General features: G+C 70.0%; 48 protein-coding genes, 8 tRNA genes, 1 other RNA gene and 1 pseudogene (1 of these 58 only partly in view). 32 read left to right on the top strand and 26 right to left on the bottom strand.

Translation table 11 applies throughout. The features are described from left to right. Positions 1-407, bottom strand: partial view of a hypothetical protein gene (locus tag ACWDX6_RS20215; RefSeq protein WP_451486262.1) — the 5' portion only. It extends 193 nt beyond the left edge of the window; the window shows 407 of its 600 coding nt (coding positions 1-407); the start codon lies at positions 405-407; the stop codon falls past the left edge of the window. Between the two features lie 207 nt (positions 408-614). After that, complete coding sequence (locus tag ACWDX6_RS20210) at positions 615-965, bottom strand: metallopeptidase family protein (protein WP_403292464.1); 351 nt, start codon at positions 963-965, stop codon at positions 615-617. Between the two features lie 104 nt (positions 966-1,069). On the opposite strand from ACWDX6_RS20210, the gene ACWDX6_RS20205 reads away from it, so the two are divergent. The 3 genes from ACWDX6_RS20205 (at position 1,070) to ACWDX6_RS20195 (ending at position 1,351) form a co-directional block, all read left to right on the top strand. After that, positions 1,070-1,142 (top strand) — tRNA-Glu (locus tag ACWDX6_RS20205). A gap of 39 nt (positions 1,143-1,181) precedes the next feature. Continuing rightward, a tRNA-Asp gene (locus tag ACWDX6_RS20200) sits at positions 1,182-1,255 on the top strand. Between the two features lie 22 nt (positions 1,256-1,277). Continuing rightward, positions 1,278-1,351 (top strand) — tRNA-Phe (locus ACWDX6_RS20195). Positions 1,352-1,476: 125 nt separating this feature from the next. On the opposite strand, the gene ACWDX6_RS20190 is transcribed toward ACWDX6_RS20195, so the two are convergent. From ACWDX6_RS20190 to ACWDX6_RS20180, 3 genes are read right to left on the bottom strand one after another with little or no spacing between them, the layout of a single operon-like run. Next, complete coding sequence (locus tag ACWDX6_RS20190) at positions 1,477-2,310, bottom strand: cytochrome c biogenesis CcdA family protein (protein WP_451486261.1); 834 nt, start codon at positions 2,308-2,310, stop codon at positions 1,477-1,479. Further along, a complete protein-coding gene (locus ACWDX6_RS20185; protein ID WP_451486260.1) occupies positions 2,307-3,230 on the bottom strand; it encodes a DsbA family protein in 924 nt (307 codons plus the stop codon). The genes ACWDX6_RS20190 and ACWDX6_RS20185 overlap by 4 nt, the downstream gene beginning before the upstream one ends. A gap of 56 nt (positions 3,231-3,286) precedes the next feature. After that, complete coding sequence (locus tag ACWDX6_RS20180; RefSeq protein ID WP_451486259.1) at positions 3,287-3,649, bottom strand: hypothetical protein; 363 nt, start codon at positions 3,647-3,649, stop codon at positions 3,287-3,289. A gap of 106 nt (positions 3,650-3,755) precedes the next feature. Between ACWDX6_RS20180 and hrpA the strand changes: the two genes are divergently transcribed. From hrpA to ACWDX6_RS20165, 3 genes are all read left to right on the top strand, one after another. After that, entirely contained in the window at positions 3,756-7,703 is a 3,948-nt protein-coding gene (hrpA, locus tag ACWDX6_RS20175) for an ATP-dependent RNA helicase HrpA (RefSeq protein WP_451486258.1), read from the top strand. 90 nt (positions 7,704-7,793) lie between these two features. Beyond that, positions 7,794-7,868, top strand: a tRNA-Asp gene (locus ACWDX6_RS20170). A 153-nt stretch (positions 7,869-8,021) separates the two neighbouring features. After that, positions 8,022-8,273 (top strand): DUF6274 family protein, encoded by a 252-nt coding sequence (locus tag ACWDX6_RS20165; RefSeq protein ID WP_451486257.1) that lies wholly within the window; start codon positions 8,022-8,024, stop codon positions 8,271-8,273. Positions 8,274-8,580: 307 nt separating this feature from the next. On the opposite strand, the gene bldC is transcribed toward ACWDX6_RS20165, so the two are convergent. After that, positions 8,581-8,787 carry a developmental transcriptional regulator BldC gene (gene bldC, locus ACWDX6_RS20160; protein ID WP_003949541.1) on the bottom strand — a complete coding sequence of 69 codons (207 nt, stop codon included), beginning with the start codon at positions 8,785-8,787 and terminating at the stop codon, positions 8,581-8,583. Positions 8,788-9,286: 499 nt separating this feature from the next. Continuing rightward, on the bottom strand, positions 9,287-10,153 hold the full coding sequence (locus ACWDX6_RS20155) for a hypothetical protein (RefSeq protein WP_451486256.1): 867 nt from the start codon (positions 10,151-10,153) through the stop codon (positions 9,287-9,289). A 155-nt stretch (positions 10,154-10,308) separates the two neighbouring features. Between ACWDX6_RS20155 and ACWDX6_RS20150 the strand changes: the two genes are divergently transcribed. Both ACWDX6_RS20150 and ACWDX6_RS20145 read left to right on the top strand, forming a co-directional pair. Then, entirely contained in the window at positions 10,309-11,409 is a 1,101-nt protein-coding gene (locus ACWDX6_RS20150; RefSeq protein WP_451486255.1) for a Leu/Phe/Val dehydrogenase, read from the top strand. Between the two features lie 300 nt (positions 11,410-11,709). Beyond that, positions 11,710-11,967, top strand: a complete 258-nt coding sequence (locus ACWDX6_RS20145; protein ID WP_451486254.1) for a DUF3073 domain-containing protein — start codon at positions 11,710-11,712, stop codon at positions 11,965-11,967. A 182-nt stretch (positions 11,968-12,149) separates the two neighbouring features. On the opposite strand, the gene purM is transcribed toward ACWDX6_RS20145, so the two are convergent. The 4 genes from purM to ACWDX6_RS20125 form a co-directional block, all read right to left on the bottom strand. Then, entirely contained in the window at positions 12,150-13,223 is a 1,074-nt protein-coding gene (purM, locus tag ACWDX6_RS20140; RefSeq protein ID WP_451486253.1) for a phosphoribosylformylglycinamidine cyclo-ligase, read from the bottom strand. A 47-nt stretch (positions 13,224-13,270) separates the two neighbouring features. Next, the gene (gene purF / locus ACWDX6_RS20135) at positions 13,271-14,797 is read right to left on the bottom strand and encodes an amidophosphoribosyltransferase (protein WP_451486252.1); all 1,527 of its coding nucleotides are present in this window, start codon (positions 14,795-14,797) and stop codon (positions 13,271-13,273) included. Positions 14,798-15,038: 241 nt separating this feature from the next. Next, entirely contained in the window at positions 15,039-15,851 is an 813-nt protein-coding gene (locus ACWDX6_RS20130; RefSeq protein ID WP_451486251.1) for an META domain-containing protein, read from the bottom strand. A 35-nt stretch (positions 15,852-15,886) separates the two neighbouring features. Next, positions 15,887-16,675 carry a sterol carrier family protein gene (locus tag ACWDX6_RS20125; protein WP_451486250.1) on the bottom strand — a complete coding sequence of 263 codons (789 nt, stop codon included), beginning with the start codon at positions 16,673-16,675 and terminating at the stop codon, positions 15,887-15,889. A 75-nt stretch (positions 16,676-16,750) separates the two neighbouring features. Here ACWDX6_RS20125 and ACWDX6_RS20120 point away from each other — a divergent pair, with 75 nt between their 5' ends. Then, positions 16,751-17,155 (top strand): nuclear transport factor 2 family protein, encoded by a 405-nt coding sequence (locus tag ACWDX6_RS20120; RefSeq protein ID WP_451486249.1) that lies wholly within the window; start codon positions 16,751-16,753, stop codon positions 17,153-17,155. 61 nt (positions 17,156-17,216) lie between these two features. Here ACWDX6_RS20120 and purL read toward each other — a convergent pair whose 3' ends face one another. Genes purL through purS form a run of 3 tightly spaced genes read right to left on the bottom strand, consistent with a single transcriptional unit; the run spans position 17,217 to position 20,442 of the window. Next, positions 17,217-19,490 (bottom strand): phosphoribosylformylglycinamidine synthase subunit PurL, encoded by a 2,274-nt coding sequence (gene purL / locus ACWDX6_RS20115; protein ID WP_451486248.1) that lies wholly within the window; start codon positions 19,488-19,490, stop codon positions 17,217-17,219. Continuing rightward, positions 19,487-20,167, bottom strand: coding sequence for a phosphoribosylformylglycinamidine synthase subunit PurQ (gene purQ, locus ACWDX6_RS20110; RefSeq protein ID WP_451486247.1), 681 nt, complete (start codon positions 20,165-20,167; stop codon positions 19,487-19,489). The genes purL and purQ overlap by 4 nt, the downstream gene beginning before the upstream one ends. Beyond that, positions 20,164-20,442 carry a phosphoribosylformylglycinamidine synthase subunit PurS gene (gene purS / locus ACWDX6_RS20105; RefSeq protein WP_451486246.1) on the bottom strand — a complete coding sequence of 93 codons (279 nt, stop codon included), beginning with the start codon at positions 20,440-20,442 and terminating at the stop codon, positions 20,164-20,166. Before purS ends, purQ begins: the two co-directional genes overlap by 4 nt. A gap of 322 nt (positions 20,443-20,764) precedes the next feature. Between purS and ACWDX6_RS20100 the strand changes: the two genes are divergently transcribed. The 8 genes from ACWDX6_RS20100 (at position 20,765) to ACWDX6_RS20065 (ending at position 25,390) form a co-directional block, all read left to right on the top strand. Then, positions 20,765-21,121 carry a histone-like nucleoid-structuring protein Lsr2 gene (locus tag ACWDX6_RS20100; protein ID WP_451486245.1) on the top strand — a complete coding sequence of 119 codons (357 nt, stop codon included), beginning with the start codon at positions 20,765-20,767 and terminating at the stop codon, positions 21,119-21,121. A gap of 112 nt (positions 21,122-21,233) precedes the next feature. After that, positions 21,234-21,305: transfer RNA gene (locus ACWDX6_RS20095), tRNA-Gly, on the top strand. A 120-nt stretch (positions 21,306-21,425) separates the two neighbouring features. After that, a tRNA-Gly gene (locus ACWDX6_RS20090) sits at positions 21,426-21,501 on the top strand. A 133-nt stretch (positions 21,502-21,634) separates the two neighbouring features. Then, a complete protein-coding gene (locus ACWDX6_RS20085; protein ID WP_451486244.1) occupies positions 21,635-22,609 on the top strand; it encodes an ABC transporter ATP-binding protein in 975 nt (324 codons plus the stop codon). Next, positions 22,606-23,370, top strand: a complete 765-nt coding sequence (locus ACWDX6_RS20080) for an ABC transporter permease (protein ID WP_451486243.1) — start codon at positions 22,606-22,608, stop codon at positions 23,368-23,370. Before ACWDX6_RS20085 ends, ACWDX6_RS20080 begins: the two co-directional genes overlap by 4 nt. Before the next feature lie 51 nt (positions 23,371-23,421). Beyond that, on the top strand, positions 23,422-24,687 hold the full coding sequence (locus tag ACWDX6_RS20075) for a sensor histidine kinase (protein ID WP_451486242.1): 1,266 nt from the start codon (positions 23,422-23,424) through the stop codon (positions 24,685-24,687). Then, positions 24,684-25,292: a response regulator gene (locus ACWDX6_RS20070; protein ID WP_451486241.1), complete on the top strand. Its 609-nt coding sequence runs from the start codon at positions 24,684-24,686 to the stop codon at positions 25,290-25,292. Before ACWDX6_RS20075 ends, ACWDX6_RS20070 begins: the two co-directional genes overlap by 4 nt. A 22-nt stretch (positions 25,293-25,314) precedes the next feature. Then, positions 25,315-25,390, top strand: a tRNA-Gly gene (locus tag ACWDX6_RS20065). A gap of 58 nt (positions 25,391-25,448) precedes the next feature. On the opposite strand, the gene ACWDX6_RS20060 is transcribed toward ACWDX6_RS20065, so the two are convergent. The 6 genes from ACWDX6_RS20060 to ffs form a co-directional block, all read right to left on the bottom strand. After that, positions 25,449-26,360, bottom strand: a complete 912-nt coding sequence (locus tag ACWDX6_RS20060; protein WP_451486240.1) for a phosphoribosylaminoimidazolesuccinocarboxamide synthase — start codon at positions 26,358-26,360, stop codon at positions 25,449-25,451. A 96-nt stretch (positions 26,361-26,456) separates the two neighbouring features. Next, positions 26,457-27,917 carry a N,N-dimethylformamidase beta subunit family domain-containing protein gene (locus tag ACWDX6_RS20055; RefSeq protein ID WP_451486239.1) on the bottom strand — a complete coding sequence of 487 codons (1,461 nt, stop codon included), beginning with the start codon at positions 27,915-27,917 and terminating at the stop codon, positions 26,457-26,459. 160 nt (positions 27,918-28,077) lie between these two features. Beyond that, on the bottom strand, positions 28,078-30,045 hold the full coding sequence (locus tag ACWDX6_RS20050) for a hypothetical protein (RefSeq protein WP_451486238.1): 1,968 nt from the start codon (positions 30,043-30,045) through the stop codon (positions 28,078-28,080). Positions 30,046-30,262: 217 nt separating this feature from the next. Then, positions 30,263-31,513, bottom strand: a complete 1,251-nt coding sequence (gene purD / locus ACWDX6_RS20045) for a phosphoribosylamine--glycine ligase (protein ID WP_451486237.1) — start codon at positions 31,511-31,513, stop codon at positions 30,263-30,265. 61 nt (positions 31,514-31,574) lie between these two features. After that, a complete protein-coding gene (locus ACWDX6_RS20040) occupies positions 31,575-33,755 on the bottom strand; it encodes a DNA polymerase III subunit gamma and tau (RefSeq protein WP_451486236.1) in 2,181 nt (726 codons plus the stop codon). A gap of 71 nt (positions 33,756-33,826) precedes the next feature. Continuing rightward, an RNA gene (ffs, locus tag ACWDX6_RS20035) (signal recognition particle sRNA small type) lies at positions 33,827-33,925 on the bottom strand. 108 nt (positions 33,926-34,033) lie between these two features. On the opposite strand from ffs, the gene ACWDX6_RS20030 reads away from it, so the two are divergent. Beyond that, positions 34,034-34,121 (top strand) — tRNA-Ser (locus ACWDX6_RS20030). A 115-nt stretch (positions 34,122-34,236) separates the two neighbouring features. Here the strand turns inward: ACWDX6_RS20030 and ACWDX6_RS20025 are convergent. Both ACWDX6_RS20025 and ACWDX6_RS20020 read right to left on the bottom strand, forming a co-directional pair. Beyond that, positions 34,237-34,895 (bottom strand): annotated as a pseudogene (locus ACWDX6_RS20025) (tyrosine-type recombinase/integrase); the annotation flags it as partial. Positions 34,896-35,057: 162 nt separating this feature from the next. Then, a complete protein-coding gene (locus ACWDX6_RS20020; RefSeq protein ID WP_451486235.1) occupies positions 35,058-35,495 on the bottom strand; it encodes an ATP-binding protein in 438 nt (145 codons plus the stop codon). Positions 35,496-35,819: 324 nt separating this feature from the next. On the opposite strand from ACWDX6_RS20020, the gene ACWDX6_RS20015 reads away from it, so the two are divergent. Beyond that, positions 35,820-36,443 carry a nucleotidyltransferase domain-containing protein gene (locus tag ACWDX6_RS20015; protein WP_451486234.1) on the top strand — a complete coding sequence of 208 codons (624 nt, stop codon included), beginning with the start codon at positions 35,820-35,822 and terminating at the stop codon, positions 36,441-36,443. On the opposite strand, the gene ACWDX6_RS20010 is transcribed toward ACWDX6_RS20015, so the two are convergent. The 3 genes from ACWDX6_RS20010 to ACWDX6_RS20000 are packed head-to-tail and all read right to left on the bottom strand — an operon-like array spanning position 36,430 to position 39,387. After that, the gene (locus tag ACWDX6_RS20010; RefSeq protein WP_009311896.1) at positions 36,430-36,888 is read right to left on the bottom strand and encodes a PPC domain-containing DNA-binding protein; all 459 of its coding nucleotides are present in this window, start codon (positions 36,886-36,888) and stop codon (positions 36,430-36,432) included. The two genes, ACWDX6_RS20015 and ACWDX6_RS20010, sit on opposite strands and share 14 nt — an antisense overlap. Positions 36,889-36,915: 27 nt before the next feature. Further along, a complete protein-coding gene (locus ACWDX6_RS20005) occupies positions 36,916-37,917 on the bottom strand; it encodes an asparaginase (protein ID WP_451486233.1) in 1,002 nt (333 codons plus the stop codon). A 57-nt stretch (positions 37,918-37,974) separates the two neighbouring features. Continuing rightward, a complete protein-coding gene (locus ACWDX6_RS20000; protein ID WP_451486232.1) occupies positions 37,975-39,387 on the bottom strand; it encodes a helix-turn-helix domain-containing protein in 1,413 nt (470 codons plus the stop codon). A gap of 306 nt (positions 39,388-39,693) precedes the next feature. Between ACWDX6_RS20000 and ACWDX6_RS19995 the strand changes: the two genes are divergently transcribed. The 12 genes from ACWDX6_RS19995 (at position 39,694) to ACWDX6_RS19940 (ending at position 50,560) form a co-directional block, all read left to right on the top strand. Next, positions 39,694-40,455, top strand: coding sequence for a hypothetical protein (locus ACWDX6_RS19995; protein ID WP_451486231.1), 762 nt, complete (start codon positions 39,694-39,696; stop codon positions 40,453-40,455). Then, positions 40,452-41,138: a dTMP kinase gene (locus ACWDX6_RS19990; protein ID WP_451486230.1), complete on the top strand. Its 687-nt coding sequence runs from the start codon at positions 40,452-40,454 to the stop codon at positions 41,136-41,138. The genes ACWDX6_RS19995 and ACWDX6_RS19990 overlap by 4 nt, the downstream gene beginning before the upstream one ends. Next, on the top strand, positions 41,131-42,000 hold the full coding sequence (locus ACWDX6_RS19985) for an isocitrate lyase/phosphoenolpyruvate mutase family protein (protein ID WP_451486229.1): 870 nt from the start codon (positions 41,131-41,133) through the stop codon (positions 41,998-42,000). Before ACWDX6_RS19990 ends, ACWDX6_RS19985 begins: the two co-directional genes overlap by 8 nt. Next, entirely contained in the window at positions 41,991-42,461 is a 471-nt protein-coding gene (locus ACWDX6_RS19980) for an NUDIX domain-containing protein (protein ID WP_451486228.1), read from the top strand. Before ACWDX6_RS19985 ends, ACWDX6_RS19980 begins: the two co-directional genes overlap by 10 nt. Before the next feature lie 5 nt (positions 42,462-42,466). After that, the gene (locus tag ACWDX6_RS19975; protein WP_451486227.1) at positions 42,467-43,132 is read left to right on the top strand and encodes a TylF/MycF/NovP-related O-methyltransferase; all 666 of its coding nucleotides are present in this window, start codon (positions 42,467-42,469) and stop codon (positions 43,130-43,132) included. Continuing rightward, positions 43,129-44,052: an NAD(P)-dependent oxidoreductase gene (locus ACWDX6_RS19970; RefSeq protein ID WP_451486226.1), complete on the top strand. Its 924-nt coding sequence runs from the start codon at positions 43,129-43,131 to the stop codon at positions 44,050-44,052. The genes ACWDX6_RS19975 and ACWDX6_RS19970 overlap by 4 nt, the downstream gene beginning before the upstream one ends. Beyond that, a complete protein-coding gene (locus tag ACWDX6_RS19965) occupies positions 44,049-44,915 on the top strand; it encodes a hypothetical protein (protein WP_451486225.1) in 867 nt (288 codons plus the stop codon). Before ACWDX6_RS19970 ends, ACWDX6_RS19965 begins: the two co-directional genes overlap by 4 nt. A 30-nt stretch (positions 44,916-44,945) precedes the next feature. Next, entirely contained in the window at positions 44,946-46,805 is a 1,860-nt protein-coding gene (locus ACWDX6_RS19960) for a radical SAM protein (protein WP_451486224.1), read from the top strand. Then, positions 46,802-47,521, top strand: a complete 720-nt coding sequence (locus ACWDX6_RS19955; protein ID WP_451486223.1) for a 2OG-Fe(II) oxygenase — start codon at positions 46,802-46,804, stop codon at positions 47,519-47,521. The genes ACWDX6_RS19960 and ACWDX6_RS19955 overlap by 4 nt, the downstream gene beginning before the upstream one ends. A 90-nt stretch (positions 47,522-47,611) precedes the next feature. Beyond that, positions 47,612-47,773, top strand: a complete 162-nt coding sequence (locus ACWDX6_RS19950) for a hypothetical protein (RefSeq protein ID WP_159054018.1) — start codon at positions 47,612-47,614, stop codon at positions 47,771-47,773. A 56-nt stretch (positions 47,774-47,829) separates the two neighbouring features. Next, a complete protein-coding gene (locus ACWDX6_RS19945) occupies positions 47,830-48,732 on the top strand; it encodes an aKG-HExxH-type peptide beta-hydroxylase (protein ID WP_451486222.1) in 903 nt (300 codons plus the stop codon). Between the two features lie 148 nt (positions 48,733-48,880). After that, entirely contained in the window at positions 48,881-50,560 is a 1,680-nt protein-coding gene (locus ACWDX6_RS19940; protein ID WP_451486221.1) for a PE-PGRS family protein, read from the top strand. Here ACWDX6_RS19940 and ACWDX6_RS19935 read toward each other — a convergent pair. Further along, the gene (locus tag ACWDX6_RS19935; RefSeq protein WP_451486220.1) at positions 50,490-51,332 is read right to left on the bottom strand and encodes a PE-PGRS family protein; all 843 of its coding nucleotides are present in this window, start codon (positions 51,330-51,332) and stop codon (positions 50,490-50,492) included. The genes ACWDX6_RS19940 and ACWDX6_RS19935 overlap by 71 nt on opposite strands. A gap of 397 nt (positions 51,333-51,729) precedes the next feature. On the opposite strand from ACWDX6_RS19935, the gene ACWDX6_RS19930 reads away from it, so the two are divergent. Beyond that, positions 51,730-56,601: a DEAD/DEAH box helicase gene (locus tag ACWDX6_RS19930; RefSeq protein ID WP_451486219.1), complete on the top strand. Its 4,872-nt coding sequence runs from the start codon at positions 51,730-51,732 to the stop codon at positions 56,599-56,601. The last annotated feature ends 369 nt before the right edge of the window (positions 56,602-56,970 follow it).

Below are 56,970 nucleotides of genomic sequence, written 5' to 3'. Positions count from 1 at the left end.
GGGGGCGTGGTCTCCTCGGTCGGCGCACTCGGCGCGCCGGCCCCACCGGACCCGCCCGCCCCACCGGGCTCGGCCGGCGGCTTCGGCTTGCCGCCCGGTCCCGCCGGCGCGCCCGCCGGAGGCTTCCCGGAGGCCGAGGGCGATCCACTGGGGACCGGTGACTCCTCGCCGGCTCCGTCCGCGTCCGGTCCGCCCTCTCCGGCCCCCTCGCGCCCCGCCCCGCCGTGCCCGCCCGGGCCCCCGGCACCGCCCTCGACCTCGGCCGCCACGCCCTGCTTCCCCGCGGACTTGCCGGGTGCGGGCTTCGCACCCTCGTCACTCACACTCATACAGCCGCTCAGACCGGCACAGGCGGCGACCGCCAGCGCGGTGGCGGCCCATCTCACGCGGGTGGGCAAATGGCGCACGGAGGGCACCTCCAGGAGACATGGGGTGGAAACGGGAACGCGAAGGGAACGCGTCTCGCTGCCCAACTCCCTTGGCACCACAAGGGACACGCCCGCGGCCGCCCCGGCCGTACGAAGCGGCACGCCCCCACGCACACCCCGGCCGCCCCGGCCGTACGAAGCGGGGGAGTCGGCCCGTCGGCCGCACCCCGCGCCCGTGCGGCTTCGTCAGCCGTAGCCCAGCGCGTGCAGCCGCTCGTCGTCGATACCGAAGTGGTGGGCGATCTCGTGCACGACCGTGATCTCGGTCTCCGCCACCACGTCCTCGCGCGACTCGCACATCCGCAGCGTCGGCCCCCGGTAGATCGTGATCCGGTCCGGCAACACCCCGGCGTACCACTCACCGCGGTCCGTCAGCGGGGTCCCCTCGTAGAGCCCGAGCAGCTCGGGGTCGTCCGGAGAGGGTTCCTCCTCCACGAACACCGCGACGTTGTCCATCAGCCGCGTCAGCTCCGGCGGGATCCGGTCCAGGGCCTCGGCGACAAGCTCCTCGAACTCCTCGCGCGTCATCTCCAGCACCCGCCCATTGTCGCCCCACGGGAAACCGTTTTGGCGATAGCCGCCGGCATCCCATATGCTTCTCACGTCCCCGACGCGCTGCGAAGCGCGCAGGTGAGCCTCTAGCCCTCATCGTCTAGTGGCCCAGGACGCCGCCCTTTCAAGGCGGTAGCACGGGTTCGAATCCCGTTGGGGGCACGCTAGATCCTGTGCGAGACTGGTTCTCGCACATCGCAAGGTCCTGTGGAGCAGTTGGTTAGCTCGCCACCCTGTCAAGGTGGAGGTCGCGGGTTCAAGTCCCGTCAGGATCGCTGAGGTCAGAAATGATCTCGTGGCTGGGTAGCTCAGTTGGTACGAGCGATCGCCTGAAAAGCGATAGGTCGCCGGTTCGACCCCGGCCCCAGCCACAAAGAGAAGGCCCCGTTCGAAAGAACGGGGCCTTTTTCGTATGCGTCCACCCCTACGCCCGTACGCGAGCACCACCCGTACGCGCTGGGGCGCCCCGCCCCGCAGAGCCGGGCGCCCCCGCCCCTCACCCCTCCTGGCGCCGCCTCACGCGCCGTCCGCGGAGCGCGAGCACCAGCCCCACGACCGCGACCAGCGCCACCAGCAGCGCCCAGTCCGGCACCGCGCGGCCCACCGCCGCCACCCGCTCCTCCACCGCGAACGAGTCGTCCACCGACAGCAGCCCCGGCAGGGCGGTCGTGCCGTCGAACACCAGGAAGAGCGTCCCGAGGAGCACGAAGAAGAGGCCCGACAGCAGCGAGGTCGAGTGCGGCTCGAAGCGGCCGACCCGGAGCGGCCGGCCGCGCAACCAGCGCCGCCGGCCCAGCTCGTACCGCTCCCAGAGCAGCGCCAGCAGGAACAGCGGCACCGCCATCCCCAGCGCGTACACCGCGAGCAGCAGCCCGCCGTACGCCGGGCTGCCGCTCAGCGCCGCCACCGTCAGCACACTGCCGAGGATCGGGCCCGCGCAGAACCCGGCCAGCCCGTAGACCAGGCCCAGGGCGTAGACGGAGACCGCCGTCGTGGGGCGGATCCGGCCGCTGACCTCCGCGATACGGCGGGAGGCGAAGCCCATCCCCAGGATCTGGAGCACACCGAGAACGATGATCAGCCAGCCGCCGAGGGCCACCAGCAGGTCCCGGTGGCCGTAGAACAGCCGTCCGGCGAAGGATCCGGCCGCGCCGAGCGGGACGAGGGTGGTGGCCAGACCCGCGTAGAAGACGCCCGTACGGGCCAGCAGCCGGCTCGTCGAGTCGATCGAGTACGCGAAGAACGCCGGGAGCAGCAGGGCGCTGCACGGGCTCAGCAGGGCGAGGAGGCCGCCGAGGAGGGCGGCCAGATAGCCGATGTCCGCGCTCACCGCGGGCCGCCCGAAGCCGACGGACCCGTCTTCTCCGGCTGCCCCGTCTTCTCCGGCTCAGCCGGCTCAGCCGGCTGCGGACCCTTCGCCGTCTTCGCCGCCTTCGCCGTCTTCGCCGCCGCGTCGATCGCCTGCGTGAACGCCTCCATCGGCTGCGCGCCCGCGATCGGCCGGCCGTTGATCAGGAACGACGGCGTCGAGGTGGCGCCCAGGGAGTACGCCTGCTCCTGGTCCTTGCTCACCGCCGCCCGCGCGGCCTCGCTGTCCGCGTCCCGGGTGAACCTCGCCAGGTCCGCGACGCCCGCCTCCCGCGCCAGGGCGGCGAGCCGGTCCTTGCCGAAGCCCTTCTCCTTGGCCCCCTCGGCGTACGCGGCCCGGTGGAACTCCCAGAACCTGCCCTGCTGCCCCGCCGCCCACGAGGCGCGGGCCGCCGCTTCCGACTCCTCACCGAAGATCGGGAAGTTCCGCCACTCGATGCGAAGGGTGCCGTTGTCGACGTACCTCTTCACCAGCTCGGGCTCGGTGTCGCGGGCGAACTTCCCGCAGTAGCCGCACTTGAAGTCGGCGTACTCGATCAGGACGACCGGCGCGTCGGCCCGCCCGAGTGCCAGCTTGTCGGAGGCGTCGCGGCGGGCGTACGCCTCCAGCTCCGGGTAGACGCCGGCGGACGGGTCGGCGGCGACCTCGGCCGCCGAGGACGAACCGGCCGAACCGCCGGCCGAGGGCTTGGTCGCGGTGTACGAGACGAGACCGAGCAGCGCGGCGGCGACCGCCACACCGGCCACGATCACGACCGGCCTGGTCGTGGACCGGGACGCGGACGTGGCCGCGCCCTTGGACCTGGCCTGAGCCTTGGACGTGGCCGGGGCCTTGGACGTGGCAGCAGCACCGGACGTGGCCTGAGCCTTGGACTTGGGCATGGAAAAACGCTCCTGAACAGGGAGGAAGAGGACGGACGGCGACAGCGGCCCGCCCTCTACACGCGCAGGATCGACAGCTCCATCGGTGACGGCGGTACGAGCTCCGGCGGCTCCGGACCCGGCAGCAGGTCCCGTATGTCCTGGTCCCCGCCCCAGGCCCCGTCGGCCGGCCGCTCGGCCGCGAGCACGGGCAGCAGCTCGCCGAACCCGTTCGGGCGGGGCGGGGTCGCGGGCCGGGCGGCTCCGTCGGCCGCGTGTCCCTGGTCGCACCCCGGGGACGGGGCTCCGGCGTCCACGACCACCGCGGTGCTCGCCACCGCGGGGGACCCCACGGCCGGGGTCGTGCCGCAGACCAGCAGCCCGAGCAGCACACCCACGACGGCGGCGAACGCCGCCGGCGCGCGAAGGGTGCGGGACATCGGGAAGCCTCTCGGGTGGACTGCCCGAAATGGTACGGGCCGCGGGCGGGGGGCCCGGTAAATCGGTTCGCCGGTTCTCGGCCGCAGGTGCGATCCTGGACTCCGTATGTCTACTTCCTTCGCCGCCCTCCAGTCCGTCCTGGCCGAGGTCTCGCTGCGGGACGCCCACCGGCTCGGCCGCCGTCTCGAGGGCGCCCGCCGCATCCGCAAGCCCGAGGCCCGTGAGGCCGTCCTGGACGAGATCGCCGCCGAGGCCGGCAAGGCCAAGGAGCGCGTCGACGGGCGTGCCGCCCGCGTGCCCGCGGTCACGTACCCCGAGCAGCTGCCCGTCTCGCAGAAGAAGGACGCGATCCTGGAGGCGATACGTGACCACCAGGTCGTGATCGTCGCCGGTGAGACGGGTTCCGGAAAGACGACCCAGATCCCCAAGATCTGTCTGGAACTGGGCCGGGGCGTCCGGGGCATGATCGGCCACACCCAGCCCCGCAGGATCGCCGCGCGCACGGTGGCCGAGCGGGTCGCGGAGGAACTGAAGACCCCTCTCGGCGAGGCGGTCGGCTGGAAGGTCCGCTTCACCGACCAGGTGAACCCCGACGCGACCTTCGTGAAGCTGATGACGGACGGCATCCTGCTCGCCGAGATCCAGACGGACCGCGAGCTGCGCGCCTACGACACGATCATCATCGACGAGGCCCACGAGCGGTCCCTCAACATCGACTTCCTGCTCGGCTATCTGGCCCAGCTGCTGCCCAAGCGCCCCGACCTCAAGGTCGTGATCACCTCCGCGACCATCGACCCCGAGCGCTTCTCCCGCCACTTCGGCGACGCGCCGATCGTCGAGGTCAGCGGACGGACGTACCCGGTCGAGGTCCGCTACCGCCCCCTGCTCGAAGAAGGCCCCGAGGACGCAGCGGAGTCCGACCGCGACCAGATCACCGCCATCTGCGACGCCGTCGACGAGCTCCAGGCCGAGGGGCCGGGCGACATCCTCGTCTTCCTCTCCGGCGAGCGCGAGATCCGCGACACGGCGGACGCGCTGATCAAGAAGCAGCTGCGGAACACCGAGGTCCTCCCCCTCTACGCCCGCCTCTCCCACGCCGAGCAGCACCGCGTCTTCCAGGCGCACACCGGCCGCCGGATCGTGCTCGCCACCAACGTGGCCGAGACCTCCCTGACCGTCCCCGGCATCAAGTACGTGATCGATCCGGGCACCGCCCGTATCTCCCGCTACTCCCACCGCACCAAGGTCCAGCGGCTGCCGATCGAGCCCGTCTCGCAGGCCAGCGCCAACCAGCGCAAGGGCCGCTGCGGCCGTACGTCCGACGGCATCTGCATCCGGCTCTACTCCGAGGACGACTTCCTCTCCCGGCCCGAGTTCACGGACGCCGAGATCCTCCGTACGAACCTGGCCTCCGTCATCCTCCAGATGACCGCGGCCGGACTCGGCGAGATCGAGAAGTTCCCCTTCATCGACCCGCCGGACCACCGCAACATCCGCGACGGCGTCCAGCTCCTCCAGGAGCTCGGGGCGATCGACCCGGCCGAGAAGGACCCGAAGAAGCGGCTGACCCAGCAGGGCCGGAAGCTCTCCCAGCTGCCCGTCGACCCGCGCCTGGCCCGGATGGTCCTGGAGGCGGAGCGGAACGGCTGCGTACGCGAGGTCATGGTGATCGCGGCCGCGCTCTCCATCCAGGACCCGCGCGAGCGCCCGGCCGAGAAGCAGACCCAGGCCGACCAGCAGCACGCCCGCTTCAAGGACGAGACGAGCGACTTCCTCGCCTTCCTCAACCTCTGGCGCTACATCCGCGAGCAGCAGAAGGAGCGCGGCTCGTCCTCCTTCCGCCGGATGTGCAAGCAGGAGTACCTCAACTTCCTGCGCATCCGCGAGTGGCAGGACATCTACGCGCAGCTGCGCACGGTCGCCAAGCAGATGGGCATCCACGTCAACGACGAGGACGCGCCCGAGCAGTCCGTCCACGTCTCGCTCCTCGCCGGCCTCCTGAGCCACATCGGCATGAAGGACGTCAAGGAAGGCGCCAAGAACGAGTATCTGGGCGCTCGCGGCGCCAAGTTCGCGGTCTTCCCCGGCTCGGCGCTCTTCAAGAAGCCCCCGCGGTTCATCATGTCCGCCGAGCTGGTGGAGACCTCACGGCTGTGGGCCCGGGTCAACGCGAAGATCGAGCCGGAGTGGATCGAGCCGCTCGCCCAGCACCTGATCAAGAAGACGTACAGCGAACCGCACTGGGAGAAGGACCAGGCGGCGGTCATGGCGATCGAGAAGGTCACGCTCTACGGCGTGCCGATCGTCACCGACCGCAAGGTGAACTACGGGAGGATCGACCCCGAGACCTCCCGCGACCTGTTCATCCGCAACGCCCTCGTCGAGGGCGACTGGCGCACGCACCACAAGTTCTTCGCCGACAACCGCAGACTCCTCACCGAGGTCGAGGAGTTGGAGCACCGCGCCCGGCGCCGGGACATCCTCGTCGACGACGAGACGCTGTTCGACTTCTACGACCGGCGGGTGCCCGAACACGTCGTGTCCGGCGCGCACTTCGACTCCTGGTGGAAGCAGAAGCGCCGCGAGGAACCGGAGTTCCTCGACTTCGAGCGCGAGATGCTCATCAACGAGAAGGCCGCCGGGGTCACCAAGGACGACTATCCGGACTCCTGGCGGCAGGGGCCGCTGAAGTTCCGGGTGACGTACCAGTTCGAGCCGGGCGCGGACGCGGACGGTGTCACGGTGCACATCCCGCTCCACGTCCTCAACCAGGTCACGGACGAGGGCTTCGACTGGCAGATCCCGGGTCTGCGGGAAGAGGTCGTCACGGAGCTGATCCGGTCCCTCCCCAAACCGATCCGCCGCAACTACGTCCCCGCGCCCGACTTCGCCGCCCGCTTCCTGGACAGTGCCGTGCCCCGCCAGGAGCCGCTGCCGGTCACCCTCGCGCGCGAGCTGCAGCGGATGGTGGGCGTCCCCGTCACGGCGGAGGACTTCGACCTCGGCCGCGTCCCCGACCACCTGAAGATCACCTTCCGGATCGTCGACGAGCGGCGCCGGAAGCTTGCCGAGAGCAAGGACCTGGAGGCCCTCAAGCTCCAGCTGCGCCCCAAGGCCCGCCAGGCCCTCTCCAAGGCCGCCGCGGCGGCCACGGCGGGTCCCGACGGCTCGGGGCAGTCCCTGGAGCGCACAGGGCTCACCGAGTGGACGATCGGCACCCTCACCAAGGTCTTCGAGACCCGCCGGGCCGGCCAGCCGGTCAAGGCCTACCCGGCGCTCGTGGACGCGGGCGAGACCGTCTCCGTACGCCTCTTCGACACGGAGGCGGAGCAGGAGCAGGCGATGTGGCGGGGGACGCGGAAGCTGATCCTGCTGAACATTCCGGTGAACCCGGCGAAGTTCGCCTCCGACAAGCTCACCAACCAGCAGAAGCTGGCGCTGTCCCGGAACCCGCACGGCTCGATCCAGGCGCTCTTCGACGACTGCGCGACCGCGGCGGCGGACAAGCTGATCGCGGACCACGGCGGTCCGGTCTGGGACGAGGAGTCCTTCCGGAAGCTGTACGACAAGGTCCGCGCGGACCTCGTCGACACGACGGTACGGACCGTGGACCAGGTCCAGCAGATCCTGGCGGCCTGGCAGGCCTGCGAGCGGCGGCTGAAGGCCACGAACAGCCTGGCGCTGATCAGCAACCTGGCGGACGTGCGCGAGCAGCTGGCGTGGCTGGTGCCGGCGGGCTTCGTCACGAAGACGGGCCTGCGGCGGCTGCCGGACCTGATGCGCTATCTGGTGGCGGTGGACCGGCGGCTCCAGCAGATGCCGACGGGGGTCCAGCGGGACACCACGCGCATGGAGAAGGTCCAGGAGATGCTGGACGAGTACGCGTGGCTGCTCGAACAGCTCCCGAAGGGGCGTCCGGTGCCCAAGGAGGTCACCGACATCCGCTGGATGATCGAGGAGCTCCGGGTCAGCTACTTCGCGCACGCGCTGGGCACGGCGTACCCCGTCTCGGACAAGCGGATCGTGAAGGCGATCGACGCCGCGGCGCCGTAGCGGGACCCTCGCCGGGCGCGGGTTCGACCTGACCCTCTGACCTGCTGTACAGTCTCTCTCGCAGCCCAAGCAGTACGGAGCTGCGAGCAAGGTCCTGTGGAGCAGTTTGGAGTGCTCGCCACCCTGTCAAGGTGGAGGCCGCGGGTTCAAATCCCGTCAGGACCGCGTGAATGAAGGCCCGCACCGCAAGGTGCGGGCCTTCGTCGTACGCCCGCACGCGGACGGCGAAGCCGTGTCCCGCGTCTTGACGGAGTCACGTGCCCGCGGGTACCCCGGACATCAGGGGGGAATCGGGGGCCCACACCGGAGGTGGCGCGCATGGCCGCGGCGTCCGCAGCACGTGAGTCGAGACATGAGACACGCGCGCTGCTGCGCGCCCATCTGGCGGCCGCGTCCCGCTACGGACACGTCACGCGCCACTGCCCCGTCTGCCATCGCCTCCTGCGGCTCGCCATGGACGCCCCGGACGTCCTGGACGACCACGACGACCACGACGGCCACGACGGCCAGGAGCCGGCGTCGAACGCCGAGGACGAAAGTCCCACCGGCCCAGGACCGAGGGCGGGTTGAGCGCTCCTCAGGGAGTGGCAGGCTATTCCTTGGCAAGACCTCGAACGTGTGACGGGTGTCACCGAACGAGTTTCTGGAACCCCTTCGCTTACACCCTCCCTACACCCACCCGATTTAATATGTGCAATTGCACCACCCCAGAACCTCCAGCCCCGGGCATAAAAAAGATCGCGCTGGACCCGGCGGAGTCCAGCGCGATCAGTGACCAAGAGCCTGTTGGGGCAGGCGCCGGTCGGCAGAGCAAGGGGTGGGCGATCCAGGTTGGGGGACCCGGAAATGCCCGGTGAAGCGGGGTGTTGCGCGTACCTCAGGCCTCGCTGCGCTGCTGCGGAATACCCGCCAGCAGAGCGCGGACCTCAGCCTCGCGGTACCGGCGGTGTCCACCCAGCGTGCGGATGGACGTGAGCTTGCCGGCCTTCGCCCAACGGGTCACCGTCTTCGGGTCGACACGGAACATCGTGGCAACCTCGGCGGGGGTCAGCAGCGGCTCGGCATCAGGGGTGCGAGCGGTCATGAGCGGCCTCCTCGGGAGAACCGAACCTTCTCGGTTCTATCCTCTAAATTCTGCACCTTGACCCGCGTTGCCCGAAATGGCAGACGCGGGCCGAGTCGGTTATAGGACGAACGGCTTGTCCTCGGCACTACAACTACACCATCCGTCCAGCCACGTCGGCCAAACCGATGGAATTGCCCTCGCAGGTGTTCATCAGCGGCGGAAGTCGATGGACCATGCCATAACGGACAGTCACGCCACTGTGACGATCAGTCACAGAGCGATCAGGAGTCCTCAGACCCCCCATAGAGTGCAATGCTGAGCGTTCCGCCCATACTTGGACGGAAGGAACCCTCCCCGGACTCCTTGTCCTATTTTGGCACGAGGGTGGGTGATGGGCGCAAGGGCACGGTAAGTGCCGTCCGTCACGCTTGAGCCAAAGGCCCGGATCGGGACCTACGTCCCCGCACTCACCGTGCTTAAAGATCATTTACATCAGGCGGACGTGTCTTGTCGATGATCAATTGGCGAACCGCAGGTTCCGGATCACCCGCCACCGCTCCGCGAGCCGCCCGTACGCCTCGCTCACGCCCTCGTCGTCGCCGTCCCGCAGCGCCGCGATCCCCTCGGCCACATCGGCCGCCGACCGGTCGTCCGCGAGCCGCTCCGCCGGCACCAGGTGCACCAGACCGCCGTAGTCCAGCTCCACCAGCGAACGCGGATGGAACTCCTCCAGCCACCGGCCCACGTCGACCAGGCCCTCGGTCAGCGGCCCCTCGTCGGCCGACTCGCGCAGCGTCCGCAGCGCCCGCGCCAGCCGGCGCCGCGCCTGCACCATCGGCGTCCGGTAACGCAGGACCGGCGGCTTGCCCGCCCCGCTCGCCGGCCCCGGCTCCCCCGGCACGTACTCCCGCTCCTCGTCCGCGAAGAGCGTGAACCAGCGCACCGGCACCTGCCAGACCGCCGTACGGATCCACGGCCGCGCGTCCGGGTTCCGCTCCAGCCAGCGCTCGTGGTCCGCCGCCACCTGTCCGCGCACCACCGGCGGCACCATCGCGTCCAACACCGTCCCCGGCAGCTCCCACCCCTCCGCCAGCTCCCGGAGCGCCAGCCAGCCCCTCAGCCGGGTCAGCCAGGGACAGACCACGACCACCCCGTCCACGTACGCGACGAAGGCGTCCCGGCTCTCGTGGACCGGCACCGGGACCGGCGGGGTGGGCACCAGGTCCGCGAGCGAGCGGCGCAGCTCGTCCTGCGCCGTGGGCGTGTCCACCCGGCGCGCGTACCGCGCCCAGTGGCTCCGCTCCGGCTCGGGAAACGCCGCCAGCGGCTCGTACACCCGCAGATAGGACGCGTACGGAACGAGGACCGAGGAAGCGACCGACATGTCGCAAATCCTTCCACGGAGGTACTCCGCGAGGGGGTGATCCTCAGCACTGGGGCCGATCTACGCGCGCGTAGGACTTACCCTCTTGCCGAACCGGTCCTCCCCACCCGCAGGAGGACCCACCCATCGCCGCTTCTTACCTGGGAGTCACCACCGTGACCGACGTGACCGGCGTTCCTGTCGTCCCCGCTGACGTGCTGCACACCCTGTTCCACTCGGAGCAGGGGGGCCATGAGCAAGTCGTGCTCTGTCAGGACCGCGCCTCCGGCCTCAAGGCCGTCATCGCCATCCACTCCACCGCCCTGGGCCCCGCCCTCGGCGGCACCCGGTTCTACCCGTACGCCACCGAGGCGGAGGCCGTCGCCGACGCGCTCAACCTCTCCCGGGGGATGTCGTACAAGAACGCCCTGGCCGGTCTCGACCACGGCGGCGGCAAGGCCGTGATCATCGGTGACCCCGAGAAGATCAAGACGGAGGAGCTGCTGCTCGCCTACGGGCGCATGGTGGCCTCCCTCGGCGGCCGGTACGTCACCGCCTGCGACGTCGGCACCTACGTCGCCGACATGGACGTCGTGGCCCGCACCAACAGGTGGACCACCGGCCGCTCCCCCGAGAACGGCGGCGCCGGCGACTCCTCGGTCCTCACCGCCTTCGGCGTCTTCCAGGGCATGCGCGCGTCCGCGCAGAGCCTGTGGGGCGACCCGACCCTGCGCGGCCGCAAGGTCGGCGTCGCGGGCGTCGGCAAGGTCGGCCACTACCTCGTCGAGCACCTCCTGGAGGACGGCGCCGAGGTCGTGATCACGGACGTCCGCGAGGCGTCGATCCGCCGGATCACCGACAAGTTCCCGCAGGTCACGGTCGTCGCGGACACCGACGCGCTGATCCGCGTCGATGGCCTGGACGTCTACGCCCCCTGTGCGCTCGGCGGCGCCCTGAACGACGACACCGTGCCCGTCCTCACCGCGAAGATCGTCTGCGGCGCGGCCAACAACCAGCTCGCGCACCCCGGTGTCGAGAAGGACCTCTCGGACCGCGGGATCCTCTACGCGCCCGACTACGTCGTCAACGCCGGTGGCGTGATCCAGGTGGCCGACGAGCTGAACGGCTTCGACTTCGACCGCTGCAAGGCGAAGGCGTCGAAGATCTTCGACACCACGCTGGCGATATTCGCACGCGCGAAGGAGGACGGCATTCCGCCGGCCGCCGCCGCCGACCGGATCGCCGAGCAGCGCATGGCGGAGGCGCGCCGCGGCTGATTCTTGACAGGCCCGGCCCGCCGGCCGCTCTTTGGACGTTCATCCAGAGCGAGACATGACTCACGCCGGTCGGCGGGTCGGCCCCCGAGAAGAGGTTAAAATCGCGATTGACCAGCGAGGACAGGGCACCTCTATGGTTCTGTACCGAGGCATGTGATGCGGGCGGCGTACCGTATGGCCACGGAAGCAGGTACCGTTGAAGCCCTACGGACCGGTCTCTCCCTGGAGAGTCCGTTCCGAACCATGAACGCGTGTCAAGACTCTGGGGCCGTCGAGCCCCGTCACCGAGGGGGTCGAGCCATGGGGCGCGGCCGGGCAAAGGCCAAGCAGACGAAGGTCGCCCGCCAGCTGAAGTACAGCAGCGGCGGGACTGACCTGTCGCGTCTGGCCAGCGAGCTGGGCGCTTCGACTTCGAGCCAGCCGCCGAATGGCGAGCCGTTCGAGGACGACGACGAGGAAGACGACCCGTACGCGCAGTACGCGGATCTCTACAACACGGACGACGAGGACGAGGACGACGAGTCCGGTCCCGATGCGTCGTCCCGGCGTCGCGCTTGACCTCTTAACAAGAGCGCTGCTCCTGCGGAAACCCGGTCCGGGGAAACCTGGACCGGGTTTCTGTGCTGCCCGGCCCGGGAGGCCGTCCCTGCTCCGGCAAGCGGTCCCTCTGGGAAGCGGGACGGGCGGCCCGGAGTCGCCTCCGGGCCGCCCGTGTCCGTACCGCGCAGTGCGGGACGGTCCTACTTCGCGTAGTCGCCGACCAGCTCCGCGCCCGCCGTGTGGTCACCGCGCTCGGTGATCTCACCGGCGACCCATGCCTCGACCCCGCGGTCCTCCAGGGTGGCCAGCGCCACCTCCACGGACTCTGCCGGGACGACGGCCATCATGCCGACGCCCATGTTCAGGGTCTTCTCCAGCTCCAGGCGCTCCACCCGACCGGCCCTGCCGACCAGGTCGAAGATCGCGCCGGGGGCCCAGGTCGAACGGTCGACCGTGGCGTGCAGCCCATCCGGGATGACCCGGGCCAGATTCGCGGCGAGGCCGCCCCCGGTGATGTGGCTGAAGGCGTGCACCTCGGCCGTCCGGGTGAGGGCCAGGCAGTCCAGGGAGTAGATCCTGGTCGGCTCCAGAAGCTCCTCGCCCAGGGTCCGGCCCAGCTCGTCGACCCGCTGGTCCAGGGTCATGCCGGCGCGGTCGAAGAGCACGTGGCGGACGAGCGAGTACCCGTTGGAGTGAAGGCCGGACGATGCGATCGCGATGACGGCGTCACCCGTACGGATGCGATCCGGTCCGAGCAGCCGGTCCGCCTCGACCACGCCCGTACCGGCGCCGGCGACGTCGAAGTCGTCCGGGCCCAGCAGGCCGGGGTGCTCGGCGGTCTCGCCGCCGACCAGGGCGCACCCGGCCAGGACGCAGCCCTCGGCGATGCCCTTGACGATGGCGGCGACCCGCTCGGGGTGGACCTTGCCGACACAGATGTAGTCGGTCATGAAGAGCGGCTCGGCGCCGCAGACGACGATGTCGTCCATGACCATCGCGACCAGGTCGTGGCCGATCGTGTCGTACACGCCGAGCCGGCGGGCGATGTCCACCTTCGTGCCGACACCGTCGGTGGCGGAGGCGAGCAGCGGACGCTCGTAGCGCTTGAGGGCGGAGGCGTCGAAGAGGCCGGCGAAACCGCCGAGGCCGCCGAGGCCCGCGACCTCGGCGCGCTGCGTCTTCTTCACCCACTCCTTCATCAGCTCGACGGCGCGGTCGCCCGCTTCGATGTCGACGCCCGCGGCTGCGTAGCTGGCACCGGTGGTCTCAGTCATGTGGCTGAAGAACTTTCGTGTCGTACTGCGGGGTGTGCAGCGGGGTCTTACGGGCGACGCAGCGCGTCGGCGGCCGCGGTGGCGGCGGGGCCGGCGGCCAGCTCGGTCTCCAGGAGCTGCTTCCCGAGCAGTTCGGGGTCCGGAAGCTCCATCGGGTACTCGCCGTCGAAGCAGGCCCGGCAGAGGTTTGGCTTCTGGATGGTGGTCGCCTCGATCATCCCGTCGAGGGAGATGTACGAGAGGGAGTCCGCGCCGAGCGACGTGCCGATCTCCTCGACCGACATGCCGTTGGCGATCAGCTCCGCGCGGGTCGCGAAGTCGATGCCGAAGAAGCACGGCCACTTCACCGGCGGGGAGGAGATCCGGATGTGGACCTCGGCGGCGCCCGCCTCTCGGAGCATCCGGACGAGCGCGCGCTGGGTGTTGCCGCGGACGATCGAGTCGTCGACGACCACGAGCTTCTTCCCCTTGATGACTTCCTTCAGGGGGTTCAGCTTCAGCCGGATGCCCAGCTGGCGGATGGTCTGGGAGGGCTGGATGAAGGTGCGGCCCACATAGGCGTTCTTCACCAGGCCGGCGCCGAAGGGGATACCGCTGGCCTCCGCGTAACCGATGGCGGCCGGAGTGCCGGATTCCGGCGTCGCTATGACGAGATCCGCCTCGACCGGCGCCTCCTTGGCGAGGCGGCGGCCCATCTCCACGCGGGAGAGGTAGACGTTCCGTCCGGCGATGTCCGTGTCGGGACGGGCCAGGTACACGTACTCGAAGACACAGCCCTTGGGCTTCGCTTCCGCGAATCGAGAGGTGCGGATGCCGTTCTCGTCGATCGCGATCATCTCGCCCGGCTCGACCTCGCGGACGTAGGCGGCGCCGCAGATGTCGAGAGCGGCGGACTCGGAGGCGACGACCCAGCCGCGCTCCAGGCGGCCGAGGACCAGCGGGCGGATGCCCTGCGGGTCACGGGCGGCGTAGAGGGTGTGCTCGTCCATGAAGACGAGGGAGAAGGCGCCCCGGACCTCGGGCAGGACCTTGGCGGCCGCCTGCTCGACGGTGAGGGGCTTGCCGTCCTCGTCGGCCTGGCCCGCGAGGAGCGCGGTGACCAGGTCGGTGTCGTTGGTGGCGGCGACCTGAGTGGCGCGGCCCTCCCTCTTGGGAAGGTCGGCGACCATCTCGGCGAGCTGCGCCGTGTTCACCAGGTTGCCGTTGTGGCCGAGCGCGATGGAGCCGTTGGCCGTCGCCCGGAACGTCGGCTGCGCGTTCTCCCACACGGAGGCGCCGGTGGTCGAGTAGCGGGCGTGACCGACCGCGATATGACCCTGGAGGGAACCGAGAGAGGTCTCGTCGAAGACCTGGGACACGAGCCCCATGTCCTTGAAGACGAGGATCTGGGAGCCGTTGCTGACCGCGATTCCCGCGGATTCCTGGCCCCGATGCTGGAGGGCGTAGAGCCCGAAGTACGTGAGCTTTGCGACCTCTTCACCCGGGGCCCAGACACCGAAGACGCCGCAAGCGTCCTGGGGGCCCTTCTCGCCGGGAAGCAGATCGTGATTGAGTCGACCGTCACCACGTGGCACGTCTCCGAGTGTAGGCGAGGTCTGCCACTGGTCCGAAGTGGGGAAATTCGCGACCCCTTCGAGTGGTGTGATCCTACGAGCTGATCCGCAGGCCCGCTCCGGGGCGGCCGCAGGGCCCCGGAGCCCAAGGGGGAGACGGGTCGAGGGGCCCGGCGGCGGGGTGGCCCGAAGATCGCTACTAGCCGGTAGGAAAGGGCTCGGGGGCCTGCGGGTGTGACGCAGCTCGCACGCGCGACGCCCCCTAGGGCTTCGCGGTCGCCCCGAACCCTTCGCCGTCTGGGGTGGAGAGGGTGAGGGCGCGGTGGTGCAGCTCGTACGTCGCCGTACCGCCGAAGACCTTGTACAGCTCCGTCTCCAGCGCCATCTGCGGGCCCGTGCACATCATGCGGGTGGTGGCGATCTCGCCGAAGTCGATCGTCCTGCCGGAGATCTTCGCGGTGGTGGAGAAGTTGTTGCAGCCCAGGTTGCCGCTGACCTTGCCGTTCTTGTCGATGACGAAGTGGGCCCTGCCCTCGCTGCCCTTGGGCGGGGAGGCGGCGGTGTCGCCGGACAGCAGGGAGGTGACGTTCCAGGTGGTGCCGTTCAAGGGGGCGGCCGGCTCGGAGGTCAGGGCGAGGACGGTCTTGCCGTCGGGCGCGGTGAGGGTGAGCCGGTCGCCGTCCAGCTTCGCCTTGAGGGTGCCGGAGAACGCCTTGTGCAGGGTGGACTCGAAGGTCTGCAGCTCGGCGGGGCAGCCCATCTCCGTGGTCTCCGCCGGCGACACGGTGAGGGTGTCGCCCTTGACGGCGACGGCGGCCCCGAACTGGTTGCAGCCGCTGTTGCCCTTGGCGCGGCCGTTCTTCTCGATCTCGACATGGGCTCCGGCGGGGGCACGCGTCTTCTTCCCGGCGACGGTCACGCTGTCGAAGGCCCAGTGGACGCCGGTGACGGGCACGTCCGGGGCGACCGTGTCGGCTCCCGGGTCCGTCCCCGCCTTCTGGGTGCCGCACGCGGCGAGGGCGAGGAGCGAGGCCAGGGCGGCGACGGTGGCTGCGGTGGTGCGCGGCTTCTGCATGGAGATGGGACGGGCGGACGGGAGGTCCGGTTCCGTCAGCCCAGGACCGGCAGCAGGCCCGAGAGGTCGGCCCGCTCCCCGCTCGCGCTGACCTGGGCCGCTGCCAGGGCCTCGGCCCAGTCGACGCGGCCGGTGGCCAGACGGATCCAGGTGAGGGGGTCCGTCTCCACGACGTTGGGCGGGGTGCCCCGGGTGTGCCGCGGGCCCTGCACGCACTGGACCACGGCGAACGGCGGGACCCGCACCTCGACCGCGCCGCCGGGGGCCTTCACGGCGAGCGCGTCGGCGAGCAGGCGCGTACAGGCGGCCAGGGCCTGCCGGTCGTACGGGACAGCGAGTCCGGTCGCCGCGTTCAGGTCGTCGGTGTGCACGACGAGTTCGACGGTGCGGGTCACCAGGAAGTCGGCCAGCCGCATCGCCCCGAACCGGGTCGGGACGAGCCGGTCGTCCGAGGCGCCCGCGATCCGCTCCTCGTAGAGGGCCGCCGTCCGGTCGTAGAGGCCCGGCAGGTCGTCGGTCCCGATCGCCCGGGTGTCCTCGTCGATCGTCGCGGCCTGCGTCGCGGTCACCGCGGGCCAGTCGAGCAACGCCAGGTCCTGTCGCGCCGGCTCGGGCTCGCCGAGCTTCCGGGCGAGCGAGCCGAGGGCCATGGTGAGGTGCGCGGCCAACTCCCGTACGGTCCACTCCCCCAGCCGGGTCGGCCCATCCAGTTGCTCGGGCGTGAGCCCGGCCACCGCCTCCCGTACGTTCCGGAACTGCGCGAGGACGGCGGCCCGGGTCTTGGCGGAGTCGTAGCTGCGGGTGCGCTTCTTGGCCGGTGGCATGGGGGCGAGGGTAGTCGGAGACTGGGAGGGGAGGGCCGGGAGGACACCTACACGTACGAGAGGGGTCGAGCCGGTATGAGCATGCACCCCGACGCCGCCCTGGTCCGGCGGGGCTACGAAGCGTTCAGCAAGGGAGACATGGAGGCCCTCGGGTCCCTGATGACGGCGGACTGTGTCAAGCACACGCCCGGCAACAGCCAGGTCTCCGGGCATGTGAAGGGCCGGGACAACATCATCGCCGACGAGCGGAAGCTCTTCGAGCTGTCCGGCGGCTCGATGCGGGTCGAGCTGGAGGGCGTCTACCCGGACGGCCGCGGTCACGTCATGGCGGCGCACAAGTGGTTCGCCGAGCGCGGGGACCGCGGCATCGAGATGAGAGGCGGGATCTTCTTCACCATCATCGGCGGCAAGATCTCGGACATCGACGAGTGCGTCGAGGACATCGACGAGACCGACGCCTTCTGGGACCAGGCGGACTGAACGCGGACAGCCCCCGTCCGAGGAGGACGGGGGCTGCCTCACGTACGACCGTACGACCGGGTCAGGCCAGCAGGGCCGGGATCGTCGCCTCGTGCGCCGCACGCAGCTCGCTCAGCGCGATGCTGAACTCGCCCTGCACGTCGATCTCGTCGCCGTCCACGACACCGATCCGGGTCGCGGGCAGGCCGCGCGCCCCGCACATGTCGGTGAAGCGGAGCTCCTCGCTGCGCGGGACGGCCACGACCGCGCGGCCCGCCGACTCGCTGAAGAGGAACGTGAAGGCGTCCAGACCGTCCGGGACGACCAGCCGCGCGCCCGTCCCGCCGCGCAGGCAGGACTCGACGACCGCCTGGATCAGACCGCCGTCGGACAGGTCGTGCGCGGCGTCGATCATGCCGTCGCGGGAGGCCGAGATCAGGATCTCGCCGAGCAGCTTCTCCCGGTCGAGGTCCACGGCCGGCGGCAGTCCGCCGAGGTGCTGGTGGATCACCTCGGACCAGGCCGAGCCGCCGAACTCCTCACGCGTGTCGCCGAGCAGATAGAGGAGCTGGCCCTCTTCCGCGAAGGCGATCGGCGTACGGCGGTTGACGTCGTCGATCACACCGAGCACGGCCACGACCGGCGTCGGGTGGATGGCGGTCTCACCGGTCTGGTTGTACAGCGACACGTTGCCGCCGGTGACCGGGGTGCCCAGCTGGAGGCAGCCGTCCGCCAGGCCACGGGTGGCCTCGGCGAACTGCCACATCACGGCCGGGTCCTCGGGCGAGCCGAAGTTCAGGCAGTCCGAGATGGCGAGCGGCTTGGCGCCGGAGGCGGCGACGTTGCGGTACGCCTCCGCCAGCGCGAGCTGCGCGCCCGTGTACGGGTCGAGCTTGGCGTACCGGCCGTTGCCGTCGGTCGCCATGGCCACGCCGAGGTTGGTCTCGGCGTCGATGCGGACCATGCCCGCGTCCTCGGGCTGCGCGAGGACGGTGTTGCCCTGCACGAACCGGTCGTACTGGTCCGTGATCCAGGACTTCGACGCCTGGTTCGGCGAGGAGACCAGCTTCAGGACCTGGTCCTTCAGCTCCGCACCGCTCTCCGGCCGGGGCAGCTTGTTCGCGTCGTCGGCCTGGAGCGCGTCCTGCCACTCCGGGCGGGCGTACGGCCGGTGGTAGACCGGGCCCTCGTGGGCGACCGTGCGCGGCGGCACGTCGACGATCTGCTCGCCGTGCCAGAAGATCTCCAGGCGCTCGCCCTCGGTCACCTCACCGATGACGACGGCGATGACGTCCCACTTCTCGCAGATCTCCAGGAAGCGGTCGACGTGCTGGGGCTCGACGATCGCGCACATGCGCTCCTGCGACTCGCTCATGAGGATCTCCTCCGGCGAGAGCGTGGCGTCGCGCAGGTGGACCCGGTCGAGCTCGACGCGCATGCCACCGGAACCGGCGCTCGCGAGTTCGCTCGTCGCGCAGGAGAGTCCGGCGCCACCCAGGTCCTGGATGCCCGCGACCAGCTTCTCCTTGAAGATCTCCAGGGTGCACTCGATGAGGAGCTTCTCCTGGAAGGGGTCGCCGACCTGGACGGCGGGACGCTTCTTGGGCTTCCCCGTGCCGGAGGCACTATCGGATGCGGCGTCGAAGGTCTCGGACGCGAGGACCGAGACGCCGCCGATGCCGTCGCCGCCGGTACGGGCGCCGTAGAGGATCACCTTGTTGCCGGGGCCGGAGGCCTTGGCGAGGTGGATGTCCTCGTGCTTCATCACGCCGATGCAGCCGGCGTTGACCAGCGGGTTGCCCTGGTAGCACGCGTCGAAGACGACCTCGCCGCCGATGTTCGGCAGGCCGAGGCAGTTGCCGTAGCCGCCGATGCCGGCGACGACGCCGGGCAGGACGCGCTTGGTGTCGGGGTGGTCGGCCGCGCCGAAGCGCAGCGGGTCGACGACCGCGACCGGGCGGGCCCCCATGGCGAGGATGTCGCGGACGATGCCGCCGACGCCGGTGGCCGCGCCCTGGTAGGGCTCGATGTACGAGGGGTGGTTGTGCGACTCGACCTTGAAGGTGACCGCGTACCCCTGGCCGACGTCGACGACGCCCGCGTTCTCGCCGATGCCGACGAGCATGGCGTCGTTGTCGGGGGTCTTCTCGCCGAACTGCTTCAGGTGGACCTTGCTGCTCTTGTACGAGCAGTGCTCGGACCACATGACGGAGTACATGGCGAGCTCGGCGCCGGTGGGACGGCGGCCGAGGATCTCGCGGATGCGCGCGTACTCGTCCTCCTTGAGGCCGAGCTCCTTCCAGGGCTGCTCGACGTCAGGCGTCTCGGTCGCGTGCTTGACGGTGTCGAGAGTCATGCGTTGACCAGCTTCTTGAGGATCGAGGTGAAGAAACCGAGCCCGTCGGTACGGCCCGTACCCACCAGCGGCTCGACGGCGTGCTCCGGGTGCGGCATGAGGCCGACCACGTTGCCCGCGGCGTTGGTGATGCCCGCGATGTCGCGGAGCGAGCCGTTGGGGTTCATGTCCAGGTAGCGGAAGGCGACCCGCCCCTCGGCCTCCAGCTCGTCGAGCACCCGCTCGTCGGCGACGTACCGGCCGTCCATGTTCTTGAGCGGGACCTGGATCTCCTGGCCCTGTTCGTAGTCCGCCGTCCAGGCGGTGTCCGCGTTCTCCACCCGCAGCTTCTGGTCGCGGCAGATGAAGTGCAGGTGGTTGTTGCGCAGCATCGCGCCCGGCAGCAGATGGGCCTCGGTGAGGATCTGGAAGCCGTTGCAGATACCGAGGACGGGCATGCCCGCCTTCGCCTGGTCGATGATCGTCCCCATGACCGGCGAGAAGCGGGAGATGGCTCCGGCCCGCAGATAGTCGCCGTAGGAGAAGCCGCCGGCCAGGACCACGGCGTCGACCTGCTTGAGGTCCTTGTCGCGGTGCCAGAGCGAGACGGGCTCGGCGCCCGCCAGACGGACGGCGCGCAGTGCGTCCTGATCGTCGAGCGTTCCGGGGAACGTGACGACGCCGATGCGTGTGGTCACGACCGGACCCCTGCGGGAACCTCGGACTCGGCCGTTTCGACCTTGACGACGAAGTCCTCGATCACGGTGTTGGCAAGGAAGGTTTCGGCCATCTCATGGATGCGGGCGAGGGCGGCGTCGTCGACCGGCCCCTCCACCTCCAACTCGAAGCGCTTCCCCTGGCGGACGTCGGCGATCCCGGTGAAACCGAGGCGGGGCAGTGCACGCTGCACCGCCTGTCCCTGCGGGTCGAGGATCTCCGGCTTGAGCATGACGTCGACTACGACGCGTGCCACTGGCACTCCCGGTGGTGTGTTGCGTGGGCGGTTCCCTCAGCGTACCTGCCTCCAAATTCTACGCGGGTAGAAGACTGGAGGACCCTACAAACGCCACCACGGATCCGTACGGAAAATTCAAGTGAAATATCGCGTCGCCCATTGCGGCGGGACACGCGGATGCAATTGGCTGGGCTTCACAATGCGACACCTACCGCTGTACAAAGGAATACAGAGGAAAGCAGCATTACCCCGGGATAGCCGTAAAGACGGTATCGCCGCACGTCAGACGCGTCACGTACGCCGACACGACACGGCGGACCGCACGAAAGGACCGATATCCGTGGCTCAGCGTGTAGTGGTCACCCTCTTCGACGACATCGACGGCGGAGAAGCGGCGGAAACGGTTGCGTTCGGCCTGGACGGGAAGATGTACGAGATCGACCTGAATCCCGCCAATGCAGAGAAACTGCGCAAGGCCCTGGCTCCGTACCTCGCCGCGGGCCGGAAGCAGACCGGCAAGGCCGCGGCCGGCCGCGGTGGCGGACCGGGCACGCCGACCGGCGGTTCGTACAAGCACACCACGCTCGCCCCCGACCCCGCGGCGGTCCGCGCCTGGGCGCAGTCCAACAAGATGGACGTGCCCGCCCGCGGCCGGATCCCGAAGCGGGTCTACGAGGCGTTCCGCGAGGCCAGTTGACCCCCACCCCTGACGGGGCACCAGCTACCGAGTTGCACGACACCCCCGGTGATCGGCTAGAGTCTGGAGCACGCCGAGGGGCGAGGCCGCAAGGCCGGACCTCACGCAGCGTGCGGGTGTAGTTCAGTAGTAGAACATCCCCCTTCCAGGGGGAAGGCGCAGTGTGCAATTCCTGTCACCCGCTCTGCATCGCCTTACCGGTCCCTTAGGGGTGTCCCCCAGCTCGAAGACGGAGTCGAGAGCCAGGGGAAGGATCAGGTAGAGTGGTGCTCGCACCGCCCAGTGAGAGCTGAGCGGCAGCAATGCGGACGTGGCTCAGTTGGTAGAGCATCACCTTGCCAAGGTGAGGGTCGCGAGTTCGAATCTCGTCGTCCGCTCCATACGAAGAAGCCCCCGGTCGAACAGACCGGGGGCTTCTTCGTGTCCCCGGCTTCGCAGGGCGCTGACATTTGTCATGTCCAGCGATGACACCGCGCACTGCCGACCGCCCCCGCCCGGCGGAAAGCTGAAGCCATGACCAACGTGATCGAGGCCGAGGACCTCCGCCGGACCTACTCCGGCGGCTTCGAAGCAGTCGACGGGATCTCACTCGCCGTCCCCCAGGGTGAGATCTTCGCCCTCCTCGGGACCAACGGGGCGGGCAAGACCTCCACCGTCGAGCTCCTGGAAGGCCTCGCCGCCCCCAGCGGCGGGACCGTCCGCGTCCTCGGCCACGACCCCTACCGGCAGCGGGCCGCCGTCCGCCCCCGGATCGGGGTGATGCTCCAGGAGGGCGGTTTCCCCTCCGATCTCACGGTGACCGAAACCGTACGGATGTGGGCCGGCTGCACCAGCGGCGCACGGCCCACCGCCGAAGCTCTGGACATGGTCGGCCTCCGGGCTCGCGGGGAGGTGCGGATCAAGCAGCTCTCCGGCGGTGAACGGCGGCGCCTCGACCTGGCGCTCGCCCTCCTCGGCCGCCCCGAGGTCCTCTTCCTCGACGAACCGACCACCGGCCTGGACGCCGAGGGCCGGCGTGACACCTGGCAGCTGGTGCGGGCGCTGCGGGACAGCGGGACGACCGTGCTCCTGACCACGCACTACCTGGAGGAGGCCGAGTCCCTGGCCGACCGGCTCGCGATCATGCACCAGGGCCGGATCGTGATCTCCGGCACCCCGGCGGAGGTCACCGCCGCCCGGCCCGCCCGCATCCGCTTCGTCCTCCCCGAGGGCGTCCCGGCCGGGCGTCTGCCGCTCGCACTGCGCGCCGCCGCCGAGGGCCGCCGCGTGGAGATCCGTACGCGGGAACTGCAGGACGCGCTCGGCGAACTGCTGGCGTGGGCGCGTGAGGCAGGCGTACGGCTGGAAGGGCTCGACGCCCGCTCGGCGTCGCTCGAGGAGGCGTTCCTGAAGATCGCCTCCGGCGCCGGCGCCGGTACCGCCGGGTCCCGTACCACCGACTCCCGTAACGCCGATCCCGTCACGACCGGCCTGGAAGGTGCCCGATGAACGCCACCGTCACCCGGCTCACCGCTCTCGGGCGGGCCGAACTCACCCTCCTCGGGCGGAACAAGAACAACCTCTTCATCGCCCTCCTGATGCCCCTGCTGATGATCTTCGTGCTGCGCTCCTCCATCTCGCAGATGGGCACCGACGAGCTGCCCAGGGGAGTCGCCGGGGCCACCCTCGTCGGCGGCACCGGCATGGTCCTGATCCTCGTCGTCTACATGGGCCTGGTCTCCGCCTACGTCGCCCGCCGCGAGGAACTGGTCCTCAAGCGGCTGCGCACCGGCGAGGCGAGCGACCCGGAGATCCTCGCCGGGGCCGCGCTCCCCTCCGCCGCCATCGCGCTCGCCCAGTGCGCCGTGCTGGCCGTCGGCGGTGTCACCGTCCTCGATCTGCCCGCCCCCGAGCGGCCGGAGCTGCTGGCGCTCGGCCTGCTCGCCGGCATACCGCTGCTCGCCGCCCTGGCCGCCGCGACCACCGTCATCACCCGCAACGTCGAGAGCGCGGGCCTGACCACCCTGCCGTTCTTCCTCGTCTCGGCCATGGGCTCGGGGATGATGGTGCCCCGCGAGGTGCTGCCCGACGTCGTCGCCGACGTCTGCGAACTGCTGCCGCTCAGCGGGGTGATGGAGTTCGTCCGGGCCGGCTGGTTCGGCACCGACGGCACCGGTGACCTGGTCACCGCCGCCGTCACCACGCTCGCCTGGGGCATGATCACCGTGTTCGCTGTCCAGCGGTGGTTCCGCTGGGAACCGCGACGCTAGAGACTCGCTGGAAGCAGCGAGAAGCACGCTGAGGGACGGGGGGCCGGGCGGGTGTCCAGACTGACCGGATGGTGGGTCGGCCGCAGCGACGCGGCCAAGGTCGAGCTGTACACACGGTGGACCTTCCACTTCTTCGCCCTGATCGAGATCGCCGCCATCGGCGGCGTACCGCTCGCCCAGACCGACCGCACCCCCCTCGGCCTGCCGCTGGGCCTCGCCCTCGCACTGCTGGTCTGCGCCCACGCCGTCCTGACCGCCGTCCTCTCCTCCCGCGCGCTCGACTGGGCCCTCGACCGCCGCGAGCGGCCGGTCCGGCTCGCGGTCGCCCTCGTGGCCCTGACCGCGGCCGGCGCCCTGACCCTCATCGCGCTGCGCGCCACCGGGACCCTCGCCGACGGGGCGATCGCCGCGAGCGTCGTCACCGGCACGGTCACCTTCAGCCTCGGCAGCCTCGTCCTGTGCATGAACCGGGTCCGGCACATGCTGTACGTGGCACCGCTCGCCGCCTTCGCGACGGGCGGCGCCGTCGCGGCGATGGGTGTCGGACTCGGAGAGGCCCTCGGCTACGCGGTGGGCATCCTCCTCGCAGGCGGCGGGCTCGTCGCCGCCTGCGGGTTCTCCGGCTGGCTGATGAGGATGGTCTGGGAGCTGGAACGGTCGAAGGAGCTGAAGGCACGCCTCGCCGTCGCCGAGGAGCGGCTGCGCTTCGGGCGCGACCTCCACGACGTCATGGGCCGCAATCTGTCGGTGATCGCGCTCAAGAGCGAGCTCGCCGTCCAGCTCGCCCGGCGCGGACGCCCGGAGGCCGTGGACCAGATGATCGAGGTGCAGCGGATCGCCCAGGAGTCGCAGCGGGAGGTACGGGACGTGGTGCGCGGCTACCGGGAGGCGGACCTGCGGGTCGAACTGGAAGGAGCGCGCGGTGTCCTGACCGCCGCCGGGATCACCTGCGCCATGGACTCGACGGACCTGGAGCTGCCCTCCGACGTGCGGTCGGCGCTCGGCTGGGTGGTCCGTGAGGCCACGACGAACGTACTGCGGCACGGCGACCCGTCGCGCTGCGTGATCTCCCTGCGGGGGAAGGACGGCGCGGTGCTGCTGACCGTGGAGAACGACGGCGTACGGGAGGTGCCCGGGGCCCGGGCCGGCGGCTCGGGCCTGGCGGGGCTGCGTGAACGGCTCTCGGCGGTGGCCGGGACCCTGGAGGCCGGACCGGCCGGCGGGGGCACGTTCCGGGTGACGGCGCGGGTGCCTCTCCCCGTACAGGGAGGCGGGCGCGGGCCCCTGCGCGCGCCGGTCGAGGGGGAGGCGCTGTGACCGTACGCGTGCTGCTCGCCGACGACGAGCATCTGATCCGGGGCGCGCTCGCCGCCCTGCTCGGTCTGGAGGACGACCTCGTGGTCGTCGCCCAGGCCGCCACCGGCCCCGAGGCCCTCGCCATGGCCCGCGCCCACCGGCCCGATGTCGCGGTCCTCGATCTGGAGATGCCCGGTGCCGACGGTGTGAAGGTCGCCACATCCCTGCGCGAGGAGCTGCCCGAGTGCCAGACCATGATCGTGACCGGCCACGGCCGCCCCGGCCACCTCAAGCGGGCGCTCGCCGCCGGGGTGCGGGGGTTCGTGCCGAAGACCGTCAGCGCCCAGCGGTTGGCCGAGATCATCCGTACCGTCCACGCCGGAAACCGTTACGTGGACCCGGAGTTGGCGGCCGACGCGATCTCCGCCGGGGACTCGCCGCTGACCGCGCGGGAGGCCGAGGTCCTGGAGTTCGCGGCGGACGGGGCCCCGGTCGCGGAGATCGCCGAGCGCGCCTCCCTCTCGCCCGGGACGGTCCGGAACTACCTCTCCTCGGCCGCGACGAAGCTCGGCGCCGAGAACCGGCACACGGCGGTACGTCTCGCGCGGGAGAAAGGTTGGGTATAGTTGGCTCCGCGCTACGGCGCATGCGGACGTGGCTCAGTTGGTAGAGCATCACCTTGCCAAGGTGAGGGTCGCGAGTTCGAATCTCGTCGTCCGCTCCACAGGAAGAAGCCCCCGGTCGATCCGACCGGGGGCTTCTTCGTGCTCGGCGCCTGTGCCTCAGTGCCAGGTGTGGCCGGTCAGCAGCTCGTACGCCTCCACGTACTTGGCGCGCGTGGCGTCCACGATCTCCTGGGGGAGCGCGGGCGGCGGCTGCTCGCTCTTGCGGTTCCAGCCGGAGGCCGGGGAGGTCAGCCAGTCGCGGACGAACTGCTTGTCGTACGACGGCTGGGCGTGGCCCGGCTCCCAGTCGGCGGCCGGCCAGAAGCGCGAGGAGTCCGGGGTCAGCACCTCGTCGGCGATGACCAGCCTGTCGCCGTCCGGGGTGGACGCGAAGCCGAACTCGAACTTGGTGTCGGCGAGGATGATCCCGCGCTCGCGGGCGATGTCCCGGGCCCGGCTGTACACGGCGAGGGTCGCCTGGCGCAGCATGGCGGCGGTCTCCGCGCCGACCTGACGGGCCACCTCCTCATAGCTCACGTTCTCGTCGTGCTCGCCGACGGCGGCCTTGGTGGCGGGGGTGAAGATCGGGGCGGGCAGCTCGGAGCCGTCGCTCAGGCCCTCGGGGAGGGCGAGGCCGCAGACCGTACGGGACTCGTTGTACTCCACGAGGCCCGAGCCGGTCAGATAGCCGCGCGCCACGCACTCGACCGGGATCATCCGGAGCGACTGGCAGACGAGGGTGCGGCCCTCCCAGTCGGCGGGGGCGCCGGCCGGCAGGTCGGTGGAGAGGACGTGGTTGGGGACCAGGTCGGTCAGCTGATCGAACCACCAGAGCGAGAGCTGGGTGAGGACCCGGCCCTTGTCGGGGATCTCGGTCGGCAGGACCCAGTCGTACGCGGACATGCGGTCGCTGGCCACCATGACGAGGTCGCCGGCCTCGTTCTGGTAGAGGTCACGCACCTTGCCCGTGTGCAGGTGGGTCAGGCCCGGGACCTGGACAGGCTCGGGCTTTTCTACGAATCCGGACACGGTTCCTCCGCGTAGGTTGATCCAGGAGCGATTCGATTCTCTCGCACCGGGACGCGGGGACGGCGGGCGGCCCGCCCTGAGTGTCCGGTCCCGTGGTCAGTCTCGCTTGCAGATGCGGTCCAGGAGGTTCGCGGTGGCGCGCTGGATGCGCGGGTCGACATGGCCGGGCCGGTCCAGGGCCGGCGACCAGGCGAACGTGCCGGAGGCGAAGACCCAGGCGCCGGACGGAGCCCGGTAGAGGGAGGTCTCCTGGTGGCGCAGGGCCCCCTCGCTGTCCTGGTAGGGCGAGTGCGCGAGGAGGATCCGGCCCTCGTGCTCGGGCAGCGCGGTGCGCGGGAAGTAGCGGTCGGCCTCTCCGGCGACCAGGCCCGGGATCTCGTCGCCGTCGCCCGCGCCGGTCGCCTCCCAGAGCCAGTGGTCCGCGTTCCGTACGACCAGGGGGTGCGGCTCGGGAACCCTTCCCGCGTACTGGATGCCGAGCAGCTGCTGCTCCGGGCGGTCGATCTCGCGCCACAGCGCGGGGCGGCCGGGGCCGCGGCGCTTGCGGCAGGTCAGGAGCCGGTCGGGGACGCCGGACGGGGAGGGGCCCAGCTCCACCTGCCAGTACATGGTGTTGGCGGAGAGGAAGACGAGCGACGTGCCCTGCTCGCGGGCGAGCTCCACCGTCCTGCGCATGGGGACGGACCAGTACTCGTCGTGGCCGGGGAAGACCAGGCCGCGGTAGCGGGTGGGGTCGACGCGGCCGGCGTGCAGGTCGCGGGTCTCGGCGTACGCGAGGTCGTAGCCGTACCGCTCGGCCCAGCGGATGAAGTCGTAGGCGTGGCCGACGTGCAGGGGGAGTCCGGCACCGGCGTAGGGGCGGTCGAAGGAGACGGTGATCGCCGCGTCCTCCTCGCCGAGGAGCCGGCCCTGCTCGTCCCACGCGTGGTAGAGGCTGGCCCCGGTGCGCCCGTCCTCCGGGTAGAGGTTGTACGCCTGCCAGGTCACGTCCGGGAGGACGAGGAGGAGGTCGGCGGGGTGGTTGTCGCGGACCGTGAAGGGGATGTGGGAGCGGTAGCCGTCGGCCGTGGTCAGCACGGCGACGTACGCACCGATCGCCCAGAGGGACGGGATCTGCAGCCGCCAGGACTGCCACCAGTGGTGACAGGAGACGGTCCGGTCGGCGGTGAGCGGGGCCGGCTGGACGATCCCGGAGAGACGCGGGCTCGTGGTGACCTTGGTGGCGCCCTCGCCGGCGTAGTGACCGATTCGGTAGATGTCGACCGAGAACTGCTGCGGCGGGTCCACCGTGATGTGGAAATCGATCGCCTCGCCGGGGGCGACCGCTCCACTGGACGTGAAGCCCTTGATCTGGCTGCTCACGTCGTCGGCCGTACGAGGGCCGCCGCTGCCGCCGCGCGCCAGGGTGGCGTCGGCGTACCAGGGGACGACCTGGCCGGTGTCGTCGAAATAGTTCTCCGACCCCCGCAACCAGGGCAGAGGGCCCTGTCCGAACGGGTCCGTGACGGCGTGGGCGAGCGCGCCCGATTCCCATCGCCTGATCTGCTCCGCCCCCATGTTCGCGCCCCTCCCTCGACTCCCCCGCGTCATGTCTGTCATGTGCTGCTGTCAGTGCCGGTCCCCAGCACATCACATAACGCACGCACTCCGTCACCGTTCGTCGCGAATTGACGTGAACGGAAGGTGGGCTTCCGTTCGTCGGCCGGGTGAGCGGGGCTCAGACGAGGCGTACGGGCTTCTCCGGACGGACGCCGGTCTCGGTGAGCCAGGCGCGCAGGGGTTCCGGGTCGCCGTCCTCGACGAGGGCCATGACACGGGCCGGCAGGTCGGTGCTGCGCGCGCCGCCGACGAGGAGCGCGGGTCCGTCGAGCCAGTCGAGGCCGGGAGTGGCGCCCGCCGTGTCGACGGCGGCGCAGCAGACCATCGCGGTCACGTGGTCCGCCAGCAGGTCGCGCCCGGTCCGGGGCGGCTGCAGCGGGAAGAGCGGCAACTGGTCGGCTCCGGCCGTCCCTAGAGCCGCGGCGGCGTGCGGCCCGGGCGCGGTGGCGGGGAGGGGCCTGGCGGCCTCCTCGCGGGCGACATGGGCGGTCAGCGCGGCGGCGAGGGAGTCGGCGGCGGGCGTGGGGAGGGCGGGCTCGTCGGCGGTGGACGCGTCGGGGTCGGCGTCGGGGTCGGCGTCGCTGGGCCGGGCGTCGACGGCGCCGGGGTCCGCGTCGGCGTCGGCGACGGCGTCGGGGTGCCTGGTGTCGGCGTCGCTGGGCCTGGCGTCGGCGTCGGCGGGCCCGGCGTCGACGGCGTCGGCATCAGGGACGTAGGGGGCGCCCGGCGGCGGGGCAGGGGCGGCGGGGGCCGGGGTGGGGGCCGAGTCCGGGAGCCGGCCGTCTGCGGGCGCGGCGTCGGCCGAGGCCGACCGCGTGGGCCTCGCGAGGTGGGACATCACGCGGGTGAGGGTGGGGCCGTCGGCCGTCGTCGTGTGGCCGGCCGGACCCGAGGGCAGGACGCCCAGTTCGTCGAGGACCTCGTGGAGGCGGGCCGCGTCCATGCGCCACTTGCGGTCCACCACCTCCTCCGGGTACTGGCTCCAGTCCACCGGGGCCCAGTCCGGGCCGGCCTCCGCCGGGCCGCCGTGGAAGAGCCGGGCGGCGAGCAGCGAGGCCGCCTCGTCGACCGCGCCGGGCTCCTCCAGCAGGTCGCAGGCCGGGCGCTCACCGAGCCGGGTGGTGAAGCCCTCGGCGAGCCGGTCGCGGCGGGAGAGCTCGGTGAGGGCGGCGACCACGCCGACGTCGAGGCTCGACGGCCAGCGGCCCATCCGCCAGGCGGGCAGCGCCACGCGGGTGAGGAGCCGGTCCCAGCCCGCGTAGGCGAGACCGACCTGCTCCTGGGCGACGATCCGGATGCCGTAGTCCACCGCCTGGGCCCGTTCCGAGCCGGCCGCGGCGACCCCGCGCTCCATCTCGGCGGCATGGCCCCGGCAGCTGCGCAGCAGGACCCGGGCGACCCGCCCGACCCCGTGGGCGCCGAGCCGGCGGACCGGGTCGAGACCGGGGCTGCGGGGCGAGGCGACGGCGGCGTCCAGGCCCTGCACGAAGCGGCGGGCCGCGGCTATGTCGGGGTGCGCGGCCGGGGCCGTACCGGCGACGACGGGGGCGAGGACCGCCCGCAGTTCGCCGACGCGCATCCACCACAGGAAGGGCGAGCCGATGACGAGGACGGGCGCGTCGGAGGAGCGTCGCAGTCCGGGCGTACGGCCGTGCGCCGGGTGCGTACGGTCCTCCAGCCAGCTGTCGCAGTCCGGGGTCAGGGCTATCGCGGAGGGTGCGGGGACGTCGAGCCGGTCGGCCAGGTCCCGGACCATCCGGTAGAGATCGGGGGCGGCGGACTCCGCGAGCTCCACGGTCGGTGTGACGGCGGGCCGGGCCCGCGCGACGACCAGCGCGACGGCCGCGGCGGCGAGGAGGACGACCAGGGCGAGGACGGTCACCACCCAGCGGGCCACGTCCCAGCCGGCGCCCGTGAGATGGCCTGTGACACCCCCCGCGTACAGGATCACGGCCGCGGCGGCGGGAAGCAGCGCGACGGCGAGTGCCCTGCCGCGGACGCGGAGCACGGCGAGGGCCCGGGTGCGCGCGGCGCGCGCACCCATCTCCTCGCCGACAACGGAACCGGTACCGGACACGCCGTACATCACCCCCTCCTGCCCTCGACGGGATTGCCTGTGGCGGTGTTGCTCACTCCCCCACTGTGGCACCCGCCACTGACATCGCAATGCCGGTGAGCCAAGTGCCGGAACGCCTTCGCCGCACCCTAGTTGGGGGTTCGACGGGCGTCATCCGGATGGCTCAGTCGTCACTCGATGGAATGGCTTTGGGCAAAGGTGGTGACACGCAGGCGTGCTTAGGGGTTCACTCCCCGGCCGCCGCGCGCGCGATGTCCGTACGGTGCTGGGAGCCGTCCAGACGGATGCGGCCGACCGCCGTGTACGCCCGTCGGCGGGCCTCCGCCAGGTCCTTGCCGGTCGCCGTGACCGAGAGGACGCGGCCACCGGCGCTCACGATCGCGTCGCCGTCCCGCTTCGTCCCGGCGTGCAGGACGTACGCGTGCGGAGCGTCCTGTGCCGCGACCTCGTCGAGACCCTCGATCGGGTCGCCCGTCCGGGGGGTTCCGGGGTAGTTGTGCGAGGCGACGACCACGGTGACGGCGGCTTCGTCGCGCCAGGTGAGCGGGGGCTCGTTGTCGAGGGTGCCGTTGGCGGCGTTCAGCAGGACGCCCGCCAGCGGGGTCTTGAGACGGGCGAGGACCACCTGGGTCTCCGGGTCGCCGAAGCGGGCGTTGAACTCGATGACCCGTACGCCCCGGCCGGTGATGGCCAGGCCCGCGTACAGCAGGCCCTGGAACGGCGTGCCGCGGCGGCGCAGCTCGTCCACCGTGGGCTGCAGGACGGTGGCCATGACCTCGTCGACCAGCTTGGGGTCCGCCCAGGGCAGCGGCGAGTACGCGCCCATGCCGCCGGTGTTCGGGCCCTCGTCGCCGTCGAGCGCGCGCTTGAAGTCCTGCGCGGGAGTGAGGGGGAGGACGGTGACGCCGTCGGTGATCGCGAAGAGGGAGACCTCCGGGCCGTCGAGGTACTCCTCGATGACCACGCGGCCGCAGGAGAGCGCGTGCGCGCGGGCCTGCTCGACGTCCTCGGTGACGACGACGCCCTTGCCGGCGGCCAGGCCGTCGTCCTTGACGACGTACGGAGCGCCGAAGGCGTCCAGCGCCGCGTCGATCTCCTCCGGGGTGGTGCAGACGTAGCTGCGGGCGGTGGGGACGTTGGCGCCCGCCATGACGTCCTTGGCGAACGCCTTGGAACCCTCCAGTCGCGCCGCCTCCTGGGACGGGCCGAAGCAGGGGACGCCGGCCGCGCGGACGGCGTCGGCGACACCGGCGACGAGCGGCGCCTCCGGGCCGACGACCACGAGATCGGCGCCGAGGCCGGTCGCGAGGCGGGCGACGGCTTCGCCGTCCAGCTGGTCGACGGGGTGCAGCTCGGCGACCTCCGCGATTCCGGCGTTGCCGGGCGCGCAGTGCAGAGCGGTGACGTCGGGATCGAGGGAGAGAGAGCGGCACAGGGCATGTTCGCGGGCGCCGCCGCCGATGACGAGGACCTTCACGCCAGCCAGGGTAGCCCGCGGGGCGGGATGCCCCTTGTGCGGGCCACCGAGCGAGACGGCTCTACTCGTTCGTGTATTCCTCCACAACCGTGGCTCCGAGCTCGCGCACGATCAGCTCGTGGCCGGAGAGCGCGGAGTCGACGAGGTCCGGATCGTCCTCCTCCGGGATGTCGTCCTCGGGCGCGACGGACCGCGGCGCGGGGGCCTGCTGCGGCGCCTGTGGTGCGTGTGATCCCTGCGATGCCGGTGACCCTTGCCGGCCTTGCGGTGCTTGTGCTTGTACGGAGCTGGGGCCGGCGGACGCGGAGGCTGAGCGGGCCTGGGGCGCGGACCCGGGCCCGGGCCCTTGGGGCTGCCGGCCGGAGGCGGGGGACGGAGCGTAGTCCTGCTGCGGCGACTGGGCGGGGGCCTGCGCCTGCCGTCCGCCGCCGAAGTTGGGCGCGGCGGGCGGAGGCGAGACGCCGCCCGACGGGTCGATGATCGCCTCGATCTTCCACTGGACGTTGAACTGCTCGGCCAGCGCCTGCTTGAGCACGTCCTCGCTGCCGCTGCTCGCGAAGTTGTCACGGGCGCCGGCGTTGAGGAAGCCGAGCTGGAGGGTGGTTCCGTCGAACCCGGCGACCTGGGCGTTCTGGCTGAGCAGGATCCAGGTGAACCGGCGCCGGTTCTTGACCGCCTCGAGGATCGACGGCCACATGTTCCGCACCTGGGCGGCGCCCTGCGCCATGTCCCCGGCGGGGGCGGCGGGGGCGGCCGACTGCGGGGTGGGCGCGGGGGCCTGGGGTGCGGGGGCCGGGGCAGGGCTGGAGGCTCCCGGCCAGGCGCCGGGGGCGGCGCCCCCTGGCTTGGCGGCTCCGGGCCAGGCACCGGGGCGCGGCGCGTCGGCGGCGGGCTGCTCGGGGGCGGGGGCCGGGGCAGGAGCCGGTGCGGGCTGGGCGGGAGCGGCCTGGGCGGGCGCCGCGGCCTGCGGGGGAGCCGGTGCGGGGGCCGGGGGCGCCGGTGTCATGGCATGGGCTTCGGGCGCGGGGACGTACCCCATGGCCGGCGCCGGAGAGCTGGTCGTGAAGACCGGCGCGGGCATCGCCGCACCACGCTCGAGCCGGTCGAGCCTGGCCTGGACCGACCGCTCGTCGTCGAAGGCGGCGGGCAGCAGCACGCGCGCGCAGATCAGCTCCAGCTGGAGCCGCGGAGACGTGGCACCGCGCATCTCGGTGAGCCCGGTGTTGACCAGGTCGGCCGCCCTGCTGAGCTCGGCGGCGCCGAAGACGGAGGCCTGGGCCTGCATCCGCTCGACCACGTCCACGGGGGCGTCGATGAGCCCCTTCTCGGCGGCGTCGGGGACGGCGGCGAGGATCACCAGATCCCGCAGCCGCTCCAGCAGATCGGCGACGAAGCGCCGGGGATCGTTGCCGCCCTCGACGACCCGGTCGACGACCTCGAACGCGGCGGCACCGTCACCGGCCGCGAAGGCGTCGACGACGGAGTCGAGCAGCGACCCGTCCGTATAGCCGAGAAGGGACGTGGCCATGGCGTATGTCACACCGTCGTCCGCCGCGGCGGCCAGCAGCTGGTCCATGACGGACATCGAGTCACGCACGGACCCGGCACCGGCCCGCACGACGAGGGGCAGGACCCCGTCCTCGACGGGGATGCCCTCACGGCCGCAGACCTCGCCCAGATAGTCCCGCAGAGTGCCGGGCGGCACGAGCCGGAAGGGGTAGTGGTGCGTCCGCGACCGGATGGTCCCGATGACCTTCTCGGGCTCGGTGGTCGCGAAGATGAACTTGAGGTGCTCCGGCGGCTCCTCGACCACCTTCAGCAGGGCGTTGAAGCCCGCCGAGGTGACCATGTGGGCCTCGTCGATGATGTAGATCTTGTACCGGCTCGACGCCGGTCCGAAGAACGCCTTTTCCCGCAGGTCACGGGCGTCGTCGACGCCACCGTGGGAAGCCGCGTCGATCTCGATGACGTCGATCGACCCGGGTCCGTTGCGCGCGAGGTCCCGGCAGGACTGGCACTCGCCGCAGGGGGTGGGCGTCGGCCCCTGCTCGCAGTTCAGACACCGGGCGAGGATGCGCGCACTGGTCGTCTTGCCGCAGCCACGGGGTCCGCTGAACAGGTACGCGTGATTGACCCGGTTGTTCCGCAGGGCTTGCTGCAACGGGTCGGTGACATGCTCCTGCCCAATGACCTCGGCGAAGGACTCGGGGCGGTAGCGGCGGTACAACGCGAGAGACGACACGTATACGAGGTTATAGGCGCGCACCGACAACCCGTCCCGTGAAGCCCGGCCCCGGCCCTCCCGCCCCCGGGAACGCAAGCGCCCCCCACGCACCCGCCAGAGCCGACCTACCCTTGCTGCCTTCCGGCCCTGGGGGAGTTCAGTCAGATAGCGCCACGTGAGGGGCTCCGCCAAGGGTACCCGATTCCGGAGGCCGCTCGGGCCCCCGGGACCGGTCCGGGGGAACCGTTGTGGATCACGTTCGCGAGCACCCCTCAACGTCTTGTATTGTTTGCGGCGGAGGATTCGCCTAGTGGCCTAGGGCGCACGCTTGGAAAGCGTGTTGGGGGCAACCCCTCACGAGTTCGAATCTCGTATCCTCCGCCATTGCTCTCACCGGGCAATACGAAGAGGCCCTGACCAGTTTCGGCTGGTCAGGGCTTCTTCGCGTGCTGGCTAGGGCCCGGACAGTCGGACCTCACACGCGGCAGAGCTGAGAGCCCTAGTGATCTTCCGTCTCAGTTCGGGTCTGAGGGGGCCGGCTCGGGCCTTCCACAGCGTCTCCGCCCGCTTCCTCGGCTACGCCCCAGAGTGCGTCACCGACCTGCTTGACGACCTTCTTTAAGAGCGGGCCGGTTACGTGCATGTACCGGGCGCGCATCCTCCCGGACCCGCCCGGCTCCCAGCCCATGATGGCGTCCACCACCACATCGGGGACCCCGAGCAAGAGCAGCACTGTCCCGGCAGTGTGCCGAGCGTCATGGAGTCGCCCGTCTCGTACGCCGGCGTCCTCCAGCAGCTTCTTCCAGTGGTGGTAGTCCGTTTTCGGGATGAGCGGCCCACCGGTCGGCCGTGCGAAGACGTACCCCTTGTGCTCCCATTCGTCCCCGGCCTCCCTGTGCTCGCGGTCCTGCTCCTCCTGGTGCTTACGGAGGAGCTTGATCAACGGCACGGGGAGACCAATCGTGCGGCGGCCGGCGCGAGACTTGGTGCTCTTGTGCTCGCGCCGGATCTGCTTGCGCTTGGGCCAGTAGCCGGGCTTCCGGTCGCAGGTACCACCGCAGTCGTGCTCGTACTTCGGCCGCAGGCGGTCCGGATCCGGATGTACCCGGCGTCCAGGTAGACGTCTTCCAACATGAGTCCGAGGGCTTCCCGACGCCGTGGGTGACGAAGTCGGAGAGGCCCTTTCCCTCCTCGTCGACGACCCCGATGGCCGCGTCGAGCGCGTCGGGCTGTCCGCCACGGCGGGTGCGCACCGTGTACGTCTCGGTCGGCAGCAGTTCCGTCAGGTCGGGCCGCCTCGGGTGCCATCTCAGCCGAACCCTAGGCAAGCACCACCCAGGCAGCCTTGGTTCCGCAGTCCGTGACCTGGAACCCCCACTGTCCCCGGGTCAGCTCGTTCACGATGCGCAGGCCCCGTCCGCGCTCAGTGAGCAGCCCGCTCACTGCCTCCGACGCGGTGGCTTCCGGCGAGGACGCGGCAGCCAGGTAGAGGTCCGTCGAAAGAAGAGGACTCCCGTCGTGGATCTCGCAGATCCACCTTCCGGCAACAGAGCGAAGGTGTACCTCGTACGGGCCGCACGCGTGCTCGTGCGCGTTTGCCACGAGCTCCGAGACCGCCAGGACTCCGTCACTGATGACGTCGTCGGACAGGCCCACATCTTCGAGAACACGTCGCAGAACCGAGCGGGCTTCGCCCGTCGGGTTGATGGTGTGGTCGCTCCAGCGGTACACGAGGGCGGTAGACGGCGCACTGATCATCGGGCGGCGGACCTCCTGCGGGTGACGTCGGTGGCCTCCTCCCAGGGCTCCGGAGCGGCCGCGGCAGTGCGTACGCCACCGAAAGCGTAGAAACCGCATAAAGCACCATGGCCGAGCGTGTCCGGCCCCTGGGATGGTCGTGGCTCAAGCCCCCGGCCACGAGGCCGGTCGCGAGTCACTCGCTCAAGGGTGGCTGCCGGTGGCCCTGATGCTCATGGGCGTTTATGAGCACAGGGTGCGAGCGGGCGACAGGCGCTCCAGCGACACCGCCGACCCGCCGTCGACCTTCGCCTCCGCCCCTCTGATCACTGGGAGGATGGGCGGGTGAGTGCTGACGTGCTGGGACGCTGGGTGCCGGATCGTCCCGAGGATGTGGCCGCGGTCTTCGCCAAGGCGGACTTCCCGTGGTGGATCGCCGGTGGCTACGCGATCGAACTCGCGGTCGGCCGCGAGCTGCGCGCACACGGCGATCTCGACGTCCTCGTCCTCCGGCGTGACCAGGCCCTCGTACGTGACCTGCTGGCCGACTGGGACCTGTACGTGGCGGACCCGCCCGGCCGGGGGGAGCTTCGACCGTGGCGTCCTGGAGAGATCCTTCAGCCGCCGCTCCACGACATCTGGTGCCGCCGCACGCCCAAGGCGCCCTGGTCGGTGCAGCTCATGCTGGACGAGGCCGAGGGCACCCTGTGGGTCTCGCGGCGCACCCCGGAGATCCGGCTCCCGATCGACCGACTCGGGCGGACGAGCGAGACTGGCATCCCGTATCTCGCGCCCGAGGTGCAGCTTTTCTACAAGGTGAAGGCGACCCGGGACAAGGACGAGACCGACTTCGAAGCGGTACTGCCGCTGCTCGACACTCCGGCACGCGCCTGGCTGGCGGACGCAATCAAGGTGATCGCGCCCGGCCACCCCTGGCTCCGCCGGCTCCTGCCGGTCAGCCGAACGTGAGCAGCGGTACGTCGTAGAGGTCGGGGTTCCGGGGCCGGGTCATCGTGGGCGACGTGACCTCCACGATCAGCAGCTCGCTGAGGAACTGGACCTTGGCGCTGAGGAGGTGGCTCGTCCTGCCGTCGGCCGACTGAGCCTTCAGGCCGGCGGAGACGTGGATGTGCGGGAGTATCCCGCCGGTGGCGGGGTCATGGGCGAGGGTGCCGGCGCCGAACGCCTCGACGTTGGTGACGTACGTCTTCGCCCAGACCGGTGCGTCCGGGTCCGCGAGCTTCTCGCAGGCGCCCACGATCTCGGCCTCCGCGAAGGCTCCGATGAACGAGGGGATGTAGCCCTGCCGTACGCCGTTGTCCCGGCAGAAGGTGGACAGCGCCTCGAAGAAGTCCTCCCCGTGGTCGAAGGTGACGCCGAAGGTACGGCCGACGGTCAGCTCGTGAGCACGCATGCGCGGGTGTCTCCTGATGAGGTGGGATCAGCGGGCGGAGGCGGTGGTGAAGGTCTCGCGGACCGTCGCTCCGTCGGCGCCCTGGGCGAGCAGGGCCTGCAGCAGGAGCCGCGCCTGGTACGGGCCGAGGTCTCCGGCTCCGATGAGCCCGCGGCCGAGGAGGTCCTTCTCGGAGCCGGGGAAGCCGTACGTGTCCGACAGAACGGGGCCGTTGCCGATGCGGGAGGCGAGGACCACGGGGATGCGGGACGCAAGCTTGGTGAGCCCTTCGACAAGGCGCTCCGGGACGTGACCCACGCCGAAGGCCGCAACCACGAGCCCGTCGCAGTTGCCGTCCCACACGTCGAGCAGGGCTCCGTCATCGCCGAGGGTGACCGTGTAGAGCCCGACGCGCGCCTCACGGTCGGGGGCGCCGACCAGCGGTCCGCGGCGCGGCAGCCCGCTTACCATCCGAACCCGGTTCTCCGCGATCCGCGCGATCGGGCCGCACGCCGGTGAGGTGAAGGCCGCGGGGCTGGTGGTGTGGGACTTACGGACGGTCCGGGCCGAGTGGATCTCGTCGCCGAGTACGACGAGACAGCCGGCGCCGCTGAGTCCAGGGTCGGCGGCGGCCAGGACGGCGGAGTGGAGGTTGGCCGGGCCGTCGGCGCCGGGCAGGGCGGGGTTGCGCATCGCGCCAGTGACAACGACCGGCTGCTCGTGGCCGTGGTAGAGGTCGAGGAGGAAGGCGGTCTCCTCGATGGTGTCGGTGCCCTGGGTGATGACGACGCCGTCGACCTCTCCGGTCTCCAGCTCCGCCGCGATCGCGACCGACAGTGCCGTGAGGTCCTCGAAGGTCAGGGAGGCGCCGGGCAGACGACGGAAGTCCCGCACCTTGAGGCCGATGCCGCTCGTGGCCAGCGCGGGTACCGCAGCGAGGAGTTCGTGGGCCGAAAGCGCCGGTACGACGCCTCCGGTGGTGGGGTCGGTGGTCATGGCGATCGTGCCGCCCAGGGAGAAGACCGCCACGTTCCTGCCCGACTCCGTCATTCCCCTGCTCCCTGTCCGGACGCCGCCGAGCGCGACCTCACGAGTGGTTCACGCAGGCTATCGGGTCGGCGCCGTCCGGGTACGCGGAATGATCACCATCTGCTCGGCCACGAACCGGCAGGCGGCCTCCAGCCCTTCGAGACCGAGCAACCGGCTGCGCGACCGGGCAAGCCGCTCCATGCCGACGGCCGACAACTGTGCGCACCGGCGACCGAGCCAGGAGGCGTCGAGGCCGAGGTACTCAGCCGTCGCCGCAAGCCGCTGTCCCACGTGTTCGGCAGCCGTGGCCGAGTGGCGGCTGACGTGGCCCGTTGCATCGGCGAACGTCCGTAGGGCGCCCGGCCGCGCGGTGACCGCAAGGTGGGACGCCCCCTCGGTCCGTACCCATGTGGCGATGACGGCGCGGTGCCCGTGGGAGAGCGCGAAGCCGTCGGTGTGGGCGAAGCCTCCGTCGTCCGTCACCCAGGTGCGGATGCCGAAGGACTCCATGAGCGCGATAGCGAGGAAGAGCAGGACGCGCTCGTACGCCGGCGAGGAGGCGACCGCCGTCTCCGGGACGCAGAACCCCCGGCCGCTGGTACCGCCTGGACGCCGGGGCGCCATTCGTTCGAGGTAGCGGTACTTGTGCCGGAAGAACAGCCAGGTGGCGGCCTCCTCACCGCGCTGTTCCCTGGTCCAGAAGACGGGTGCGTCGCCCAGGTGGTCACGGTGGCCCAAGATGTACCGGGCTGCGGTCTCCGAGCCGATCAGCATCCGGGAGACTTCGGTCAGTCCCTGGTCGGCGGCGATTGGTGCGCCTGGGGAAACGGTGAGCGACGCCAGCGAGGTGTGCAGGGGCTGGTCGTCGCCGAGCAGTGCCGCCTCGAATCCCGACACGGCCCACAGGATGCCGTAAGTCAGGTCGTCCAGTTCGTACGCGGCGGGGATGTCGACCGGGTCGGAGGCGGTGGCACGTACGCCGCTCGGTCGGGCGTCGGTGACGAACTGCCGGACCGCCCCGTCCACCGTGCGGTTCGCGACGACGAGCGCGCGCATCGGCATGGTGCGCCAGGCATCCAGCTCCGGGCGGGAGTCGAGTCTCAGGCTGTCCCCGAGAAAGGAGGCTGCGGGAAGGGTCAGCACGGGGAGCGCCGTCGTCGAGACGGACCGGCCGGCGGGTAACAGAAGCTGGCCCGGCCCTTCGGGCAGCGCAGCGTACCCACGGGCTCCGGTGTCCACCGCCCCCGGTAGGCCCGCGGAGTCCGGGAGGTGCGGATCGGTCGCGGGCAGGAGCCCGAGCAGCTCCTCCGGAACTCCCAGCGCATCGGTCCACTGGACGAACTGTCGTCGATCGCGGATCTGCTTGAGCCCGCGTTCCAGTCTGCTGACCTCGGCCTGGTCGATGCTGACCATCCGCGCCACGCCCGCCTGGGAGAGGCCCGTGTGCTTCCTGAACAGCTTGACGACGGTGCCGAGTTCCCATGCGGCCACGGCACGCCGGACCGTCGGATCACGCCAGAATGCCGGGTCGGCCCGTCGGGCGGCCGGCCCGTCCTGGCAGGAGGCGCATCGTGTACCGGCGTTGAAGCGACTGAGAAGGGCACCGCAGCGCGTACACCGTCGCTGTCCGCTGTCGACCATGGTCGGCATTCTGCCTCGCTCTGCGACCACCCGGACACGGTCCGCTTGTGGGGCTCATAAACGCTCATAAGCGTGGGCCTTCGTGGCGGCCATCGTGGTGGAGCACCACCGACCGGAGCCGCGTGCCGCGACTCCCCGGACGTGAGGATCCGACCTGTGACCTCCTTGACCCTGCCGCCCCGGCCGCCCGGTTCGCCGCCGCTGGCCCATGCATGGCAGACGCTGGCGGACGGTCTGCTGACCCAGCGGCTCCATCTCCATCTCGACGAATGGCGGGCTGCCGTCGCCGAGAAGAAGACGCTGCCCGACGTGCCGGGCGCCGATGTCTCCGTGCTGGCCCAGCGCCCGTCCCCGCTGGCGGCAGGCGACGAGTCCGCGATGGCGTTGCTGGAGGACGCCGGGCTCGGCTTCTGGTGGGAGCTGCCCCAGCAGCACGGAGCGGAGTCGCGGAACCAGCGCGGGGCACTTCACCGCGCCGCCGACACCGCTGCCCAGAGCATCCTCGCTGAGCAGTCCGGGGCGGCCTGGTCCGACGCCGTGACCGCCGCCAGCGCCGCCGTCGCGTGGTGGGTGGGCTTCTTCGCGGTGATCCGCCACCGCGGGGTGCACCACATCACGCTGGAGCCGCACCCGAGCCCGCTCCATGAGCAGGCCCTGGGCACTGCGGTGAGCGTCGTGGCCCACGGCATGGCCACGCGGGTGCTGGAGGCGGCGCTGCGTAACTCCGACGACGACCCGAACCTCCGCGCCGCGTACTGCCGGGCCATCGAGGCAGGCATCTGCGCCGAGTCCGAGCTGCCCCGCCTCATCGACGAATTGGCGGAGCTGCGGCTAGTGGACCTGGTGTCCACCACGGCCCGCTGGCGTGGTCGCTTCACCAAGTACGCCGGCGGCACGGGAGCGGGGCAGGTCGAATGAACCACCGCCATCCGTTCATCGTCATCGAGGGGCTCGACGGCACCGGCAAGACGACGCTGCGCAAGGGTCTGTTCCGGCTCTGGGAGGGGCTCTACGGCGTCACCCCGCTGTGCCTGCTCACCACCAACTTCCTCGCCCCCGACCACGCCGCCGCCATCGTCACCGGCAAGTACCAGCCGAACGCCGGTAACCGCGACGCCTACTTGTCCGCGATCGCGGCGGACAAGCGGGCCACGCTGGATCGCCTCGTCCTCCCCCAGCGGCCGACCCGGCCCGTGATCGCGGATCGCTGGCTTCTCAGCGAGCTGGCCTTCTTCGCCGTGAAGCACGGCATGAGGGCATCGGAGACGTACGAGGCGCTGGCCGCGCAGCTCACCGTGGCCCCGGACATCACGCTCGTCCTGGACCTGGAGACCGACGCCTCGATGAGCCGGGCGCAGGCCCGACAGGGTGACGCCGTGCGGGCCGACTGGGACGTGCGCGACGTCCAGATCCGGGTTCGCGATACCTACGAGGCCGTGGTCACGAAGCCCGACGAGTTCCCGCTCCTGGGCGACGTGGTCCGCCTGGACGCCCGCCGGCCCCGGTCCGAGGTGCTGCTCGCCGCCTGGGACGTACTGCGCGAACGACAACTGGTACCGCCCATCGCCGCCCGCACGGAAGGAGGAGAGATCCATGGTTGACGGCACGAAGGCGAGGCGTCTGCGCGAGGCCCTCGACGACAGCGAGCGGAAGCACCCTCTCCTGGCGATCGGTGCGGTGAACGCGCTCGCCGCGCACGTCGCAGCGGAGGCGGGCTTCGACGCCCTGTGGGTGAGCGGTCTGGAGGTGTCCGCAGCCTCCGGACTACCGGACGCCAACGTCCTGGGCCCCCGGGACCTGTCCGACGTGGTCGCCTCGCTCGGCCGTGTCACCGAACTGCCTGTCATCGTGGACATCGACAACGCGGGCGGCTCGGGGCGCACGGCGGAGCGGTTCGCGTACGACCTGATGCGCGCCGGAGCCGCGGCGGTGTGTGTCGAGGACAGCGCGTACCCGAAGTGCAACAGCTTCGCGGCCCACCGTGCCCAGACCCTCGCAGACCGGGATCTGCTGTGCGAGCAGGTGGGGCGCATACGGAAGGTCGCCGGTGATGACCTCGTGGTCGTGGCCCGCACCGAGGCCCTGATCGCCGGTGAGGACATGGCCACGGCGATCGCCCGCGCCGAGGCGTACGCCGAAGCCGGAGCGGATGCGGTACTCATCCACTCCAAGGACGCGACCGGTGATCAGGCGCGGGCCATCGGACGTGCGTGGAACCACGGCGTGCCACTGGTCAGCGTGCCCACGGCGTTCCCTGACCTGAGCGCCGCCGAACTCGGCGAGGCCGGCTTCAGCCTCTGCATCTACGCGAACCAGCTGAGCCGTGCCGCGCTCGCGGGCATGCGCACCGCCGCTCGTCAGTTCCGGCGCGGAGGGAGTTTCCGCTCCACCGTCGCGGGATCCCTCGCGGAGGTCGGCGACCTGATGCGCGTCGGCGAACCGGAGGCGCTGTCGTGCCTCTGACGCCCGAGCTGCCTCGGATCAGTGTCTCCGTGAAGGCGGCGATCGTGCGCGACGGCGCCGTCCTGCTGCTGTCATACGACGACGAGGCCGGGTTCCACTACAACCTCCCCGGCGGCAAGGCCCAGGTCGGCGAGGACCTGCGCCAGGCCGTGAACCGCAAGGTCGCACAGGAGACGGGCCTCCAGGTCGTGGCCCGGCGTCTGCTGTGCGTCGTCGAGTACGTCCCCGAGTCGTGGCAGGGCGAGTTCGGGGACGTGCAGAAGGTTCAGTTCAACTTCCTCGCTGACCAGGTGGACGACGCCGAGCCGCGCATGCCGGAACCGCCGGACCCCATCCAGGTGGGCTTCGAGTGGGCTCCGCTGGAACGTCTGGGCGACGTCTACCTGCTGCCCCGGATCAACCGCCCGCTGTCGGCGGCGTTGAACGGGGAGCTCGCCGACCCCTTCGTGGACAGGTGGTGACCTTCATGGATCCGAAGCTGAAGGATCTGCGGGAGTGGCTGCTGCGGGAGCACTCCGGGACGGTCTGTGTCGACCGGCTCCGCGTGATCGCCGACGAGCTCGCCGACCTGGCCGCTCGCGGTCTGCCGGGACCCGTGGTGGAACTCGGCTGCTACAGGGGCGCAATGGCCCTCTGGATCCGTAGCGTGCTCGACTCGCTGGGCGACCGCGACCGCGAGATCCACGTCTACGACTCCTTCGAGGGCATGCCCGCGCCCGGCGCCGAGGACTCGGACCATCTGGCGGTGGGCGAGCTCCGGTCGTCCCCCGACGACGTGCGCGCCACGCATGCGGCCTGGGACAGGTCGGCGCCGATCATCCATCCGGGATGGTTCGACGAGACTCTTCCCAAGGAGCTGCCCGACGAGATCGCGTTCGCCTACCTGGACGGCGACTTCTACGACTCGACCCTCACGGGACTCACGCACTGCGTCACCCGCCTGGTGCCGACGGGTGTGCTGCTCGTCGACGACTACGCGGACACGGCGGTCAATCCGCGAGCCTGGGACGGGCTCCCGGGGGTGAAGCGCGCCTGCGACGTGCACTTCGGCGCGCCTTCGCCCGTAACCGTCGTCGTCGGCGAGGGCGATCTCGCCTTCGGCCGGTACGAGAAGCCGGAGTTCCTCGGATGAGCGCTGTCCTGGTGTTACGCGGTGCGGCGGACACGAGCGCGATCCGCCGCGCCCTGCCCGATATCCTCGTACACGAGTTGCCGGACCTGGACTCGCCTCTGCCCGCCGACACGGCCGTGCTCGTCCTGCGTTCCGGCGTCCGTCTCGGCGAGCGGGAGCTCGACGCGCTCCCTCGCCTGCGGCACGTCGTACGGACCGGCTCCGGCATCGACCACATCGACGTGAGCGCCCTCCGGCACCGTGGCATCACGCTGCACCGCAACGCCGAGGCCGGCGCGGGCGCCGTGGGCGAGTGGGTGCTCGCCGCTGCCCTGGCCCTGGCCCGGCGGATCCCCTTGGGGCAGCACGCGCTGCTGCTCGGCCAGCACGAGAAGCAGGCGTGCATGGGGGCGTCACTCGGCACCCTGGACGCAGGCATCTGGGGCGCGGGTCCGGTCGGGCTGGCCGCCGAATGGGCCCTCGCCCCCTACGTGGGCCGCACGGCCTTCGCCGCGTGGCCGTCGAACTCTCCCGGTCTGCGAGAGCTGTCGCCGACAGCCCTCACGGAGCAGTCGCAGGTACACGTGATCGCTCTGCCGCTGCGCCCCACGACCGAACAGCTGATCGGCGAGGACTTCCTCACACGCGTCGCTCCGCAGCGGCCTCTGCTCATCTGCGCAGGACGGCTGGAGACCCTCGACGTCGCGGCCTGCCTGCGGGCACTGGCGGACGGGAGGCTCTCGGGCCTCGCACTCGACCCGGTCGAGCGGGAGCACCTGCCGCTCCTCACCGGCTCCACGACGCCGCTCAACCTCCTGGCCTCGCCCCACATCGGCGCCCAGCGCTCCGACGTGCGCGGCGCACTCGACCGATGGGCCATCGACCTCCTCAAGGAGATCAACGCCGCCGACAAGATCCTGATCGAAGGAGGGCACAGGTGAACCCATCGGCACGACTGCGCCGGGGGATCGCCGACAGAGTCGCCCAGGCTCTGCTCGCGTCCGGCGAGGCTCGTGAGGTCTGGCTGGAGGGAGCCCTCGCCTGCGGCTTCGCCCACGCGGCGAGCGACATCGACCTGCGTGGCATCGCGGACGGCACCCTTCCGGCGTGGGAGTCCCGCATCGTGGACGGCGTCCGTGTCGACCTCCAGGCGACGGCGCCGCAGCGGGCGGAGGAACTCCGTCACCTGCTCCGCTCCTTCGACGTCCGCCGCGACGACCTCGGCTCGTTCCGCCAGGTACGCGCTTCGATGCACGACCTCATGTGTCTGCGTACCGCTCTCTCCTACAGCTCCGGACGCTGGAATCCGGTGCTCGCTCCCGGGGAGCGCCAGGGCTACCGACGGTGGGCGGTTGCCGACCAGGCCGAGGTGGCGGCGAGTCTCGCCGAGGACCTGACCGGCCTCGTCGAGGACGGCCTAGCCGAATCGGTCGTCGTCGTATGCCGGAAGCTGGAGACCTGTCTCGCTGCGCTCGACTGCGCGGCGGCCGGCCATCCCGTCCTGGGCGACAAGTGGCTGCCGCTGCTCGCCGGCGCGCCACCCCGCCCGTCGATCAACGCGGCTCGCGCGGAGACGTGGGAGTGGTTCCGTCCGGTTCAGCGACGCGTGGCCAGAGCGCTCCTGGGCTGCTGGCCCGTCGACGACCCGCTGCAGAAGCCTCCCAGTCTGGGCACCCCAGACGCCGGCTGGCTGCCCCAGCGGTACGCCGACGGGTGGTTCCTTCGCCGTGGCGACGTCCACATTCCCATCACCGGCGGACAGCTTCTCGGGTGGCTGTCCGCGGTCTCCACCGATGGCGCGTAGGCCGCGCCTTTCCCCCTCGGGAGGCTTCTGATGCCCGTCACCCGCACCGCCCCCACGGACCTGGAGAGTCTCTACGCCCCGTTGTCGAGCACCGGGCCGGACACGGCGGTCTCCGTCATCCTCAAGCTCCGGGGAGAGACCTGCGACATCGACTGCCTGTACTGCTTCGAGAAGCGCAAGGAGTCACCGGGCGGCGCCCGGATCAACGCGGCACAGGTCCACCGCCTCGGTTCGATCTTCTCCGGGCGCCCGCTCAGCGTCGAACTCCACGGCGGGGAGCCCCTGACCGCCGGCCCGGAACGGATCGCGGAGATCCTGGACGCGCTCGCCGCACAGCCGAACGTCATCCGCGTGAGCCTCCAGACCAACGGCCTCCAGCTCGACGACGCGTGGCTGGACCTGTTCGAGCGGCACTGCCCGGAGCTGGAGATCGGCATCTCCCTCGACGGGGACGCGCTTGGGAACTCGTGGCGCGTCGGGTACGACGGCCGCCCCACGTACCCCCGAGTGGTCGAAGCCCTGGAACTCCTCGGCCGTCGGGAACGCCGTGTCGGCGTCATCTGCGCCGTCACCCCGTACGTCCTCGGCCGGGCCTCCGAGGTCATGGAGCACCTGGCCTCCTTTCCCGCCGTGACGACGGTCAGCCTGGTGCCGTGTTTCGACGCGGCGGTCACCCAGTCGACCATGGTGGTCGGATCCCGTGCGCCGACCAGTCGGGCACTCCAGCGGCGGGCCATCGGCCCCACCGGCCCGGCCTGGGCCGTCACGCCTCGTCAGTACGCCGACTTCGTGTTGGAGGCCGCCCACCACTGGGTCGCCGACGGCCTGTTCCGCCGCGTCAAGCTGGAGCCCGTCGTCTCCGTCATCCGCCGTCTGAAGGGTCTGCAGACTCGTTCATGCCACTTCTCCGACTTGAAGTGCGACCACGTCCTCACCCTTTATCCCGATGACCGCCTGGGAAGCTGTGACGAGCTGCCCTGGCCGCAGGCCGGCCTCACCGCACTTGGCGATGCACACGCCGAGGCGGACATAGCCGGCGCCCAGGGCGGCTCTCCCTTGCTTCAGCAGGCACGCTCCCTGGTCACGAAGTGCACGGCCTGCGACTACCGCGACACCTGCGGCGCGGGCTGCCCGGCGGTCCGCCTCCGCTTCGTCGCCGCGGGCGACGAAGACGCGTACTGCGACCACCGCATGCGCCTGATCGACGGCGTCGCCGCCTTCCTCGCCCAGCCGAGTCTCCCGCCCGGCGCCTCCTGTTCCCGGCTTCGCTGGCGTCCCGTCCGCCCCAACGACATGCACCACGTCGCGGCGTTCCTGGCCCGGTGGGACGACCCGGCGGCGCCCCGCCCGCCCGCGCGCCTTCAGGTCAGCGCCCACGGCAACATCAACACGGTCGGCCTCCCCGGCGTTCACGAGGCGGACGATCTCGACCCGCACCACCCCCAGTGGTACGAGGGCATCGAGTCCGGTGTCCGTCCGGTCGTCGATGCGCTCACCGCGGGCTGGAACACCGTCACCTATGACAGCTGCCAGGGCCACACCTATGCCGGCCTCCCCGAAACCGAGCCCCGCTTCCTCTCGGTCGGCATCTTCCCGCGCGACCGCGCCGAGTACACGCGTACAGCGACGCGCTTGTGCCGCGCCGCCAGCCGAGCCGAGTCCTCCCTGCCCGAGGCGTGTTCGTTGGTCCTCGGTCGCAGCGAGCTCACGTGCCGCACCACCGGCCGGGTATATCCGACGCTCGACCTCCATCTCGTACCCGCTGCCGGCACCACGCCTGCCAAGTACTTCGAGGATCTCGCCCAGGCCGTGCACGTACTCACGGAGGCCCTGGCCGAGGCCGCCTCTGCCCCGCCTTCCACCCCCTGCGCCTGCGGAGGCGAGCAGTGATCCACATCGCCGAGACCCTGTCCATCCGTACCGTGGAGAGCTTCCTCAAGCCAGACGAGGTCGAGCAACTCAACCTCGTCATGGACGACACGCTCAACTCCCTCGGACGCGACCGGTACGGCACGGCCCGCCGCACCACCATCCATGAGATCCCCGGTCACTCCCCCGCCGAGGCGCAGGACGTCTATGAGCCGGCAGGCCGGATCGAGGTAACCGAGATCCCGTACGAGGCGACCGTCCTCCTCGATCAGGCACTGAAGCTGCACATGGCCGCCATCACACGCACCCTGCCGTCGGTCACTGGCCACCGGCCGTGGATCTACCTGGAATACGGCTCCGGCCAATACATCACCCCGCATGCCGACGGCATCGCCCCCGATCCCCTCACCCGTCCCCGCCAGGTCGCCGCCGCGACGGTCACGCTCACAGACACCCACGACACCGGCGGCGCGTTCTATGTGGAAACCACGGGCAGCGACGCCGTCTGGACCGCCGACGAAGCGCCGACCGGGTCGGGTTACGCCCACGGAATGCGCTTCGCACACGACGGGACGGACATGTCCTCCCCCTGGTTCCGCACCATGCCCCGCACCCGATGGAGCGTCGCACCCGCTCCCGGCACGCTCGTGGTCTTCGGCAGCCAGCTCATTCACGGCACCGAACCAGTCCGCGCCGACCGCGTTCGCAAGTTCCTCACGCTCTTCGTCTCCGAGTAGGAAGCTTCGCCGCCATGTCCGGTCCCCGCGGCCCCCCCACAGCCACCCCTCCCCTAAACCCACGGCCCCGACCAGAGGAGAGAGCGAGCAGTGGCAGAAGACAAGACGTTCGACGAGTTCCTGGAGGCAGTCGCCTCCCTGCGCGACAGCGACCCTGTGCGCACCACCGCGCACACCTCCAACGCGGCCACCGAGACCTGGCTGGCCACCACGGTGCAGCCCGACGCCGCTGAGCCCACCACCGAGTCCTGACCCGCCACGGGGCCGGGCCCGTCCCGGTCCGGCCCCGTTCCACCCCGGAGCCCCAGATGAGCGCTCTCTCCCCGGAAGCCCTGGTCACCCTCGGCGGAATCGCCGACCACCAGCACCTCCGGGCCACCCGTATCGCCTCCGTACTCGGCAACCGCCTCGGCTCGTCCGCCCTCGACTACGCCGTCGCCCACCACCTGCTCGAAGGCGCCGAACACGCCGCACGCGCCCGGGACGCGGACCGCCTTGCCTGGTACCGCAATACGACGGTGCGAGATCTGACCCACCTGTCGGTCGACCCGCACATCGTGCTCAGCCCACGCCCCGCGGACATGCTGCGCTCGGAGATCTCCGAAACCGCGTACTACCTCGTCGGCCCCGACACCGCCCCTGCCACGCCCGAGGCCCAGGCGATCGTGCGTGCCGCCCTCGCCTCCGCCACCGAGCACGGCTTCGGCACGCTGCTCACCCAGCACGCCCCCGTCATCTGTCTGCTCAACCGCCGCCAGCTCGACGAGACCCTCCACAGCTGGGCCCTCACCCGCCTCCCCGGCACCATCTTCACCGACTACACCGTCCACCCCGAGGTCCTAGCCCGCGACCTAATCCACGAGGCCGCCCACAACTGGCTCAACGACGCCCTGGCCGCGCACGACGTGAGCCTCCCCGCCGACGTCACCTTCTTCTCCCCCTGGCGAGGCACGCGGCGTTCCATCTTCGGCTTCCTCCACGCGTGCTGGGCCTTCTCCCTCACCGTGCTGTACGTACGGGAGGCGCGGCGCAGGGCCACGGGCGCCGTCGTGCCCTTCCTCGACACCCATCTGCGCCAGCAGGCGGTCAAGTTCGCTGCCACTGCCGAATGCTTGGAGCAAGCCCTCTCGTACGTGCCCGCAAACGAAATCCGTGAACGCATCGGCCGTGCAGTCGGCGAGGTCGTCGCTTCTATGTGCTCTGCCGACTGAGCTGACCGGGGAGGCACGGGGCACGCCCCTGCAGCGTGGCCGCCAGCACTGGCCGGCCCGTCCGGTCCTGGAGATGCTCTGCCAACAGAATGCGGGAACATCACCATTTTGGTTGTAGCCGCCCAGCGGGACCGGTACCACGGTCACCATGTACCGATGGTCGCCGCTCAACGATCGACAGCTGGCCTTGCTCACTCGCATCGGAGAGGGAACAGATCCCGTCACCTCCGCGAGCCCGGAACTCGCCATCACCGCCCGCGCCCTCAAAAGCAGGGGCCTCATCACCATGCCCAGGCATGGTGGGAAGTGGCAGGCGGAGATCACCGATGACGGTCGCTTCTACCTGGAACACGGCCATCATCCGGACCGGCCTGAACCGACCTCGCGAAAGCAGCGACCGGTGACTGCCGAACCAAAGCCGGAGGCTGCGGCACCTCCCCGTCAGCGGGCGACGCCCCCGACCGAGGCGAAGCCGGCGCCGGCGCGCCCTGCGAAGCCGCCACGACAGTCACCGGCGGAGATCGGCGCGGCCTTGATCGCGGAGGTGCAGAAGGCCGGCCGGTTCCTTCGGATCCCGGACCCGAGCGAGGAAGAGCGGGCCCGCTACCGCCGGGCGTTCGACGCGGCGCGGCAGTGTGCACCGGACGGCTTCCACCTGAAGTACAGCGGGCGGGCGAAGGGAGACTTCTTCCTCGGCCTGCTCCGGGTGACAGGCGAGGATGACACCGAGTGGAACCGGATCCGCCTGGCCCGCAGCCGAGTGATGACCGACATCGAGGACGTGATCGCGGCGGTCACCGCAGACCACAGCGCCTTCGAGATCTCAGACGAAGTACTCCCACGAGTGCTCTCCCTCGTTCGGCTCCTCGCCGAGCAGGCCCGGGCACTGCACGGCGACATCGCGGTGTCGAAGAAGCGCAGGCAGCCGAGGCCACTGCTCAAGGTCCACGGCAGGACATACGAGATCTGCTTCAAGGAACGGCAGAAGCAGGTCCGGTACGTGCCCACGCAGCCGGGCCGACGGACGTACGACTGGCAGCGGGTCACCCCTGCGCACCGGTTCGAGCCATCCGGCGAGCTGGAACTGCACGTGAACCAAGGCTCTGGGTACGGCTGGAAGAAGGAATGGGCCGACAGCGCAAAGAAGCCGTTGGAGGACCAGATCGACGCCGTCCTCCGAGCCCTGAAGGCCCACGCGGAGCAAGTGGAGCAGGCCCGGCTGGCGTGGGAGGCGGAACAGCGGCGTCAGCGGGAGGAGCGGGAACGGCAGGAGGAGGAACGCCGCCTCCGAGAGGCCCAGGAAGAAGAGGAGCACCGTCGGCGGGAGGCTGAGAAGAAGGAGCGTACGCAGCGGGAATGGGAAGCTGCGGTCAGCGTCGCGACGATCAAGGCGGTGGACGCCGTACGGGTCGACCGGTTCGGCACCGCCTTGGCGCAATGGCGGGCGGCAGCGGAAATGCGGGCTTTCTGCGCCGCACTCGATGAGGCCGCCTCCGCCTCGGACGACGGCCACGAAGCCGAGCGGCTTCGCGAGTGGTCTACGTGGGGGAAGGCGGAGGCCGACCGGATTGACCCGACCGTGGCCGGCAGGAGCCTGACCGGCCACAGCCTCCACGCGGAACCCACGGGCGACCAGCTACGGCCCTTCCTCGACGGCTGGCACCCGCAGCGGCCGGAGAAGGAAAAGCCACCGAAGAAGGAAGAACCTAAGGCGGAGGCCGAACCGCCCAAGCCGGAGCCGGAGCAGTGGCGCGGCTTCAGCGACGAACGTCTGGACCAAGGCTGGAGATATGGACCCCAAGGTCGCGCTCAATGGTGGAGGCGATGACACCGTGCCCGCGGTCACGTAGGGCCTTCACCGATTTCTCCACGAGCTTCCCGAGCCGGACGACCTCCTCGCGCAGGGCGACCAGCTCGTCGTACCGCTCGGCCTTGTCCTGGCCACACCAATCCCGGACGGTCCGCAGGACGGCCGCTTCCGCGTCCAGCTTGCGGTCGTCCCGGCGGCTGTAGGAGTACCAGGAGGGCTGCGTGCGCTCCTGATCAATGGCCTGCTGCCTGCGGTCCACCTCCGGAAGGATGTCCTCGGCGAGACGGCCGGCCACAAGGCGTGCGATGCGCTCGGTGACCGGCCACCCGGCCAGACACATGCCGTGGCGGTTCTCGTAGACCATCGGATCGCCTCGCAGCTCCGCGGGATCCATCCCGACAAGGGGAGCGCTGCCGTCGAGGCTGCCCATCTCCAGGATCCCGGCGTCCGCGACACTGCGCCGCAGCCGCAGCTTGCTCTTCGGACGGACGAACCCGAGGATCAACCGTGCGGCCTCGAAGTCGGCGCTCCCCCGAACGTGCCGCGACGCCTCGGCCAACGCGAGCTCGCTCGCGTCGTCCGCGCGGAACGCCTCGACGTCCTTCCAGCTCGCCACGAGGGACGTCGCGTCGACCCACTCCTGCAGTCCGGCGTCGTCACCGTCGAGGAACCGCACGTGGAGCAAATCGCTCCTACCACGCCCACCCACTCGAACGATCTCGACCTGACGAACCGCACCGCCCAACTCCTTCGGCCTCGCCCGGTAGACCCAGTGCTCACCCATCTCCATGTGCCCATTGAGCCAGGTCTCACGGCCTCATAGCGCGGCCATTGCCGAAACAACAGCCGATAGAGCTCCGCTCCTCGCTCCGTCTCCACGGCGACCCGTGGCACAGGTGGCTCGAAAGCTGATCCGCTGGCCGAGCCGCACGACAGGGACCTGGCAAGGAGGGCTCATCCGGCAGGCCCTGTACATAGGCTCTCGACGCGCCTTGACACCCTTTGCCAAATTGGCCGGTTTGATGGCGCCTGCACTCCCCATGGCGCCGTTGAACCTGCCTGTCCGTGCGCAATCAGCCACGCTCGGTTCCAATACCGCAGAGGGCAGTAGGGTTCCTGGTTGACTCTGGGGAAATTGTTCCGGCTCGCGGCCAAGCGGGCCGCTTGCTGTGAGGGAACGAGGCGCAGTGGCCACGACCACGACGGTGCACGACGTCATCAGGGCGATCCGTAACGGCGTCGACGGAAGCCGCGACCGCGGTACGCGCTTCGAGGAGCTCATGCTCCAGTACCTCAGCACCGATCCCCAGTGGACCGAACAGTTCACTCGGGTGTGGATGTGGGCCGACTGGCCGGGCACCGAGCACGACAAGCGGGACACGGGTATCGACCTGGTTGCGCAGGACCGGGAAACCGGCGGCTTCTGCGCGATCCAGTGCAAGTTCTACGACCCCAGCCACACACTCCAGAAGGAGGACATCGACTCCTTCTTCACTGCCTCCGGCAAGGGCGGCTTCACCCGTCGCATGATCATCTCCACGACGGAGAAGTGGAGCGTGCACGCCGAGGCCGCGCTGGCTGATCAGCAGATCCCTGTTACCCGGCTCGGCATGTCCGACATCGCGAACAGCCCGGTCGAGTGGTACATGCCTGCGGCCAACGAGCCCTTCGAGCTGAGCCTCCAGACGAAAAAGAGCCCGCGCAAGCACCAGCTCGAGGCTATCGACGCTGTCTTCGCCGGCTTCGGGGAGAACAACCGCGGCAAACTGATCATGGCGTGTGGCACCGGCAAGACGTTCACGGGCCTGAAGATCGTCGAGCGACTCCAGAAGGAGCGAGCGGAGGCCGGGGAAGGCGACCACACCACTGTCCTCTTCTTGGTCCCGTCCATCGCCCTGCTGTCCCAGACGCTGCGCGAGTGGTCCTTCGAGACCGAGCTGACGCTGCGCCCCTTCGCAGTGTGCTCCGACGTCAAGGTCGGCAGGGGGCAACCTCAGGGCGACGACCAGGACATGGCCACCCACGACCTGGCCCTGCCTGCCACCACCGACCCTGACCGTCTGATCAAGCAGATGGCCAGCGTGGAGGCCGGCCCCGGCCTGACGGTCGTGTTCTCCACTTACCAGTCGATCGCCACGATCGCCGAGGCTCAGAAAAAGGGCCTGGGCAGCTTCGACCTCATCCTGTGCGATGAAGCCCACCGGACCACCGGTGTCACACTCGCCGGCCATGACGAGTCCGCTTTCGTCCGCGTCCACGACAACGACTACCTCGCTGGTGACCGCCGCCTCTACATGACGGCCACTCCTCGCATCTACAACGAGGACAGCAAGGCCGACGCAAAGAACGCCGACGCGGTCCTGGCCTCGATGGACGACGAGTCGACGTTCGGTCCGGAGTTCCACCGCCTCGGGTTCGGCCAGGCTGTGGAGCAGAACCTGCTCACTGACTACAAGGTCCTCATCCTCACCATCGACGAGGGCGTCGTAGCCAAGACCCTGCAGCACGGCATGGCCAGCGGATCGTCCGAGCTTGGTATCGATGATGCCGCAAAGATCATCGGCTGTTGGAACGCCCTCGCCAAGCGAACCGGCACCTTCGCCGACGGCTCCGGCTTCGCCAGGGACGAGGCCCCCATGAAGCGGGCCGTCGCCTTCGCCCGCTCGATCCCGGACTCCAAGATGATCGCCCAGCGGTTCAACGAGATCGTCGACGCGTACGAGGACGCTGACGACGACGTGCTGCACTGCGAAGTTGACCACGTCGACGGTACCTTCAACGCTCTGCAGCGCAACGTCCTACTCGACTGGCTCAAGCAAGAACCAGGTCAGAACCAGGCCCGGATCCTGTCCAATGTGCGCTGCCTCTCCGAAGGCGTCGACGTCCCCAGCCTTGATGCCGTCCTCTTCCTCCACCCCCGCAACTCCGTCGTCGATGTGGTCCAGTCCGTCGGACGGGTGATGCGGCTGTCCCCCAAGACCGATAAGAAGTACGGCTACATCATCCTGCCCGTCGCCGTGCCAGCTGGTATGCCGCCGGAGAAGGCCCTCGCCGACAACCAGCGCTTCAAGACCGTCTGGCAGGTCCTCCAGGCCCTGCGCGCCCACGACGACCGCTTCAACGCCACCGTCAACCAGATCGAGCTCAACAAGCACAAGCCCGACAACAAGATCGGCATCGGGGCCATCGGCCCCAATGACGAGACCGTCGGTGACCGGGACGGCTCCAGCACCGCGGACAGCGCCCAGGACGCTAAGGCCAAGGAGGCCCAGACCGCTCAAGCCGTCCAGGACGTCCTGTTCTCGATCAGCGACTGGCGCGATGCCATCTACGCCCGCATCGTCGACAAGGTCGGCGAGCGTCACTACTGGGAGGACTGGGCCAAGGACATCGCCCAGATCGCCGACCGCCACGTCACTCGCATCAAGGCCACCCTCGAGATTCCCGAGAAGCAGGCCGCCTTCCACGAGTTCGTCGGCGAGCTGCGCGACACCATAAACCCGGGCGTCACGGACGACAGCGCGATCGACATGCTCGCCCAGCACATCGTCACCAAGCCGGTCTTCGACGCTCTGTTCAAGGACTACGCCTTCGCCGAGCACAACCCGGTCTCCAAGGCCATGCAACGCATGCTCGACATCCTCGACGACCAAGGGCTGGATGCTGAGGCCAAGAGCCTGGAGGGCTTCTATCGATCGGTGCGTGTGCGGGCGGAGGGTGTAACCGATCATGAGGGCCGCCAGCGCGTCATCGTTGAGCTCTACGACAAGTTCTTCAAGACCGCGCTGCCGAAGACCGCAGACGCGCTCGGCATCGTCTACACCCCGATTGAGATCGTCGACTTCATCCTCCGGGCCACCGAGCAAGCGCTGAACAAGCACCTCGGCCGCTCTCTCTCCGACGAGGGCGTACAGATCATCGACCCCTTCGTCGGCACTGGCACCTTTCCCGTCCGCCTCCTCCAGTCCGGCCTCATCAAGCCGGCAGACCTCCTGCGCAAGTACACGAGCGAACTTCACGCCAATGAGATCGTGCTCCTCGCGTACTACATCGCAGCCGTCAACATCGAGGCCGCATTCCACGACCTCACCGGCAGCGCCTACCGGCCTTTCGAAGGCATCGTCCTCACCGACACCTTCCAGCTCGCCGAAGGAACGGCGAAGCTCGATGGAATGGAGGTAATGGAGGGCAACAGCGAGCGCGCAAAGAAGCAGCAAAATCAGGACATCACCGTCGTCATCGGCAACCCGCCGTACCAGGTTGGCCAGGACAGCGTTAACGACAACAATCAGAACCTGAAGTACGAGGCTCTGGACGGTCGAATCGCCGGAACATACGTTGCAAGATCCACGTCTGACAACAAGAATAAGCTCTACGATTCGTACATTCGCGCGATCCGCTGGGCGTCTGACCGCATTAAGGACGAAGGCGTGGTTGCCTTCGTTACGAACAATAGATACATCGACGGGAAGAGCGCGGACGGAATTCGTACGTCACTCCTAGACGAGTTTGACGCGGTCTATTGCTACGACCTGCGCGGTAACCAGCGAGGCGATTGGCGCAAGGAAGGGGAGAAGGTCTTCGGCGAAGGAAGTCAGACCGGCGCCGCCATCATGGTCCTTGTGAAGAGTAACAGGCAGGTGACGGAGGATGGGGGCTGCGCACTCTACTATCGGGACATCGGCGAGGCAAAGACGCGCGAGTACAAGCTGCGCACTATCGCTTCGCAAAATCTTGAAACCGTCCCATGGGAGCGAATCACCCCCAACGCCGACGGGGACTGGATCAATCAGCGCGACGATCAGTTCGCCACCTTCCAGTCGATCGCCGACAAGGACAAGGTGCGCGCGCGGCAAGCCGTATTCTCCACCTACTCCTACGGCCTCAACACCGCTCGCGATGCCTGGATCTACAACTTCTCCAGCGCCAAGGTTGCGACCAATATGGAGTCGCTGATCTCGTTCTACAATGAGCAGGTCGAGGCATTCATCAAGCACTGCAAATCCCAGGGCCTGACATCCCCGACCGCCAAGGATGCCGAGCAATGGATCGACATGGATCCGCGCCGCATCAGCTGGAATCGAGCAGATAAGACTCGCGTAGCCCGCGGCGAAAAATACGAGTTCAAGCCTGGCACTATCAGGCGATCCGCCTATCGACCGTTCACCCAAGCATGGTGCTACTTCGATTCACGGCTCACGCACGACACGTCCCAGCTCCCCAAAATCTTTCCGAAAACAGGGCAAGGGAATTTCGGCTTCTATGCAACGGGAACTGGCAGCGGTAAGCCGTTTTCCGTTTTGGCGGTGGACGAAGTCCCCGATCTCGCCACCTGGGGTTCTGGAACGGGGCAGTTCTATCCCCGTCACACCTACCGCGAACTGACGGCCGAAGGGGGCTTCGACTTCGGCGACGGAGACGAAGCCTACGAACGCGTCGACAACGTCACCGATGCGGCGCTTCGGTCCTATAGGGAGTCTTACGGCGATGACACCATCACCAAAGATGACGTCTTCTACTACGTCTACGGCCTGCTCCACTCCCCGGATTACCGCAACCGCTTCGCTGCCGACCTGAGGAAGTCCCTTCCGCGCATTCCGAAGGTGCGAGACTTCCGAGGCTTCGCCGAGGCAGGTCGCAAGCTCGCGAACCTGCACATCAACTACGAGCAGGCCGAGCCCCACGGAGGCATCGTCGAGCTGGTCTCCGGCGATACGTCTGCCACGCCTGCCAGTGAGCTGTACCGGGTCACCAAGATGAAGATCCCCCGGAGAAAGGGACAGCAGGACCGCTCAACAATCGTCTATAACCACCGGGTCACCCTCACCAACATCCCGGAGGAGGCGTACCGCTACCAGCTCGGCGCTCGGTCTGCCATCGAGTGGATCATCGATCGGTACCAGACCAAGGTCGACAAGGATTCGGAGATCACCAACGACCCCAACGACTGGTCCGACGACCCGAGGTACATCATCGACCTCCTCAGGCGGATCGTGACCGTCAGCCTGGAGACGATGAAGATCGTGGACGCGCTGCCAGCCCTCGACATCCTCGACTAGGACCTCGCCCAAGAGCCCGCCAGAGCTGTGGACTGGTTGCAGTTCTGGTTGCATTCACCCCCGTCCGGCCCCGTCCGGACGGGGCCACCCCGAACGCTCCGCCGCAGGTCAGTACGGGCACGACCCTCGCCGACCCCCGTACGAACATTTGGAAAGCGTGTTGGGGGCAACCCCTCACGAGTTCGAATCTCGTATCCTCCGCCATTGCTCTCACCGGGCAATACGAAGAGGCCCTGACCAGTTTCGGCTGGTCAGGGCCTTCTTCGCGTGCTGGCTAAGGGCTGTCCCGTAACTGCGGGAGCATGAGGGCCTGCCCCGGCTTCGCGGACATCAGAGAAAGAGAAGCTCGACGTCTTTCGCGACGCAGAG

The sequence above is a fragment of the Streptomyces sp. NPDC003027 genome (genome assembly GCF_053591435.1).
This window is presented reverse-complemented; position numbering and strand designations above follow the sequence as displayed.

Bases quoted from the DNA above. Each gene is read 5' to 3' on its own strand.
- ACWDX6_RS20180 (WP_451486259.1), bottom strand. From the start codon at position 3,649: ATGTCCCGCACCCTTCGCGCGCCGGCGGCGTTCGCCGCCGTCGTGGGT.
- ACWDX6_RS20050 (WP_451486238.1), bottom strand. From the start codon at position 30,045: ATGTACGGCGTGTCCGGTACCGGTTCCGTTGTCGGCGAGGAGATGGGT.
- ACWDX6_RS19940 (WP_451486221.1), top strand. From the start codon at position 48,881: ATGTACCGATGGTCGCCGCTCAACGATCGACAGCTGGCCTTGCTCACT.
- bldC (WP_003949541.1), bottom strand. From the start codon at position 8,787: ATGACCGCTCGCACCCCTGATGCCGAGCCGCTGCTGACCCCCGCCGAG.
- ACWDX6_RS20130 (WP_451486251.1), bottom strand. From the start codon at position 15,851: ATGCAGAAGCCGCGCACCACCGCAGCCACCGTCGCCGCCCTGGCCTCG.
- ACWDX6_RS19975 (WP_451486227.1), top strand. From the start codon at position 42,467: ATGGATCCGAAGCTGAAGGATCTGCGGGAGTGGCTGCTGCGGGAGCAC.
- ACWDX6_RS19960 (WP_451486224.1), top strand. From the start codon at position 44,946: ATGCCCGTCACCCGCACCGCCCCCACGGACCTGGAGAGTCTCTACGCC.
- ACWDX6_RS19990 (WP_451486230.1), top strand. From the start codon at position 40,452: ATGAACCACCGCCATCCGTTCATCGTCATCGAGGGGCTCGACGGCACC.
- ACWDX6_RS19970 (WP_451486226.1), top strand. From the start codon at position 43,129: ATGAGCGCTGTCCTGGTGTTACGCGGTGCGGCGGACACGAGCGCGATC.
- ACWDX6_RS19985 (WP_451486229.1), top strand. From the start codon at position 41,131: ATGGTTGACGGCACGAAGGCGAGGCGTCTGCGCGAGGCCCTCGACGAC.
- ACWDX6_RS20155 (WP_451486256.1), bottom strand. From the start codon at position 10,153: ATGTCGGTCGCTTCCTCGGTCCTCGTTCCGTACGCGTCCTATCTGCGG.
- ACWDX6_RS20145 (WP_451486254.1), top strand. From the start codon at position 11,710: ATGGGGCGCGGCCGGGCAAAGGCCAAGCAGACGAAGGTCGCCCGCCAG.
- purL (WP_451486248.1), bottom strand. From the start codon at position 19,490: ATGACTCTCGACACCGTCAAGCACGCGACCGAGACGCCTGACGTCGAG.
- ACWDX6_RS20085 (WP_451486244.1), top strand. From the start codon at position 21,635: ATGACCAACGTGATCGAGGCCGAGGACCTCCGCCGGACCTACTCCGGC.
- ACWDX6_RS20005 (WP_451486233.1), bottom strand. From the start codon at position 37,917: ATGACGGAGTCGGGCAGGAACGTGGCGGTCTTCTCCCTGGGCGGCACG.
- ACWDX6_RS20165 (WP_451486257.1), top strand. From the start codon at position 8,022: ATGGCCGCGGCGTCCGCAGCACGTGAGTCGAGACATGAGACACGCGCG.
- ACWDX6_RS20020 (WP_451486235.1), bottom strand. From the start codon at position 35,495: ATGATCAGTGCGCCGTCTACCGCCCTCGTGTACCGCTGGAGCGACCAC.
- ACWDX6_RS20120 (WP_451486249.1), top strand. From the start codon at position 16,751: ATGAGCATGCACCCCGACGCCGCCCTGGTCCGGCGGGGCTACGAAGCG.
- ACWDX6_RS20055 (WP_451486239.1), bottom strand. From the start codon at position 27,917: ATGGGGGCGGAGCAGATCAGGCGATGGGAATCGGGCGCGCTCGCCCAC.
- ACWDX6_RS19945 (WP_451486222.1), top strand. From the start codon at position 47,830: ATGAGCGCTCTCTCCCCGGAAGCCCTGGTCACCCTCGGCGGAATCGCC.
- purM (WP_451486253.1), bottom strand. From the start codon at position 13,223: ATGACTGAGACCACCGGTGCCAGCTACGCAGCCGCGGGCGTCGACATC.
- ACWDX6_RS20010 (WP_009311896.1), bottom strand. From the start codon at position 36,888: ATGCGTGCTCACGAGCTGACCGTCGGCCGTACCTTCGGCGTCACCTTC.
- ACWDX6_RS20125 (WP_451486250.1), bottom strand. From the start codon at position 16,675: ATGCCACCGGCCAAGAAGCGCACCCGCAGCTACGACTCCGCCAAGACC.
- ACWDX6_RS20080 (WP_451486243.1), top strand. From the start codon at position 22,606: ATGAACGCCACCGTCACCCGGCTCACCGCTCTCGGGCGGGCCGAACTC.
- ACWDX6_RS19935 (WP_451486220.1), bottom strand. From the start codon at position 51,332: ATGGAGATGGGTGAGCACTGGGTCTACCGGGCGAGGCCGAAGGAGTTG.
- ACWDX6_RS20185 (WP_451486260.1), bottom strand. From the start codon at position 3,230: ATGCCCAAGTCCAAGGCTCAGGCCACGTCCGGTGCTGCTGCCACGTCC.
- hrpA (WP_451486258.1), top strand. From the start codon at position 3,756: ATGTCTACTTCCTTCGCCGCCCTCCAGTCCGTCCTGGCCGAGGTCTCG.